Consider the following 57,671-nt stretch of genomic DNA (forward strand, 5'->3'; position numbering starts at 1 on the left):
TGCCTTCACAAAAATGATACTTATTTGAGCAATAACATTTTTTTAATTGTTTGATAATTACCAGCAGTTAATTTATATATATATGTTCCGCTTGGAAATTGAGAGGCATCAAATTCAACTTCATGTTTGCCTGATGGTTTTGTTTCATTAACAAGGGTTACTATTTCTTTTCCAAGAATGTCAAACACTTTCAATGTTACAAAACTAGCCTCAGGTAAAGAATAAGTTATTTTAGTCGAAGGATTAAAAGGATTAGGATAATTCTGTTCTAAAATATATTCGTTTGAAATCGAAACAAGTTCACTTTCTTTTGCAAGTGAAATTGCTTGTTCATTATTATTACTGTTTTGTACAACTGAGAATTCTGGCGGATATGAAACAACATCAACATAAAATTCATTTGATGTTTTTGTTGTGTTCGTTGCATCTGTAACAATACATCTTAACCTAAAGTCTCGCAAATCATAAGGATTATGAGGTTTGCTGAAATATGGTGAGTTTGTACCTATTGGCACCCATTCATTACTCGGTGCTTCGTTAATTATAATATCACCCTCTTTTTTCTTTTCCTTATCTTTTTTCTCTTTTCCTTTTTTTACACTTTCATATGTTTGTAAATATCCTGCTCCTTCCAAATACATTATTTGCCAATTATAGGTGAATGGCTCTATTCCATTTCGTAATTGGACATACCAATGCCCAGTCCCACCAGCGTAAAGCGTAAAATCACCAGACAAGTAAACAGCTTCCAATGGAGATGGCAATATCTGAGCGTTAACTGAAAACCAATGAAGTAAACCAGCTATTGAACGCATTGCGAATACATATGAAGAAGAAGCAATTTGCTGGCTATTAACTCCTGGTGGCGGATCACCAAAAGCTGAATACATTTGGGCTAATTCTGTCTAATTGCTAAAGGCATCATTGATACCATTTGTATTATTACCAGGATTGTGATCACTTGGGAAATGGTTTGATACTTGTGCTGTTGAATAGAAAATCGGATTAGTTTTATTAATGACATTAATTAAGCCCCCTTGGGCAATCCCATGACTATAGTTCCATTGCATGTAGTTATTATTGTTTTCCATATATTGTTCATATGTATCATAACCACCACCAAAATATGGATCATGTTGATCATTATGAGAGTGAGCTGGGACACTAACATCAGCTAAAAGATGACACACTCTTCCTAGTATTTCCCAAGTAATTTTCTCTCTAAGTTCTTGTGAAAAGTATGTTGTATAAGGTGAACTGCAATAATCATAATACCCAGCTACATTTCTAACCGCTAATATTTGGACATAACCAGTTTTATAGAAATCAATTATATCATTAAATCTAAACTTAAGACCGACAATTACCCCAGGCGCGCCACAACTCAAATAATACGGGTTTGGCTTTGACTCAGTGTAACTCCATATTATTGGACCACCGTAAATCAATTTCAATGCCTTTTGATAAGCATTTTCAAAACACGTATTATCCGGCTGTGTACAAAAATGTGAACCATCTCCTCTATCCGGGTCCCAAAAATGTGTAGCCGTAACATATTGTTGAAATATTCCTTCGTAACCGTAAATTATATCTTCAATATCTTCTCTTGCTGCTCCGATTACAAGTAAGTTCCCTGGCTCAAATATGCCGGCACCGATTTCATTGCTACCTAAATGTTGCTTAAGTATGGGTATATCAGCACCATAAAAACTTTTTACTAATTCATATGCTTGTCTTACTACATATTGATGTGTGTTTCTTTCGTATGCACTAATTACATTGAAATAAAGTAAAAGAGCCATAATCAATATTATCTTTTTCATAATATTTTTCCTTATAGAATTATTTCTATTCCTAGTGATAAAATTAATGGATTAAAACCTACGCCGGACCCACCTGGGTCTAGGGTTGCAGCATCTTGATATGAAAGACCGATGTAAGTATTTAACTGATTATAAATTGTATAAGAAAAATTGGATTCTAACCTAAATCCAACGGTAGTATATCCCATCGAATTAGATATTTCTGGCCCGGAAGCTATACTAAAAGAGCTACGATTAAAACACCATAGTAATCCGATTAACAAATTACCTCCAGTAAGATTTATACTTTCTTTTTTTTCATCGTTCTTGCTTTTTGCACTCCAAAAAGCATAACCACTTTTTAGAAATAATACTTTACTTATTGGAATTCTGAATCCAGCTCCTAAAGCTATACCTTCTTTAGTACCGGGATATTTTCGAGATTCGGAAAGTTTTACACCAGTATAAATATAAATTGCACGTGTGTTATTATTTAAATTTGTTCTTGTTGTATCAATTATTAATGAATCAGTTTTTAATATAACCTCATTTAAGGTTTTATTATTATTCTGTTGAGCAATGATTACCAAAAATGGGAATAGAATTATTTTTAGAATTATTATTAATTTCATTTTTACTCCATAATTTTTCTTATTTCACAAATAATTAAAACTAATTAAAACTAAGTAAAACCAGAAGTAAAATGGTATTGCTCATCATAAAATATTGTTTTTCTTTTTACCGCCATACTACACCTTATGTAAGTATAACTATTACTTATCCTGCACCGAAATATTTATTTGAGAACGATATCCCGCACGGTGCTGCAGGATATCATTCCGGTAATTTAATTTTTGTTTCATAAAAAAATAGGGTCTGCATAATATCATTCCACTTGCTTTTCAGTCTAACAGCTCTTCACTCTAAGTCCTCTGTTAAAAAAAATGAGTGTAAATCATAGTAGTTTTTATACTTTTATGCCCAAGTATTTCTTGTATGGTTCTTACCAAATCAAGTAGTTTCAGCTTGTGTTTTTCTTAATGAAGATTTACTGAATTGTATGAAATATTTTTCTGCCCTCTAAGCAAGTAACGTTTCCTTTTGCTTTCTGGTTATAACTTAAATCTATTTTTTTAGTTAATCAATAAAAAATGTTTTTGTGTCATTAGAAATAGTTTGCTTGTTTTACTTTCAAGTAGGTAACTTATCACACGGGATGACAATGTTATAATTGATACTCTGTTTTAATTTTTAATCAGCTTTATTAACTAAATCCAACTTCCATAAAAAACTATTCTAAAATCCAATGATAATTACTACATCAAACAATCCAGCCGAAGACATAATTACTTTGAATTGTATGTTATAAATTGTCTATTTCTTACTCATTATTACTGAAACTCTTTTTCCTCCATCACTATATGAAGGGCATCCACCTTTTTTGATTGAATAATCTACATTTTCAAATTTCACAACCTTATCTTTATAGCCTTCAGCAACTATCTTAAACTCATATGTACCGGATTCAATTCCGAATCCACATGGGAAATTGCAATAATAAACGCTATCAAAATAAACAATACCATAATTCTTATCACCAAGGGGAAGTCCAATTTGTTTTTCCCCATTAATTTTGAGTGATACAATCTTAGCAAATGATATTGGATTATTGCTAGCAGAATCTTTTAATTCAGAAATATGAAATATCGCTTCTTTATACACGTGAACACAGGGACCTACTCCGTCATCTATGAACTCTTTGCAAGAAGTAATAATGATGAATAATAAAAACAGCAATGATATTTTAATTTTATTTTTCATGTTATATTAAACTTTATAATGTTCTGTAGTTAAGTTACATCGACGTACCATCAAATTACTTGAGGCTATACTTGCGTAACACTCAGCCAGTTCCTAAATGCTTTTTGAATAAGTTAGCTTACTATTAATTAACCCGCTTACAAATATAATTTCTGAAACAATATCCACCAAAGGCGACTCAGTTTAGTTCTTACCAAATCGAGCAGTTTCGGTTTGTGATTTTTGACTTAAGGATTTCCGGAATTTGTAGAAATATTTAGTTTTCCACTGTGCAAAAAAATATTTTCTTTGTTTGCCGATGGAAACTAAAAATATTTTTTTCTTGGTGCAAGATTTTTTAAAGAAATTTTCTTTACAGTCAGAACCTAATTTTTCATCCACCTACTGCCTGACCCACCGCTGTCCAAAACTAATTATAAATCAAAAATTAACTCCCAATGCTATAAAACTTCTGATTGCTCTGCTTACTTTATGAATGGGACCCTATATCGTCACAAATGGGACTTTTAATTCTTAGGATCATAAATATTACTGTAGAGTATAAAATAGATTAAAACCTCTTGCAACAGATGCACTCTAAGCTTTTTGCATATTATCAAATATTTTCGCTCCTCCTCTGTTCATTGTACCATTGCTGATTAAAATATTACCATAATCTATTGTTCCACCGCCTGTTTCTATTGTCCACGTTGCCCATTTGAAAGGATTAAAACCGTAAGGTCCACCTGGCTGGGTATAGTTTAAAACTGCAACTTTATCGTTCATCGTTACTAGAACGGCATATAGTTCAAGATGTGAATCAAAGATTCCGTCGTCATCGCATAAGCAAACGGAAAAATGACCAGACTGATCAGTTATTGTCAATGTTATGAAATCATCGGAAAAAGTATCATCTTCCCAAATTTCTACAGAAGCATTGGGAAGGGGAACATATTGCCCATCAGAATCTTTATAATATAAAGTGCCGTTTACAGTTACACAAACGGTAGATTGTACGCTATTTGGAGAAGAAGGAATTTTGTTAGGTGAGTTGTTTTCTTTGGCGCTTCCAGTAGTATCATTGTCGGTTATTATTGTAAAAAGTTTATTACGGTTAAGGCTGCGCCTTCTTTTTATTTCCGGTTTAGTGGGATTTGCCTGCCTAAAATTTTCATTTTGAATCTGCTGTCTGAAATTTACAGAATTTCCTATAGCCTTCAATTTAGTCTCGGGCACAAGATTCCAAATTCTATACTCTTTCGTCATAGTTTCATAAGAAGTTTCTATGGCAAAAGTTTTTGTTTCTTCATCAAACAACAGCCCAACTTCTTCCATTGTATTAAAAGGTAGATCGCTGTTATTGAAGGGAGTAGTCATCGTCCCTTTAACTTCAATAGTTATCTTTTGGAAGTCCTGTTTATAAGGCGTTACAGAAATAGGAATTCTTTCTGTATGACCGGAATCAATTTTGTCAAATTTAATTTCGTAGCCTTCGCCAATACCTTTCAAACCTTTGGAAAATTTATACATTATTGAAACATCTTTTAGAGGTCTAAGAGCTGTCATTTTCAGAGTTAAGTTTGCTTCTTCAATTAACTTGACTTCAGATTTTTGTTTTATAACCGCCAAGATTACAGCCTTAATGTTAGGATTACATGATAATTCTTTTTTGTTCAAAGCATCGTTTTTTGAGTCGATAATACCGGAGACTGATCCGGATAAAATATTACTAACAAGAGTACAACAGTTAAATGTTTCATAAATATCCCCACAAATATTTTTGTTTTTAGTTAACTTTTAGTGCTTTGATTTGAATATATACATCCTCTGTTTTGGTGTTTACATAAATATATCCATACGGTGCGTTATTAAAGCCTGGGTTTCCGTAGATCGGAATTAAATCACCGCTTTCATTTAAATAATAATAGCCTATTAGAATACCTACTGCCCAATCAAACTCACGGTAGCCACCATCAAGTGTAAAATAAATTTTTGTTGTTTTTTCAGGTGTAAAGAGTGTAGTAAGTTTAATGGTATCAAGATATGATACCTTCCCTTCCCAAAGTGTATCCCCTGACATGACTGTAAAACTTTGTCTGCCAGGGTCCGGGTAAAATGAAACACGGATATAATTCACTACTGTATCACTAGTTTCAGAAGATGAAGGTAATCTATTATCTTCACCGGTAACAATAAATTGAAATTGAAAACTTCCAGTCTTATTAACAGCTGGAAGGCTGTCAATTTTTACAGACATTTCAACCCACCGGGGAGGCTTTGGATCACCACCTTTATCTGTAGATACTGGTTCTGAACAAGACAAGAAGTTCAGCCCAATATAAACAGAAGACAAAAAAGCAATTATTTTTTTCATAATTACCCCATTCATAAATTTTAAGTTTGGTAATAAAAATAAGAAAAGAATTTTATCATGTTTCACCTCCATTTTTAGTAAGTATAACGGCTTGCTCATCAGCCGCACGCGGAGCGAGCGAAGCGATAGGAGCGTGTCGGCTGGATGCGCATGTTGGGCGGCATTTCTCTTGTTACGGCACTATCGTCATACAAGCACGTGAATTTGGAGCAATGTAGTCTCCTGTCGTTTAGAACAAACCCCAACTTCCAGAATGAATCAGCGGTATAAAAGGGTAACGTGTCCAAGCATTAGCGTCACGCTCGTCAAAATTCATCGCTACTACAACACCGCTTGGAATTGTTGTTCCTTTGACAAATACACCTTCGTTATAGGAACGTCTGGCATTAAATTGATTTATGGCTTTTTGGACAGTGGGGACACTTGTTTGTCCAACTTTCCATCTCGCAACTTCGCTTCGTTTTATCACCAAAGGGCAAGGATATTTGCCTTTAGGGGCGCTTGATGGTGGTGATGAAGTAGATGTGGCTTGGTTGCATAATTTGCGGAGCCACCGTAGCAGTAGGCCGTTTAAGCGTGTCGATGCCAACATCGAGTTCTTCAAGATCCCATCCTGCTACACGTCCAAAAAACCATCCAAACAAGATAAGGAGGCCTGCAATTGGAAGTAACCAAGCCAAAGATTTTATGTCATTCACGCCGCTCTCCTTGTTTCATGGTACAGCCGCGCAATGGTGTGCGTTACCTGCGCTGGGGCGGCCGGCGCGAAGCCATCCGATTGGAAAAATGATAAGGCGTTGGAAACTGTTTGAAAATACCACAGAATCCCCAGCGTCCAGTGCACGCTTTGTTGGGTGGCTACGAACTGAAACAGAAATTGATTGCCTAGCCGACCTGACCTTGATGGCTGGTACAACCAATACTGGCTCCGCTTGAATATGAAATCACTTTACCCCGCCCTACAGAAATCGCTATCATTTTACAGGTTGACTTGGACGACTTTTGGAGAATTCGAGCAGATAGCGAGGTCGCCCGTCCGGGTCTCTAACACCAAAGACTTTGCCAAATGGGACATCTTTGAGCGCTAGAATAATTTCAGTTTTTTTAGATAAATCGCTGAATGCAGATTTGGCGTTATCGACCAGCCAAAACAATTCTTGATCGGCCTCACCGCCCATAGGCTCGTCGGCGGCAAGAGCAAAACCATCAAACTGCACATACGTTGGATGTTCACGTTGGACTTCAAGACCAAGTACTTCGACATAGAAGTTTTTTGCTGCTTCAATGTCCTTCACGTATTCCACGACGAACCCAAATTTCGGTTTGTTTTTCATCGATAGACTCCTTTGCATTTAGATTTCAGTTTAGCATCAGCACTCGCATTTTGCAACCAAGCAGTGTGCCGCCTAACGTCCGGCACCGGCGGCGCTCAGCGCAGTCCCCTGAGTCCTGGACCGCTCACAGAAGAAACCCCCCGGACACTTCGATGTCCTGGGCTGTCACCCAGCCAAAGGTGTCGGATAGCAGATTCGTGATTACCTTCGCCAGGTCCTCCGGCTCACCGATACGGCCGAGTGCGGTTTGATCCGCCAAGGGCTTGATATATTCGGGGTGCTTGTCGAACGCTCCGTCCCCAAGGTTTGTGCGGACGGGTCCCGGCGAAACCGCGTTGACGCGGATCCGCCGCGCGGCGAGTTCCTTGGCGAGATAGCGGGTCCACGAAGTGAGTGCAGCCTTCGAGGCCCCATAGGCGGAGTAGCCGACGAAAGAGCCGCGACTAGCGTTGCTCGAAACATTGACGATGCTCCCGCCATCTTCCATCAAGCGGACCAGTCGCTGCGTCAGGAAGAACGGACCCTTGAAGTTCGTAGTCAGCATTCTGTCGAAGTACTCCTCGGTCATCTCCGAGAACACCATGCCGCCGCCGACACCGGCATTGTTAACAAGGTAGTCGAAAGTCGATCGCTTCCACACTCTCTCGAGCTCCAGCGCCGTTGATCGCGCGAACTCGTCGAAGGTCGCTGGGCGTGCGAGGTCGAGTTTCAGCGCGACGGCGGCCGCCCCGACCAGCTCGATGCTCCGCACTACGTCCCGTGCCCCTCGTTCGTTAGAATGATACGTCAGTAGGACGCCAACCCCGCGCCGGCCCAACTCGAGCGCCGTCGCCTTGCCGATGCCATTACTGCCACCCGTGATGATTGCAACTTTCATGAAGCCTCCTCTTGGTCGCCTAACTATTACTTATACTGCACAGATTTATTACTTAAGGTACATAGATATGCGTGCAGCTGCATAAATACGTGCCAATTATTCTCAAATCTTCTCAAAATCCCAATATTTAAAAATAGGTTGTGCATATATATCATCCTTACTCATTTCAGTCTAACGGACTTCTAACTCCAAGTCCTCTGTTTAAAACATGGGTATATATCATTGTTGTTTTAACAGAATGGTGCCCCAATAGCTCTTGTATTGTTCTGATATCATAACCGTTTTCTAATAAGTGAGTAGCAAAACTATGCCTGAACGTGTGAGGACTACCTGGTTTTATAATCCCTGCTTTCTTTATTGCTTCTTTAACAGCTCTTTGGATGGTGCTTTCGTGAATATGCCATCTCAAAATTAAACCGCTATCTTTATTTTTTATAAATTTATCAGCAGGAAAAGCATACTGCCATCCAAATTCCTTGTCTGCGTTTGGGTATTTCTTTTTCAATGCATAAGGAAGAATTGTTTCCCCTTTTCCTCTCTTCAAATCTTCTTTGTATTTTAAGCAAACTCTATTTAGATGTTTCTTTAAATCGGGAATTAAAGAATCTGGTAGAATAGTATGTCTGTCTTTCTCACCTTTACCATCTCTAACCAATATCTGTTTATAATCAAAATCGATATCTTTTATTCTTAATCTCAAGGCCTCAGATAATCTTAGTCCGCTTCCGTAGAGAAGAGATACAACTAGTTTTGGAATTCCAGTTAAATTGTCAATAATCTTTGCGGTTTCTTTCTTTGAGAAGACAACAGGCAAATGTTTAACTCTTGTGGCGTGTTTTATTTCATCTATCCAGCCAACTTCTTTTTTCAATATTCTTTTATATAAAAACAGAATTGCCTGCAACGCCTGGTTCTGAGTTGAACTGGAAACATTATTATTTACAGCAAGGTGATTTATAAAATTCTGAATCTCTTCTTTCCCCATTTCATTCGGATGTCTTTTATTGTGAAATAGAATGTATCTCTTTATCCAACCAACATAAGCCTCTTCGGTTTTAGTGCTGTAATGATTAACTCGCAGTTCGGTTCTTACCAAATCGAGCAGTTTCGGCTTATGATTTTCTTTCTGAAGATTTACTGAATTGTATGAAATATTTTTCTGCCCTCTAAGCAAGTAAGTAATATTTCCTTTTGCTTTCTGGTTACAACTTAAATTTATTTTTCACTATAGTCAATAAAAATATTTCAGCCACTAATTAACATTAATGTTTTGAAACTCTTTTGCAATGAACCCAAGATTTTACATTATCAATCCTTAATTTCTTCCACAGATAAGGCTCTTGGTAACTAAATAAATGCTTATTGAACGGAGAAATTAGTTTTTAATAATTATTCAGTTTTTTCTTAGAAAGTCTTATTACTTAACTTAGCAGCAACAACTTTGTTTTTAAGTCACCGCTTGCAGTCCGTTAGATCCTTACGGAGTCTAACGACTCAACACAGCAATGTTGCTTTTCCCGAAGGAATCCCTGCGGGAGAAAAACAACGCCTATAATTATTTGTTCTGTTCACAAAACTCAAAGAGCAATTACTAATTTTAACGCAACTTTATAACCACACAAATGCCGCAATGTTTAAAGTAGTCGCTTTGAGTTGCGTGTTAGGCATTTATTAGAAAAATTTTTCTCTTTTATCTAGATAATCTAAATCAATTCTTTTTGCCGAACTTTTTACAGCAGAATCATTTTGGAATTCATCATACTTTATTTGTAAATATGTTGAAGGCAACTCTTTCACTTGTGCTTTATCATCATAAAAATGAATTTCTCTAATAATTTCATTATATAATTCATAAGATCCTTTAATGTTGCCTTGAATTAAAAGAATTGTTCCGTTTATTTCTGATGAATATTTAGTAGCGGCAAAAATGCTGTTGAAGCTATCATCTCTAACTTTCTTCGTTTCTTCTAACTCCTTATAGCTTGTCAAAATTTTATCTAACCGATTCTGAATATGTCTATATTCAAAGTATTTATGGAAAATCTTCTTTAGTAAATCATAGTTTAGACAAACTGTAGTTAATTCAGCAAATATTTTTTCTGTGATAAAAAAAGATAAACCGAATGTAGGGAGTAGACGAACATATAGATAAGCATGAAGTTGGCATTCCAAATCTAAATTTCTTTTTACTTCTTCAGATAGAACTTTTAGGATTCCTATATATTTATCTTTAGAACGTTTCTTATCTAAATGTCTCAGGTACAACTGCGATAGTAGAAAAGAAACAATACCAACAATCAACGTAAATAAAGCAGGCAATAAATATTTCATCAGCCAAGGATCACGATCAGATTTCATTATTATTATGAGACTATCGATTCTTCCTACTTGAGTGGTTATCGAATCTTTATAGAACAATGTCGTGACAACCTTGTTACGTTCAGGATTTATAACCTTTTTTTGCTGACACAATGTTGGACAGCTAAGATATAAGATTATAAAAAGAATAAAACATTTTTTCATAATGTAAAATGCCTAACTATTAATTAACCCGCCAATAAATATCATTATCTGGAATGATACCCGCCAGAGGCGGACAAGTCTACCAGCGTTTTGTTTATTTTTAATTAAAATTCTCAATTTCTTGTTTAATATCACTCTTATCTAAATTATGCTGTCTATCGTTAATCAAATAAAAAATAATTTTTATATGAATAACCAATCACTGTTTTTCGATTTTCTGTTTGAGGATTTACGATAGTTGGTAAAAGATTTCGTTGCCCTCTAAGCAAGTAATATTTCCTTTTGTTTTGCAATATAACTTAAAAAATATTTTCTCTGGTGTCAATTGGTTAATAGTAATTTTTAATGTGCTTTCAGTCTTTATATAACCCCTTCATAAAACTGACAAAAAATATTTATTACATTGCTAAATGATTACAAAACCAGTTTATTCATTTCTTGCATTTAATCAATGATTTATTTTGTTGAATTGTTTTACTAACCTTTACATTCTAATTAGTAATATAAAAACAAATCTATCATTTTCTATCTATTTAATATTAATAGATAAACTTTCTTACTCTACTTACTTTTATTTTTATCATTTATTGAAAAGTATTAACTCATAGCATAATTTTTATGTTAAGTTACTTTTAAAAATTTACTATTTTTATAAACAAACCTGATTAGTAATAATTAAAAATGAATAAAGAAATAAGAGTTGGTTGTTGTGGTTTTCCTGTCTCGCATAAAAAATATTTTCAGGTTTTTAATTGCATTGAAATAAATATCACTTTCTATCAAATTCCAGAAATTAACACAGCACTTAAATGGAAAGAAGAATCTCAAAGCTACAATAAAGATTTTGAGTTCATAATAAAAGCATGGCAATTAATTACACATCCAGCATCAAGTTTTACATACAGAAGATTAAAAGAAAAAATTCCTGAAAATAGAAAAAAATATTGTGGATATTTTCAACCTTCCGAAGAAGTTTTTAATGCGTGGGAAAGAACAAAAGAATTTGCAGAGAAACTTGATTGTAATAAAATATTATTTCAAACACCTTCAAGTTTTAAACCAACCGAAGAAAACAAAAATAACCTGATAAATTTTTTCAATTATATAAACAAATCTAAAAGATATCATTTTATCTGGGAAGCAAGAGGAAACTGGAGTATAGAAGAGATTAAAGAAATTTGTAAAAAATTAAATCTCACACACTGCGTCGATCCATTATCACCAAATTTGAATAACTCAGTACATGGCAAATTTAATTATTTTAGAATTCATGGTAATTACACAGGCAACAAGATTAATTATAACTACAAAATAGATAACGAAGCAATGAAAAAAGTTTTTTTATCGTGTGATAGAAATATTAATTATGTTATGTTCAATAACTCTTATATGTTCGAAGATGCATTAACATTTATGAAAAATTATATTTAATTGTTTAATTCACTCATACAAAAGATCAATATTTGAAACAATATTTCTATTATTATTACGAAATGAGAAATTATATTCTGGAGATTTGAGTAAACGAAATAAATTTATTTATATGTATTTCTTGAATTACCTGCGTAAAAAATAAATTCCTTTTCTTGCTAAATAAGATTCCTAAATATTCCTAATGTTATTCTTCAGGCATTAGTTACTATATACTTGCATATAAATATTCTGAATTATTCAACTATATAAGTCTCAAGACTACCAACATTTTCAATCTCAGCAAATATTTTATCTCCTGGCACAACTCTTCCAACACCTTCTGGTGTTCCTGTAAATATTAAATCACCTTTTTCCAGAGTCATTTTTTCAGAAATATATTTAACAATTTTAGAAGGAGAAAACATCATGTTTTTTATAGATGAGTTCTGTCTGATTGAATCATTAACTTTTAGAATAATATTTTCATCACCACGTAATTTATAATCTTCTTTTAAGATAAAATCAGAAAGCACTGCAGAAGTATCAAAACTTTTTGCTAATGTCCATGGATCTCCTTTTTTCATAAATTCAAACTGTAAATCACGCAATGTCATATCGAGACCTACAGCATAACCGTAAATAGCTTTTTCAGCTTCTTCTTCGTTTACATTTTTTATTGTATCACCTATATAAAGAACAAGTTCTACTTCGTGATGAAGATTATTGGAATATTTTGGATGAATTACAGCTTCTCCCGAATAAATAACATTTGAAGCTGCTTTTAAAAAAATTACCGGGAATTCAGGAACTTCATTTCCTAATTCCTTAGCATGTGCGGCATAGTTTCTTCCTACACAAACTATTTTACCAATTGGGACCTGATACTCATAATTTTTAAATTTTATGTATTTCATAAAAAATTAAAATTTTATTTTAATATATACAAAAATAGAAATTTTAGTCTGGAAATTATATCAATATTTAATGAATTCTAATTATTATTTCATTTTTTAATTTAATATAAGGTTAAAAATGGCTCAATACCCATTTTAAATAATTCCAAAGATTTGACAGATGTGAAATGCTTTTATATATTTGCACACCAAATTTTGATTATACCGCGGGGTGGAGCAAATGGTAGCTCGTCGGGCTCATAACCCGAAGGTTGTAGGTTCAAGTCCTACCCCCGCTACAAACAAATTTTAACCCTTTGCAAATAACAAATTGCAAAGGGTTTTTTATTTTTAATTCCCTCTTATAAATTACTAAAACGAACTATAAAAACTTTATTCCATTCTTCTAAATTTAATTTTCTAATACAACCTAAGCTATATATTACACATCAAACATGAAAGTTAGCATTTCATTCATTGCTGTATTAAATATTTCTTTTATACTGACTTTTGCTGGTGTTAATAATCTTAAGTTTTATTTTAAATCTCGATAAAACTCGCGGAAAAAATAATAAGTCATCAAACAAAATGTTACTACAATTTAAATAGACTTCGTATTTATCATTTATATTTACTTTGTTTTTTCTCTCTTCAAAAATTTGTTTGAATATTTCTTGAAAGGTATAATCAAGTTTATTCTTTTAACATTTATTAATAGATAAAAATAATTTTACAGAATACTTAAGCCTTCTATTACTCAATTAGCAACTTATTCTGAATATTCCTTTCTATCTAAAATTGTTTGGATAATAAATGGAATAGTATTTTGTTTATTTGGTGTATGATTATGTACAGTCTGGAACTTTGTGAAATGAAGTGATGATACACATTCTTCAATTTTCTAATTCAATATTTTCATATTAAACTCGATTAAAACTCGTTATAAAGTCGTAATTAACAGGATTTAGATACGCTTCACATACGCTTCAGATACGCTTTATTCTCGATTATTTTTCGGTTATATTTGGATTAAATTTCGTAATAAATATTCATTAACTCTATGGCAACTTTAAGCAAAAATATTTTTGGAACCATTAAAGGCAGTTTGGGTTCCCTGGTATTTCGAGAAAGAAATGGAAAAACATTTATCTATTCTAAGCCAGTAAAACAAAAAGTAAGCAAATCGAAAGCATCAATAGAAGCAAGACAAAAATTTTCCTTAGCTGTTGCATTAGCCAGGGAAATTAATAAAAATTTGGTCCTATCCGGTGTATGGAATCAATGCAATATTAAAGCAACAAATGCATATCAAAAAATAATAAAAGTTAATGCCCGTCTAACAGAACCCAAATCTTTATCTCTAAAAAATATGATTACTCCTGCAGGCTCAATGTTACCTGAAGTATATGTAAATCTTAAAAATGAATCACTGGAAATAATTTTAAGCAGTAATAAACTTCCTGAAGAATTGTTTAATTCAAATTATTTATTTTGTTTAATACATCTCTGGAGTAATAATACCAAGAAGTTAGATTTCATAATTAAACTATACCAGTTTGAATTACTGCCATTTGATAAAAACAATAAACAAAATTTTATAATTGATTTAAGTAGTTTTAAAAAAGCATCATATAAAGATGGTATTTGTTTTATTGCTTTAACGGGTATGAAAGCAGGAAAAAATAAATTTTTCTGGAGTTCTACTTTTGCGAGTAAATTTCTATGATATTATAAATGGTTTATTCACATATAGTAGTTTTTACACTTTTTAATTAATATTAGTATAAGTTGTTTTACACAAATTACTGCATTATTTTTTAATTGGATGTTATTGTAATTAGAAGAGTTCATCTAAAAAACTTTTATAAGTACTCATAATTTGAGCAGTAATTAGAAAAAATCTATATAAAATTCTTCCCGAGAGAAATAAAAATTAAGATTATAAAGGACGAGTAGTTAACTCGTCCTTTAAAATTTCTTATTTAACCAATTCTGATGTTACTGTACCTCCACCCATCATTGCACCTAATTTTGCTTCGGATTTCAAAAGTATTTTATCATTAGTATCAAGCCATAGTGTTTGAGCACCTTCATCACCATCTGATGGTTTAACTTCTATTTTATATGCTTCATATTCACCGGAAGGTAAAGTTACTTTTTCTACATCAAGAACATTTACTATCATCTTTTTAGTACCTGCTCTCATAATATCAATTTGATTAAAAAATGCTTTATAACCTTTCTTCAAAGGTAATGTTTTAAGTGCTAATTCTATACCTGCTCCTTCTGTAATAACCGGTGAATCAATTTTTATATTTAATGGCATCTTTTGAGGACCAGCTTCTATCTGTCCCTCTATTTTATCGGCACCAAAATTTAAATGAATTGTTGCTGGTCCCTGTTTAACATTTCTTTTAATTGGTAATAGAGTATTTGCATCTACAATTAGAGTATCATTGCCTCCCATAATTCCGGTAGCAACATCAACAACAACAAAAACATCTTTATCATTTAATTTCGATTTAGTGATATCTCTATTTACATTTATTTCAAATTTTTGTCCTCGTGTATCAATCTTTATAACATATTTTGATGAAACTGGTTGAATTTTTGAACCATCAAAAGAATTAAGAAACTCATTAGCAACTTCTGTTCTGGGCAGCGAAACAGTTTTAACATCAACAGTAATTTCATCAAGTCTTTTTTGTATTTCTTCTCGAACATCCTGTTGATATCTTCCACCAAGATGTTTTGCAAAAAATTTTTCTAAAGCTACAACCATTGCAAGTCGATTTAACTCACCAAGGAAACCGTGTCCTTCATCTGGTGCAACAATGTATTCAACATTTCTACCTAAATCTCTTAAAGCAACAACTATCTGGTCGGATTCTGTTTTCTTTACTCTTGGATCGTTAGCTCCCTGAACTACAAATAATGGTGCTTTAATATTACTTGCATAGTTTAGAGGAGATTGTTCTTCCAGCATTTTTCTTTCTTCTGGTTTATCCGGATCGCCAACTCTAATTGTAAATATTTTTTTAATTGGTGCCCAATAAGGAGGAATTGAATTTAATAATGTTATAATATTAGAAGGGCCAACAAAATCAAATCCAGCAGCATATAGATCTGGAGTAAAAGCAAGGCCTGCCAGTGTAGCATAACCACCATAAGAACCACCAAATATTCCAATTTTTTTAGGATCAGCAATTCCTTCTTTAATTAAATAATTCACTCCATCGGTTATATCCTGTTGCATTGCACCACGTCCCCATTGTTTATTTCCAGCATTTAGAAATTTTTTACCAAATCCAGTTGAACCTCTAAAATTAGGCATCAGTACAGCATAACCACGATTTGCTAAAAATTGTGCATAAGAATTATATCCCCAGAAATCACGTGACCAGGGACCTCCATGAGGAAAAACTATAGTAGGTAAATTTTTATGTGGAATTCCTTTTGGTAAAACTAAATAAGCTGGAATTACTAATCCATCTTTAGCTTTATATTTTATTGGTTTCATTTCGGCAAGATATTCAGATGGTAAATTTGGTCTTGACTTATAAAGAAATTCAACTTTACCTGTTCTTCTATCAAATAAGTAAGTAGATCCTGGATCGATATCTCTTGATACACTTACTATCCAGAGATTTTCATCATCGGTCATTGAATTTAATGATATTTCTCCATCTGGTAGAGCTTTACGTAATTTATTATAAGCACTTTCAAATTCTTTATTCTTGAAATATATTCTTACACGATCTGCACGATAAAATGTAGCAAGTAATTCATTTGTATTATCAGAAAATAAAGCACCACCAAAGTCAACTTCATTTTCAGGATCTCTCTCAATGAATTTTATTTCGTTAGTTTCTAAATTAAAAAGAAGTAATTCTGTTTTATCTACATTTTTACCTTTGTTAGAAACCAGATAAAAACTTTTACCATCAGGAGTAAATCTATATGGATCAGCTGATTCTTCACTCGATACTGAATAAATAGGAATTAATTTATCCCCATCAACCTTTAGAATTTCCATTCCTCCATCTTCAGTTTGACGAACTCCAAGTCTTAAATTACCATCTAAATCGAAAACCCACGCAACTACATTTTCATCATTCTTACGTATTAAAGTTCTTTCGCCTGTAGTTAGATTTAATTTATAAACATCGTGTAGTTGAGGATTACGATCATTCAATCCAATATAAATTTCGTTAGGAGTTTTTTTAGGAACATCGTAGATATATGCTCTAACATTTTCAAGAGGTGTTAAATCTCTTGATGGTGGAACTGGATCTCCAGTAGCTTTAGGATCAACTGCATAAACTCTAAAATTCTCGTTACCACCTTGATCCTGAACATAAAGAATATATTTACTATCACGAGACCAGAAATAATTTGTGATAGGTCTTTTAGTATCGTTAGTAAGTGGTCGAGCTTCTTCGAATTTCTGGTTTAATTCTTTAATCCAGATATTTCTCACATTGTTGAATGGTTTAATAAATGTAATATACTTACCATCTGGAGAAATTTGAGCTCCCGAAATTTCCGGGTCGCCAAAGAAAACTTCACGATCGATTAGAGGTGGTAGCTGGGCAAAACTATTTGAAACAAATATGATTAATAAAAGAACAAATAATTTTTTCATGTTAATCCCTCGTTATAAGTTGAATAAAAATAGTTAAGAAAATTTGTTTGGTTATTTTAAATACAGCAAGAAAATAAATTTACCATCAAGTTTATATGATTAATATCTTTTCATCAAAAGTATTATTTTAATAATTAAAAAGAAATAGTTTATTGTCATTCATTATATTTTACAATTATCATTTAATACTCACAAACTCAATAAAGAATATGGCAACAAATCATTCATTTGACATTGTTTCTGAAATTGATTTTCAGGAAGTAGATAATGCAATCAATCAGGCATTAAAAGAAATTCAGCAACGGTATGACTTAAAAGATTCAAAAACAGAATTTATTCTTAACAAAAAAGAAAAAGTAATTACACTTAATACAAAAGACGACTATTCTCGCAAACAATCAATTGATATACTTCAATCAAAATTCATTAAACGTGGTATATCAATTAAAGCAATGAAATTAAATGAGCCAGAACCAGCTGCAGGTGGAAGAATAAAACAAATTATAAACTTACAGAGTGGAATTTCAAAGGAAAATGCAAAGAAGATAACAAAAATGATCAAAGAGAGTAGATTAAAAGTAAATGCTCAAATTCAAGATGAACAAATCAGAGTTATTGCATCTAAAATTGATGACCTTCAAGCAGTTATAAAATTAATCAAAGAAGCTGATTTAGATTTTCCAGTTCAATTTACTAATTACAAGTAAGAACCTTTTTTAAATTGCCAAGTAATAAAAAAGCCCCTGGAAAATTCCCAGGGGCTCTATATTTTTAGAAACTATATCTCAAACCAACCTGCATTCTCCAGCGTGATGCCATATCGCTAACCTGAGCAGCTTTATTATTATTTGGTTTAGAGAATGAATAAACTGGACGAGTATTCAAAGCTGGATTTGAGTTAACATTACCATTTTCATCAACTCTTCCCTGTAAAGTAACTATACGATAAGTTGAACTACCAACAGTTTCAACTCTTCCCCATTCACTATTGAGAAGATTTAGAACATTAAGAATATCAACAGAAAGCTGGAATCTACCCAATCCCCATAAATCTGGAATATCTTGAGTTACTCTCAAATCAAGATATTGTTGCCATGGTTCTTTAGCAGCGTTTCTTTCAAAAATCTTTCCTCTATAAGCACTTAAATATTCATCGTTCTTTATGAATGCTTCTAAATCTTCATACATTTTAGTATCTGCTGGTACATATTGTTTATTAACAATTTTACCAAGTAATATTTCTGAACTATTTCTCGGTACATAGAATAAGTCATTATAATCAAAGCCATCATTATTTAAATCACCATAAACTATATATGAATATGGTGAACCGCTTTGACCATTATAGAATAATGAAATTGTTGTTGGTGCATTCTTAAAGAACTCTTCTGTGTAAGAAACTGAAGCAAATACACGATGTTCAATTTCCCACTGTGAAGTAGTTAATTTTGGACTATTAGGATCAATATCAATTGGATTATATCTCATTTGAGATTGTGCCTGAGAAGAATTCAAGCTATTTTTATCTTTTGCCTGTCCATAAGTATAACCAGCATTAACAGAAATTCCACGTAAAACATTTCTCTGTATCTGGAATACTAAATTATATTGATAACCAGAACTTGTGTTGTATAACTCAAGAACATCGTAGAAATTGCCACCACCTGAATTAGTACCACCATAAATTGGGCGACCATCAAGTCCAGTTCCAATAATTGATACTTTTGCTATTGGTGCATTTAAGTTAACTTTTCTATATAACATTTCATTGAGGTTCTTTGAATAAAGAACTTCAAAAGTACCAATGAAACCAAATGGTAATTGTTGATCAACACCAACATTTAATCTTAATAATTGAGGAAGCTTTAAGTCTGGATCTACTAAATCAATTTCTGATTGTAATCTTGCAGCACCTGTACCAGGATCGCCAGCAATGTATTGATTGTAAGGATCTGCTCTAAAGAGCAAACCTGTTCCTGAATTTCTAACTTCTGCAGTAAATGTACCAGCATTACCGAAGTTATTTGACATCCAGACATAAGGAATACGACCAGTAAATACTCCTAATCCACCACGAACCTGAGTTGTTCTATCTCCAGAAGCATCCCAGTTAAATCCAATTCGAGGAGACCATAGTAAATTTCCACTTGGAACTCTATCTGTTTTGTAATCCGGGAAGTATTGGGTTACTAATGGATTTGCATCTGGTTTATCCGGGAATACAGGAACATCAATACGTAATCCATAATTTAATTTCAATCTTGGTGATACAGTCCATTCATCCTGAACATAAAATCCTAATTGAACAACTGAAAATTCTGCTGCAGGAATTGCTTTTGGATCTCTTGGATCTCCCTTTCTTGAATAAACTCTCTGGTAGAATGCAACTTTTTCATTCTGGAAATCTGCTAAGCTATTATATTCATAATATCCAAATGCAGAACGAGCAAATAAATTTGAAAATCTAAATATTTCATTGTGAGTACCAATAGTAAATGTGTGGTCGCCAGCAAATATATTGAAGTTATCAGTCAATTCAATAATATCCTGATCTAATTTATTAGCAGATGAAAATCTATCTGGACCAGCATAGAAACTGAAAGTACCATTTAATTCTTTAATTAAAACTTCTGGTGCATCGGCAGAGATACCTTTTCTTTTATCTCTAATCATTGTAAAACCAGCAATCAATTCATTCGACATTGTGTTTCCAAAAGTGCTGTTTAATATCAATACTGTTGAGTTAGTTGTATTGCTCATCTTATAAGGTTGAGTATCAAACAATAAAGTATTTACCTGACGATAGTTGTAAAACTTTTCTGCAAAGGCATCTACATAATTATGTCTTAATGTTAGTTTATGATTTGTTGCAAGGTTATAATCAAATCTTAAGAATAATTTTGTACTTGGTTGTTCAAGTGTTACATCTTCGTATGAACCAGGATTAAATCCTTTAGCAAGTAAAGCAGCCTTTACCTGATCTGCCAGTGCTTTTAATTCTGCAGGAGTTTTTCCTCCAAAACCACTAATTAAAGAAATATTTGGAGCTGGATTATCATTAGCGGTCAATTCACCATTTACAAAGAAAAATAATTTATCTCTTAATATAGGACCACCCACTCTAAATCCATATTGATATTCTTTGAATTCATCAACAGCTTTTGAAGTAGTACCATTTACTTTGTATTTACCAACTAAATCTTGATTTCTTCCATAGAAATAAGCAGAAGCAGAAAGTTTATTGGTTCCACTGCGTGTAATAGCATTAATTCCACCACCAGTAAATCCACTTTGACGAACATCATAAGGTGCTATAACAACCTGAAATTCACTTATTGCATCCAGACTTATTGGATTTGTGAATGTCTGACCACCTGGAGTTCCTGTTGAACCCAATCCAAATAAGTCATTATACTGTGTACCATCAATTTGAATATTGTTATAACGACTTGTACGTCCAGCAGCTCCTAAATCTGTTCCTGAAAATAAAGGGGATAGTTTTGCAAAACTTTGAAAACTTCTACTAATAGTTGGTAGAGCTTCAATAGCTCTTGGAGTTACAGTTTGAGCAGCACCAGTTCTTGCCTGACTCAAGATTGCTCCTTTTTCTGCAGTTACTGTAACACCACCTAATTCTACAGCTTGTTCTGGTAATTTAAAATCGATCCTGAGATTTTGACCTAACTCAAGAGAGAAGCCTTCTTCTACTTGTGTGGTATATCCAACATAAGAAACTGTAACTTTATAAGGTCCTCCTACTCTTAAACCAAGCAGATTGTATCTACCATCTTCTCGAGAGGTTGTTCCGTATTGAGTACCTGATGGTTGATGCACTGCAATAATATTTGCACCTGGTAGAGGATTACCATTCTGGTCAACTACTCTACCATTTAGTGCTGCTGAAGTTACACCCTGTGCCCAGAGTGTTCCTCCCAGCAATAAAATTATAAGAGTTAGGAAAGAAAATATTAGTTGAACTTTTTTCATATACACTCCTTATTGGTTTGTAGATTTTTAATTAGGTATATATTGTTTTTTGATTTGGTAAAGATTTTTATTCTGAAGTCAAATTTTAGGGGATTTAATTTCATATACAAGTATTAAGCTCAGAGTTAATAATTTTTTAATACTGCAATAAAATCACATACTTAGATTTTTTATCCTATTGAAAATAGGAAAATACTTTTAATAGCAAAAGGATTTTTATTTCTTTTTTTATTGTTATTTTAAATCTAATTAATACCTGAAATTGTTCATTACAAATTGAACTAACAATATACATTAATAAAAACTATGAAAAGAATATACTTCATACTGATATTTTTAATAAATATTATAATATCAGCCCAAAAACCTTATGTTTTGCTGATATCTTTCGATGGTTTTCGCTGGGATTACTTAGAAAGAGGATTAACTCCAAATTTAGAAAAGATTCGTCAAAATGGTGTTGCTGCTCTATCACTTAAACCAGCATTCCCTTCCAAAACATTTCCTAATCACCTTTCTATTGTAACAGGAATGTATCCAGAAAACCACGGTATCATAGGAAATTTTTTTACTGATCCTTATAAAAATCTTAAATATAAATTAAACGATACCAGTGCAGTAAAAGAAGCAAGATGGTATCTCGGTGAAGCATTCTGGGAAACTGCAGAAAGGAATGGAATTATTACAGCCAGTTACTTCTGGCCTGGCTCTGAAATTAACTTATCTTATCGTCATCCAACCTATTTTGTAAATTATGATCATAATCGTTCTTATAAAGAAAAAATCAATGGTATAATTAAATGGTTAACTTTACCACAGGAGAAAAGACCACATTTTCTCACTCTTTATTTTCACGAAACTGATACTTATGGACATGATTTTGGTCCTAATTCTCCTGAAGTTAATAATGCAATAAAACATCTCGATAGTGTTTCGGGCTATCTTTTTGATGAACTATCAAAAATTAATATGCTCGATAGTATAAATATCATTTTTGTGTCTGATCATGGGATGACAGAAATCTCAAAAGAAAAATCTATTAATATTGAAAAATTAATTGAAAAATATAATTGTAAAATACAGGATGATGGTCCAATAATGTTTATTGAACCACCATCTCAATTAAAAAATGAAGTCTATCTAACATTGAAAAAGAATGAAAAAAATTATAAAGTATATCTTAAAGAAGAAATGCCAGATTATTATCATTTTAAAAATCATCCATTTATTTTCTCAATAATTGTAGTTGCAGATTTAGGATGGTCATTAACTACAAACTCTAAATCAGAATGGATTAATTATGCAAAAGGAAATCATGGTTACGATAATAATCAATTAGATATGCATGGAATTTTTATTGCTATTGGTCCAAATTTCAAAAAAAATTATAGAACAGGTACATTATGGAATATTGATATTTATCCATTACTCTGTAAAATTTTTAATATAGCTCCAAGATCTAATATAGATGGCAAACTTGATAGAATTGAATTTATCTTAAATGAAAAGTAAAATATCATGAACAACAAAATCCTAAAAATAAATTACGAAAAATATAAACTACCAAATGGATTAGAAGTAATTTTATATCAAGATAAAAGCTTACCAATTGTTGCAGTAAATATCTGGTATCGTGTTGGTTCTGCAAACGAATCAAAAGGGAAAACAGGATTTGCACATTTGTTTGAACATATGATGTTTCAAGGTTCTAAACATGTTCCTAAAGGAGAACATTTTAGATTAATTCAGGAAGCTGGTGGAACACTAAATGGTTCCACATCTTTCGATAGAACTAATTACTTCGAAACTTTACCTTCAAATTATCTCGAATTAGCACTCTGGCTTGAATCTGATCGCATGGGATTTTTACTACCAGCTCTTACAGAAGAAAAATTAATTAATCAAAAAGATGTAGTGATGAACGAACGCAGACAACGATACGAAAACCAGCCTTATGGTCTCGCATGGGAAATTTTACTTTCAAATTTATTTACATCAGATCATCCTTATTCCTGGCCTACAATTGGATGGATGGAAGATATACAAAATTTCAAATTAGATGATGTTATTAAATTTTTCAAAACATATTATAGTCCAAATAATGCTACTTTAGCTATTGGTGGAAATTTCGATTTTAATAATGCAACAAAATTAATTGAAACTTATTTCGGTGAAATTCCTTCAATCGATATAATACCTGAAGTTAAAAGTCCAGAGCAAAAATTAATTAGCTCAAAAAAAATAATTCACGAAGATAATGTTCAATTACCAAGAATTTATTTAGCATGGCATACAGATAAAATATTTGGTCAATATGATTCTTCATTAGATATTCTTTCAGATATTCTTACTTCTTCAAAAAATGCAAGACTAACAAAATCTCTTGTATATGATAAACAAATTTCTCAGGATGTTACTTCTTTTCAGTATTCAGGTAAATATGGTGGAATGTTTTTAATAATATCAACTGCCAAACCTGAATCCACTCTTGAAGAAATAAAAAATGAAATATTTGAGCAAATAAATTTAGTTATAAAAAAAGGGATTGAAGAAGAAGAATTAATAAGATCAAAAAATAGTATTAAATCTCATTACATTTATTCTTTACAAAAACTTGATGTAGTTGTTGATCATATCAATCAATATAATTTTTATTTGAATGAGCCAGATTCATTTATGTTTGACTTAAATCGTTATGAAAGTGTTAATCCAAATCAAATTATTGAAGTTGCACAGAAATTTTTAAATCAACCATATGTCGAACTTAACATTATTCCCAAGAGAAATAAATGAAAATGATCAATAGAAGTAAAATACCTGCACCAGCAGAAAATATCTCATTTGAAATACCAAGAATTAATTTTGTTAATTCATCAGATGGTCATGAAATTTATTTTATCAAAAAAGATAAACTACCAATTGTTAATTTTAATGTTATCTATTTTTGTGGAAGCAAGTTTGATCCAGAAGATAAAAAGGGATTAGCTCTACTTACTTCTTTTTTAATTGACGAAGGAGCTGGTAAATATGATGCATTTCAAATAAGCAATGAATTTGAAAAACTCGGCACAGTATTCAGTATCAGTGTAAATCACGATATTTTTTCATTTTCAATATTATCTTTAAAAGAAAATTTTGAACATTCACTTGAATTACTTTCTACAATTATCAATGAACCAAGATTAGAAGAAAAGGATTTTATACGAGAAAAGAAAAAATTAATTGATAAAATTATTCAATTAAAAGATGAACCAGCATATATTGCTTCTTCTGCTTTCGAGAAGCAACTATTCAAAAATAGCTATTATGCATTTCCTACAATTGGTTACGAAAATACTGTTAAAAATATTATGCTTGATGATATTAAAGATTATTACGAAAAATATATTCAAAACTCTAAATGTAAATTTATAGTTACAGGGAATATTAATTCAGAAGAAATTATAAATCTTGTTGATAAATACTTTTTACCAGAAAAGAATTTTCTCCCTGATATTGATTTAGAAATTCCAGCTAAATCCACAACTAAATATTATATCATTCATAAAGAAAATTCAGCACAGGGAGAAATAAGAATTGGTCATTTATCCAGAAAGAGAAACTCGCCAGATTACTTTGCAAATAAACTTATGAATTCAATCTTAGGTGGTGAATTTTTTAGCAGAATTAATCTCAACTTAAGAGAGCAAAAAGGTATTACGTATGGGGCTCATTCATCATTTAATTATTTTCAAAATGCTGGTTATTTTGAAATCAATACAGCTGTAAATATAGAGAACGTAGCAGAAGCCATAACAGAAACTTTATCTGAGTTAGAAAAAATAAAAAAGCATATTTCAAGAGAAGAAATAAATTTAGCAAAGTCATTTATTATCAAACACTTCCCTTCTAATTTCGAATCATATTCACAACTTGCTCAGAGTATTTTAATATTGCTTAAATACAATCTCCCATTAAATTATTATGATAATTATATAAAAAATATTGAATCTGTAAGTGAGAGCGATATTATAAAAGCTGCCAGAGAAAATATAGATCTTGATAAATTGACAATACTTGTAGTTGGAGATAAAAATAAAATATTACAACAATTTACCAATCTTTCTCAAGAGATCATCGAATTAGATATTTATGGTAATGTGATTGAATAATACTATCATTTAATTGCTAAACTCTTTTCGATTAAATACGTTGATGATATAGGCACAATTTTATTCCCTTTTTTTCTCATTTTATCAAATTCACCTTTTATTTTTATAAAATTATCAAAAGGTATGTAAAATATTTTTTGATTATCTCCACTTTTATCTTCTGCATAAAATTTGAATTTTGAATTGAGCTCTATTTCATCATCATTTGTTAGGTGAATAAACTCAGATAGATGAATTAATGTGATATTTCGTTTTTTAAATTCATCTCTAATAAAATTATAAGTGGTGGATTTAAATAGATCAGAAGATTCATCTACTACAAATATTTTAGCACCACTAAAAACCGAAGCAATATTTTTAATTGAATTTTTTAGTATGTATTTATGAGATTTAGGATCGAGTTTAAATTGAGAATCTTCAATATCATCATTAATCAATACAATATATTCTTTTGAGTAATTAGCAAGTTTATATAATTTTGAAGCAACTTCTTCATCTGGTACAACAGCAGCAGTTAATTTATAAGGGATGGATAAGAAAGAATTAAAATCATTTTCGCTCAAATCAAACACATCAGAAATTACAAAACATAGTTCATTTCTCTTTCTTATAATTTTTTCATCGGGGATTAATTCAATAAGTAGTTTTAAGTATTCATTAGAATAAATTCGTATTTCGGTAGCACCATAAAAATATTTCTCTTCTGCTACAAAACTTGTAATATCGTTTTCAATTTTTCGATTGAAATCTTTAATAATAAGTGGAATAGGTAAATCAACAGGTATTTTTACATTTACTTTCCTTTCTATTGAATCTTCATTTGCAATTTTGATCTTTGAATAAGAAATCCATTCCTGCTCAATTCCAAAATCATTAAGTACAGAAAGAAAAATGGAATCGAGTTGACGCTTTGAGAATTCAAGTTCTGTGTTAATATTTTTCTTTCGTTTAGTTATAAGATCTACTGCAGCGTTAACAACTAAAATCAAAATAGCTGCAATCAATAAATAGTTTGTATATTTATTTTTTATTAACATAGATTAAAATCAGTTTGGAAGGAAACACTAAATAATTCATTTAAAACTTCACAAAAATCGGTATGTTAGCTTTTATGATAAAAGATAAATGTTGATTACTTGGTAAATAATTATAGTATGTTATAACATCAAGAATAAACATAGAAAAACCTGCTCCTATTTGAAAACCAAATCTTCCAAAATTTTCAAGAAAGTTTTGTTTATTTCTGTCTACTTTGAACTGATGTAAATTTTCAAAATATGCATATTCAATTCCACCATCTACAATTGGCATTAACAGAGCAACATTTTCTAAAATTGGTGGAAAGTAATATCTAATACCAGAAGAGATTAGAATTAAATTACTTGCGAATGTTGAATAATCTGATTTCTTATACAAATCCTGATTACCAGGAAAATGTCCATAACCAATAGTTGTATACAAAAAAACTGGAATAATAACATTATCTGTGTAAGACAATGTTACATCGAAGCCAATACCAATGCTACTATTATTATTTAATGTACCGATTGGGAATTTTGGACCTACACCAACTGCCATAAACAAACCGCGTGCTTCTCCAAATTCTAATATTTGTGAATACAATACCGATACATTCAATAAAATTATTATAAATAATTTCTTCATAAAATTTATTTGCCAAATAATTTTGTTCCTATTCCATATTCAAAAACCAATTCGCCGCCATAATAAGCAGTCATCAAAATTAAAATTACACCAATAAAACTAAATAAAAGAAAAACAATTTGATATTTTTTAGTTAATTTTTTCTTTAGAGATAAATATATTCTTAACAATAAAAGTGCAGAAAAGTACCACACGGTAATTGTAGCATAATCTTCGTGTAGTTCAATCAAATCATAGTACATCGATAAATTATTTTGAAAATTATTTTTGAATGTTTCAAAAGCCTGATGACCTGAAAGGACTGATAAGATTGAACTTATGACACCTATAATCAATAACACAAACGCACTTTTTTGTAAATATTCTTTTTTAAATACAAATCCAGATAAATCAAAAACGAAATAGATAACAAAAAGTGATATTGAAAAATGAACAACTTTTGGATGAAAATTCGAAAGTAACTCCATCTTTACAATCCTATTAAATTTATTTTTCTTATATGAAAATCAGAAAATAAAAATCATTTAACCACAAAGCACACTTCCACCATTAACATTTAGAATTTCGCCATTTATATGTCGAGCTAAATCTGATGCAAGAAAAAGAATTGGTCCAGCAATATCCTCAGCCGAAGCAATTCTACCAACCGGTATTTCTCTACGAACTTTTTCTTTAAATTCTTTATCTGCAAAAACTTCGCTACACATATCTGTATCTACCCAGCCGGGAGCTACCGAATTAACTGTTATATTAAAAGGAGCTAATTCAACAGCAAGAGATTTTGTAAATGAAATTATTCCACCTTTCGATGCAGCATAGTGCGAATGATATGCTTCTCCTCTTTGACCGGCTGTAGAAGATACAAATATCATTCTACCAAAATTACTTTTCTTCATGTATGGTAAACAAGCTTTAGCAAATAGATAAGTTGAAGTCAAATTAATTCTAAGCATTTCTTCCCATCTGTCTAAAGTTAAGTTTTCAAGTGTACCATCATTCCATATTCCAGCATTATGAACCAGAATATCGATATTACCAAAATCATTAATTACATTTTCTACAACATTAAAAATATCTTCTTCTGATTCCATGCTTGCTTTATAAGCTTTAACCATTGGGAATAACTCTTTTTCTAATATTTCAGCTTTTACATTAGAGTTTTTATAAGTAAATGCAACTCTTGAATTAGCTTTTACAAAAAGTTTAACACAAGCCTCGCCTATACCGCGAGTTCCTCCAGTTATTAAAGTTACTTTATTTTTTAAATCGATCATTAATACCTCACTTTATATAAAAATAAACCTTTTGCAGGAACAGATTCTTTTGCAAAACTTCTATTCTTTTTTTCCATTATATCGAGCAAAAAATTTTCATCATATTTTTTTTCTACTGCATAAAGCAGAGTTCCAACCAAAGCTCTTACCATTCCATATAAAAAACGATTTGCTGATATGTAAAATAAAGTAAATTCTTTACTTCTTCTCCAACGAATTTCATTAACAAAACAAATTTTATTTTTTACTTCACTATTTACTTTAGAAAATGATGTAAAATCATGTTCACCTAAAAATACTTTGCTTAAATTATTGAGATTATCAATATCTAACTTCATAATAGGTGGATATAAATAAGAATATCTTTCCAGGAAAGGAGATTTGATATGTGTAAAAAGATAAATGTAGCATCTGCTTTTAGCATCAAATCTTGCATGAAAAGTTTCATGAACTTTTTCAATTTTTTTAATAGATATATCGCTGGGGAGAATACCATTAAGTGAATGCTGAAATTTATATAAATCAAAATTCTTCTCTGTACGGAAATTTGCAGTTTGACCAAAAGCATGAACTCCAGTATCTGTTCTACCAGAACCGATTAGATTAACTTTTTCTTTTAAAAGAATTTCAATAGCATCAATAATTTTTTGTTGAACTGTCATTGCATTACTCTGAATTTGCCATCCTGCATAATTTGTTCCATCATACTGAATATGTAAAAGATAGTTGTTCATTTTAGTTATCAAATAAATTAATGTCTTACAAAATTAAGTTAACAAAAAGACAAAAAAGAATTCATCAATAAAAATTTTCAAGTCAATATTGAAATATTCAATAAGAATTTTAAAGTCTCTAAAAAATTTTTATTGTTTTTTAAAAATCAAACAATTAGATTGTTTTTCGAATAAGCAATTAGGTTTTCAAAACAATAATGAATCTATAAATAACAATTTCCTAACAAACTCATTTACCAACCAAATAGGGGTGTGTATGAAAAAAATAATACCACTTTTATTTCTATTTGCTCTAATTCCATCCTACCTTTTAGCACAGAACACCTTTAGAGTTATGGGAAAAGTAACCGATACTAAAGGTGAACCACTCATAGGAGCAAATGTATACATTAAAGCTCTTAACATGGGAGCTGCAACCGATCTTGAAGGGAATTATTCCTTCGAAGTACCAAAAGACCTGGCAAAAGGTCAAACCGTAGAATTAAGTGTTTCATATGTTGGATATAAGTCAAAATCAGTTTCGATTATATTAACAGGAAATTCAATTGAGCAGAACTTTCAATTAGAAGAAGATATCTTTGAAAGTGAAACCATAGTTGTGACTGGTATTGCTTCGAGAACTTCAAAATCGGTTTCAGAAATTGCAGTATCAAGGATTCCAGCTGCAGAATTAACCGCAGTTCAAAGTTATCAGGGAATTAATCAATTATTGAGTGGTAAAGTTACTGGTGTACAATTAAAACAAGCTTCGGGAAATGTTGGTAGTGGATTTAGCTTTTTTGTTCGTGGTGGTGGAGGATTAAATGGCGATGAACAACCCATGATTTATATAGATGGCGTTCGTGTAGATAATGCAGAAATTGTAGGCTATGGTCGTGGTGGGCAGGGTTTTAGCATCCTGGCAAATCTTAATGTGCAGGATATTGAAAAAATAGAAGTTCTCAAAGGTCCTGCTGCTGCAGCAATGTATGGTACAAATGCTTCCAATGGTGTTGTTATGATTACAACTAAAACTGGTAAACTTGTTCCTGGTTTAGGTAAAGGTGTTTCTATTGATTATAAATATAATTTTGGTATTAATACTCCATCATTCAAATATAAAGCAGAAGATTTCCTTTCAGTAAAAGATAACGATAGAGCAAATAAAATTTATAAAGATGGCTTTGTTAGAGATCATTTCATAAGTGCTTCGGGTGGAACTGGATTTATTAGATACTATACTTCTTTCCAAAATAGAATTGAAGAAGGAATACTTGATCCAGTTAAAGGAGATAGAAAAACATTCAAAGTAAATGTTGCTGCTTATCCCACAGAAAACTTAAGTATGAGATTTAATACAGGATTTGCTTACAATTATTTACGTGCACCTAATAACGATAATAATATTTATGGATACTTAGGAAATACTTTGCTTGCATTATGGGGTTTTACAGATAGTGCTGCTGTAGCAAATTTCATCGATAATAATAACAATAACCAATTTATAGGTTCTTACTCATTAACATGGGCACCAATTCAGAATATGGAAATAAATGCAGGCGTTGGCATGGAAGATTCCGATTGGAGACAGGATCAAATTTATCCAGCTCAATATCGATATGGTACAATTAACAAAGGTGCAAAGAGAATTTATAATAGACACTTTAGAGGATTTACATATGACCTGAATGCAAGATATTCTTATGATATTCTCGAAGGACTAAGAAGTACATCTATCATAGGTACACAAATATCTGATCGTAGAATTCAAACAAGTTTTATGAATGCAGAACAATTTGGTTCTCAATACATAATGAATGTTGGTTCTGGTGCTACAATTAGAGAATATAATGAAGGAGCAGCACATAATAGAGATGCTGGAATTTATTTTGAAAACGACTTCTCTTATCAAGATACATATTTCTGGACATTAGCTATAAGAAGAGACTATGCAAGTGCAGTTGGTCGAGAAGCACCTGCTATTACATATCCTAAAGCAAGCTTTGCAATTTGACTTGACAAAATGGTAAAACTTCCTGAACAAATTGAACTCTTAAAATTAAGAGCTGCTTATGGTGTTAGTGGTCAATTACCTGCTAATGATGATGGTATTCCTTTATTATGGCAGGCTACAAATGCCGGTCATGGAATTGGTGCAATCTTAAATTCAATTGGTAATGCAGCAATAAAACCAGAAGAAATAAAAGAACTTGAAGTTGGATTTGAAACAGAATTTCTTAAAATGTTCTCTCTTGAATTTACCTATTTTAATCAAAATGCAAGTAACTCAATTGTTGATAAACAAAATGCTCCATCTACTGGTCTTACAGCAAGTGCTGTTCCATTTAATATTGGAGGCATGAAAAACTGGGGCTTTGAATCCTTATTGCAATTCAACCCGATTAGAACAAGAGATTATAATTTATCTTTCTCCTTCATCTGGAATTACCAGAATAATGAAGTTACAGATTTAGGTGGAGCTCAACCAATATTTGATGGATTTGATGTAAATGTAATTAAAGAAGGAATGAGAAAACATGAATTCTATACATGGAAAACAAAAGGTGCTAAATTTGATGCAAATGGTAAATATATTGGTGCTGAAGCTACCGAAGATAGAGTTGATTTAGGTAATCCATATCCTGACCATTATGGTTCGTTTACAGTCAACTTTAAATTCTTAAAGAACTTTAATTTCTATGCACTGGCTGAATATGGATTAAATAATAAAGTATATAATCTTACAAAACAATTTGCAATACAGTTCAACAACAACACAACATACGAAGAACTGAAAGCAAAATTAGGTCTTACAAATAATTATCCAGAAATTCAAAGATTAGAAGTTGGTTCTGCCGAATACAAAGCTGCTGCCGAACAATATGCCAGCATGTACTATGGTTATGATGGTAATTTCATTGAAGATGCAGATTTCCTTGTTATTAGAGAAGTAAGCTTAAGCTACGATTTTACAGATTTAATTACTGAATTTATTCCTGGAAATTATATTCGCAATTTTGTTGTAGGATTTTCTGGATACAATCTTTTAAAATTCTCTAAATACACAGGTGCAGATATCGAAGTTAATTTTGCAGGTAGCAGAAGCTTATCTCGTGGTCAGGATTTCTTGACTTTACAAAATCCCAGAGTATTCAACTTCTGGTTCCAAATCGGATTTTAATTGAAGGAGAAATGAATATGAAAAAAATAAAATTATTAAAATATGTTTCTCTACTCTTATTCCTCACAGTTTTCGCCTGTGAAGATTATGTAACAAGTGTAGATCCATTTATTGACCGTGTTGAAGATAATGTGCTTGATAGAGAAGATCAGGTTGGCTTTCTTGTCATAGGAATTCAAGATGCTGCTGCATTTTGTATTGACGATCTATTTATAGCAGCAGATGGATTATCTGATCAACTATTCTTCGATCGAAAAGTTCGAAATGCTACATTCCCAACTTATGAACAAATAGATCTTGGTGATATTTTAACAGACAATAACTCAATTGATGCTGCATATACTCCTCTCCATCGTTTTAGAAAATATGCAGATACTTTAATTGCTCGAATTGATAGAATCACATTTAAAGATGAGAATATAAAGAAGAATGGACTCTTTAATGCTTATCTATATGGTGGACTTGCAAGATATTTCAGTGCAACTTACTTTGGATTAACAAAGGATCAGGGTGGAGATGCTATTAATCGCAGTCCAATTATACCATCTGCTCAACTTTATGATCAGGCAATAGATAGATGGAAAACTGCAATAAATTTCACAACTACTGATGCACAAAAAAGATTAGTAAATTCATTAATTGCACGAGCATATTTATTCAAGGGTGATTATACAAATGCTGCTACTTATGCAAAAGATGGAATGAAAAGTGGCGATGCAGTTTTTGATGCTAAGTACAACACTTTAAATGATAACAATTATCGAGTTCAGGCAGGTGAATTACGTTCTCAATTTGTTCTAACTCAAAGAATGGTTGATTACGTAACTAAAGATCCAAAAGAAGCTAATAGAATTCCATTCAAGAAAGCTGCCCTTGCAGCTGGTGCATCAGGTAATTTTTATTATCAATATAAATACAAACTGGATCCCGGTACAGGTTTAATTACTGGAATACCAATTATGACATGGCAGGAAAATAATTTAATGTTGGCAGAATTAATATTGAGAGGAGCTGCATCGGGTGATGCTCTTGCTCTTGTAAATGAAGTTCGTGCATCACATCAAATTGATCCTTTAAATGAAATTACTTTAAACGATCCATCAAAACCTAGTATTGTTGAAGAAAGAGATAAAGAACTTTGTTTCCAGGGGATGAGATTGCCAGATCAAAGAAGATTTGGGTTATGGCACTTACCAGGTAAATGGCAATACTTACCAATACCTGAAGGTGAAAGAAACGAAAATCCGAACTTCTAAAAACAAAAAAGGCTGATCTTATGATCAGCCTTTTTTATTATCAAAAACTTCTATAAAAATTTAGTGTTAATAAAGCTGGTAAACCAGGATTATTTACCACACTAAAATTTAAATTCCATCCCATTTCAGTAGAAAGATTTTTATTATATGCATTAACCAGTCTAATTGCATTTACTGCACTTATTAATCTATTCAATATCAATGCACCCACAGCAAATCTTACATTATTATATGCCTGTTCGCTGGAAAGCCATAATTGGCGATATTCTTTTCTCTGTTCTTCACTACTCCATTTCCAGAAATCTCTTTGAGGATCATAAACATTGTAAAAATCCCGGCTCAATTCTTTTTTACGATTATATTCATCTATGTTAATATAAATTCCAATTGTAGCAAAATAATCAGAATCTTTTCCTTCGAGATTAACACCACCTTTAGATTGTGCAAAAGATTTATAATCATTTTCTTTCCAGTGTCCATAAATATTAAATCCAGCAAATACACCCCAGAGTATTCCATCTGTTATTGTAAAGTATTTGCCACTTTCATAATTATTTGCATATAATTCTCCCATACCGGGAATTAACATTGAATATAAAATTGCAAGTGCTGGATTCTTTTTATTTTTTGAAAAGTCACTCAGAATAGATTCTGTGTTCTGTTGAAAAAATTTCTTGGGATAATTATCTAATTTGTCTTCATCAATTCTATTACTTAAATTTTTTGATAAACTATAGCGATACTCAAATAATATTTCATTCTTAATTTCCTGAGAAAAAATTACTGATGAGACAAACATCAAAAAAAATATTTTTTTCATATAGTAACCTTATTTGTTAATGGAACTGCTGTAGCAATATTCTCATTAACCTCCGTTATTTTTACTTTTATAAACTGATTAATAAAACTCTCTTCAAAAGGAATTTTTACACGCACATAATTAGAAGAAAATCCTTTCATAAAACCATTATGTTCTTCTGCTTCAAATAATACTATTAATTCTTGATTAATCATAGTACGATAAAATTCATTTCTCTTTTTTTCACTTAAGATTCTGAGCATATTATTTCTTTTTCTTCTTTCGTTAACTTCAACTTTATCTGGTAGATTTATTGCTTTTGTATTGGGTCTTTCTGAATATGTAAAAACATGAAGATATGCAATGGGTAGCTCTTTTAGAAAATTATAAGTATCAAGAAAATCATCATAAGTTTCTCCAGGAAATCCTACAATTACATCAACTCCAATTGCAAGTTTATTAATTTTTTCAACTGCTTTATAAATTGTATTACGATAATCTTCGGTTTTATATCTTCTTTGCATCAGTTTTAAAATTTTATTACTTCCACTCTGGAGTGGTACATGAAGGTGATTACAAATTTTATTGCTATTTGCTATTAGTTCAATTAAATCATCACTTAATAAATTAGGTTCAATCGAACTAATTCTTATTCTAAATTCACCTTCGATTTTAATCAGATCATTTAATAATGAATAAAGATTATAACCAAAAGCTTTACCATAATCGCCAACATTAACACCAGTTAAAACAATTTCTTTATAGCCATGATCCAGTATTTGTTCAAATTCATCAATAATTTCTTCTGGTTTTGCACTTCTACTTTTACCCCGTGCAAGTGGGATTGTGCAGAATGAACATTTATAATCACATCCATCCTGAACTTTGAAGAAAGCACGTGTTCTATCGTTGGTTTCGTTCGAATAAGATGGATTAAATGTATCTAATTCTTCGGTTGGAGAAACATGAATGCACGAAAGATTCTTCTTTTCAAAGTTGTCTATATAATCAAATAAATTGAATTTTTCTTTACTACCGAGAACTGCACTTACACCTTCGATGCTTGCTATTTCTTCTGGTCTTAACTGAGCATAACATCCAGTTACAATAACATATGCATCTGGATTATTTCTTAAAGCACGACGAACTATCTGTCGGCATTCTTTTTCTGCACTTTCCGTTACACTGCATGTATTAACAACATAAACATCTGCATAATCATTATACTCGACAATATCAAATCCACGTTTTAAGAATTGTTCACTTATTGTATTCGTTTCAGAATAATTTAATTTACACCCTAATGTATAGAAAGCAACTTTTTTATTCATACCTTAATCAAATTTTAATAAAATAATAAAATGTTTATATCAATACTACAAACAATTTTATATATATAAAAATAACAAACGGGCTGAGTTTATTCAGTGCAGAATAAATTCTCAACCCGTAAGGTATTTTTTATTAATAATTATTCAGATTTAGTTTCTTCTTGCTTGGGATTCTCGCTCTGTGGTGGCTGAGGTGGAGCTGGTGGAACTTTATCATCATACAGATTAAAATCAGATGAATCAAATTTACCTGCATCAGCCTGTCTAATATCTTCAACTGTAACTTTTTCAAGTTTATGTTGAGTTATATATTCTGCTATTTCTTCATCAGATTTTTCTTTTAGAACAGCAATAGCACTCAGAACAATTTTTTTATTTTCTTTATCAAATTCAACAACTTTAAGATCGAGCTTTGTTCCTATCGGGAAACAATAGGATAGATTTTTAATTTTTGATGTTGACAATTGAGTTGCAGGAACAAAACCATCAACTCCAAGTGGGAGTTCTACAATTAATCCTTTCTCGATTATGCGAACAACTTTTCCTTCTGTTTGTTTTCCAACTGCATAAACAGATTCAAATCCATCCCATGGATTTGGATTAATTTGTTTATGTCCAAGAGATATTTTTCTTTGTTCAGTATCAACATTAAGAACTACAACTTCAATTTTTTCACCTTTTTTAACAACTTCACCGGGGTGACGAATTTTCTTTGTCCATGATAAATCTGAAATATGAATCAATCCATCAATTCCAGGTTCGAGTTCAACAAATACACCAAAGCTTGTAAGATTTCTTGCAATTCCAGTGTGACGAGAACCTACGGGATATTTCTTAACAATATCCTGCCATGGATCTGGTGTTAATTGTTTCATTCCAAGAGAAATTTTCTTTTCTTCTTTATCGAGACTTAAAATAACAGCTTCTACAACCTGTCCCATCGAAACAAATTGTGAAGGATGACTAATATGCTGTGTCCAGCTCATTTCTGAAATATGAATTAATCCTTCGATTCCTTTTTCAATTTCGATGAAAGCACCATAATCTGTAAGAGAAACAACGCGACCAGAAACCTTATCGCCAACTTTATATTTTTCGTCAATATTTTCCCATGGATGTGGTTGTAATTGTTTTAAGCTAAGAGAAATTCTTTTCTTCTCTTTATCATAATCGGTAACAACAACTTTAATTTTCTCATCAAGTTTAACAACTTCGCTTGGATGATTTATTCTTCCCCAGCTTAAATCTGTAATGTGAATTAAACCATCAACTCCATTAAGATCAACGAATACACCAAAATCTGTAATTGCTTTAACAGTACCTTCGAGAACCTGACCTTTTTCAAGTTTTTCAAGAATTTCTTTGCGTTGATCTGCAATAGTTTCTTCAATTAATACTTTATGCGAAACAACAATATTTTCTGCTGGCTTATTGACTTTAACAATTTTAAAGTCCATTGTTTTACCAACATAAGCATCAAAATCTCGCACCGGTCTAATATCAATTTGTGAACCTGGTAGAAATGCTTCAACTCCCATTAAGTCAACCTGCATTCCACCTTTAACTCTTTTGAGAATTTTACCTTGAAGAACTTTATCATTTTCATAGGCATCCATAACTTTAGCCCATGTTTTAAGAAATTCTGCTCTCTTTTTACTTAGAACCAGATTTCCTTCTTCATCTTCAACACTTTCTATTACAATATCGATTTTAGAGCCAATTTTTATTTCTTCTGTGGAACTGAATTCAGATTTAGGAATCATTCCATCGGATTTAAAGCCGACATCAACAACAACATTATCTCCGCTAATTCCTACAATTGTTCCCTGAATAATCTCACCTTCTTTAATATCTCTAAATGATTCTGAATATAGTTTTGAAAGTTGTTCAAGTTCTTCAGGTGAATATTCTTCTGCGTTAATAAATTTTGGATGATCAGTTTTTTTGTTTAATGTATCTTTTTGTAAATCGGACATTAGTCCTCCTGCTTAATTTACTGCCTTCGTCTTTCCGCCATCAAAGAAAGCCGTAGCAGTTTATTGTTTTGTTACACATTAGTTATTTAGTGATGGCTTTCAGTGTAAAACTTCAGTTATTTAATATTTCAATCCCTTTACTTCTTAATGTTTCATTTATTTTTTTTAATAAAAATTCTAAATCTTCTTCTGGAGTAAAACCAGTATTATCAAATTCAATAGCATCATCTGCTTTTTTAAGAGGAGAAACTTTTCGTCCGCTATCTATTTTATCTCGTTTTTCGAGATTGGCTTTAACTTCTTCAAAAGTAATAGGGATATTCTTTTGTTGAAATTCTCTTAATCGTCTTTGTGCTCTTACATCAAGCGAAGCAGTTAAAAATATTTTTACATCAGCATCTGGAAAAACAACAGTTGTAACATCCCGTCCTTCTGCTACAATATTACCTTTACTACCAATTTCTCTTTGAATTTTAACCATCTGTTCTCTTACTTCGGGTATAGCACTAATTTCGCTTACCTTTGAATTTACTTCTGCACTTCTAATTTCATCAGTTACTTCCTGACCATTAACAAAAACTTTTGTTAAGCCATTTTCAAACTTCAAATTCAGGTTTAAATTTTTTGCCATTTCTATTACAGCCTGTGTATCGTCAACAATCCCTTTTTTAATAGCCATAAGCGTTATTGCACGATACATTGCTCCAGTATCTAAATAAATAAATCCAAGTTTAGTTGCTAAATTTTTAGCAGCAGTGGATTTACCTGAGCCAGCAGGACCGTCTATTGCTATTATAATTTTCTTTAACATTGGGTTACAAAAATAGAAAAAGAGCTTTGATGTAGCAAATTTAAATAACTTTTAAACTTTGTTTATTATTCTATTATTATTATCAACATGCAGGATTTTTGGGGTATGACTTTTTAATTCTTCTTCTGAGTAAATTCCATAACTTGCAATTATTATTAAATCCCCTTTCTGTACTAAACGAGCTGCTGCCCCATTCAAAATTATTTCTCCTTCTTTACCAAAAATTACATAAGTTGAAAATCTTATTCCATTATTAATATTGTAAATATCTACTTTTTCATATTCTAATATGTCTGCCTTTTCGCATAAAAATTTATCAATTGTTATTGAACCTTCGTAATTCAAATTAGCATCTGTAACAACCGCACGATGAATTTTTGACTTTAAGACTGTTCTTAACATTATACAACCTCTTTTTCTTTGTTAATGTTATAAGCAAGATATAAACCATTTAAAACCAGTGTTGGAATAATAATATCAAAAAGTTTTGCGTTTTCAAATAAACGTGAAAAACCACCAGTACCAATTACTACAGGAGCTTCATCTTTAAATGCTTCTTCAATAATTCTTGATTTAATTTCTTTTACAATTCCTATCTGTCCAAAATATAATCCAGATTGTATACTCTCAACAGTGGAGCGTCCAATTACTTCATTCATTTCTTTAATTTCAACAGCAGGTAATTGTGCCGTTTTGCTCTCCAAAGCTTCCATAGAAATTTTTATACCGGGTAATATTACTCCCCCAAGATATTCTTTGTTTTTTGATATTACACAAAAAGTGGTTGCTGTTCCAAAATCGATAACAATAAGATTTTTATTGGGAAATGTATGAACAGCGGCAATTGCATTAGCAATTCTATCTGCTCCAACTTCAACAGGATTGCGGTATTTTATTTTTAATCCAGTTTTTACACCTGGTTTAAGAAAGAAAGGTTCTATATTAAAATACTTGACACATCCAGCTCTCAGCGAATGATTTAAATCCGGAACAACACTACAAATAGAAATTCCATCTATATTTTCTGTGTCGAAATTATTTTCTTTCAAAACACTTTTCAAAAATATACCAATTTCATCCGACGAAAATTCCTGACGAGATGTTTTTCTAAATTGTAAAACCAGTTCATTATTATGAAAAAGACCGCCATAAATATGTGTGTTGCCGACGTCAATGCAAAGAATCATTTTTTATCTCCAATTTTTTGAATAACAATTTTTTCAATTTCTTCCGATAAATCATAAGCAGTATTTACAGTTATTTTTTTCAATTCTCTATCATAAATATGAAAGATTCGTTGAACATTATTTTCGTCTCTATCATTTAAATCATTATTAACAACTAAATCGCAATTTGAATTGTGAAAACATTTTTTAACTGCACTAATTTTTTCTTCTTCATTAAGTGCATTTGTAAATTTAAACGCAACCAGAAATAGATTTTTATTTTTTGAATAGTCTTTAATCTTATCGAGTATTTTAAAATTCTTCTTTAAATGAATATTAATTTCATCCACTTCAGATTTAATTTTAGAATTTAGTGGTACATCATATTTAACATTTCCAAGTTCTACAAAAACCGGTGAATAGTCACTAACAGCAGCATTGTGAATTACTAAATCATATGAATCAGAATTAAGAATACTTTCAATTTTTTTATTCAAATCATTAAAATCGTTATAAGAAATTTTATTGCAATGTGCTGATGGTGTAGTAGCATCAAATGCATGAAGATAAGTTACGCTATGACCATTTCGAGCAAAATAACTGGCAATTTCTGAAGCTGTTCTACCAGTACTCAAATTTGTGATATATCGTATTCCATCAATATTTTCTTTAGTTCCCCCACCAGTAACAAGAACTTTCAGTTTTCTTTTCTGATTATTTTCATTAAGTGAAATTAATATATATTCATAAATTTCATCTGGTTCAAGAAGTTTTCCTTCTCCCATATCACCACATGCCAGGTAACCTTTAGAAGTTGGTAAAACTTTTATTCCCCAGTCACTTAATTTTTTTAATGATTCTTTTGTTACTGGATGCTCATACATTTTCACATTCATTGCAGGGGCAATTAAAAAAGGTCTTTTAAAATCATAAGCAAGAAACAAAGAAGTTATTAAATTATCTGCAACTCCATTTGCAAATTTGTTAATTGTATTGGCAGAAGCAGGACATACAATTATTAAATCAGCCCATTTCATAAGATTAATATGATTCATCATTTCGCCCTGTTCAAATGAATCGCAATAAACTTTATTGCCAGTTAATCCTTCAAGTGTAGCATTTCCAATAAATTTCAGTGCATTTTCTGTTATAACAACTTTAACTTCAAAACCATTCTGAACCAGTTTTGAAATTAAGTATGCACTTTTATATGCAGCTATTGAGCCAGTTATTCCAAATAAAATTTTATAATTCGACATTGTCAATTAACCTCACTTTTCCAATGTGAACGGCACCAAATCTTCTTCCTTCTATATCTTCAATATAGTCAACTTTAAAACCAAGTTTTTCGAGTTCTTCTTTAATTTGATTAGCAGATTTTTTTGATTTAAGAAGCTCGGGAAAATTTACTGCAATTTTTCTTTCTTCATCTGTCAACAATAAATTTCTTGAACTTAATGCAAGTCCATCTTCATCTCGAACAATTGGACAGGGCACTATTTCGATATCCATAAAAAATGCTTTGCACATTCCTTCAATTAGTTTTAATTGCTGATAATCTTTTTCGCCAAAATATGCTTTGTGTGGTCTTACTATATTAAATAATTTCATAACAACCGTAAGAACACCTTCAAAATGTCCTGGTCGAAATGCTCCGCATAGTTTTTTACTGAAGTCTGTCTCAACAATTTTGTAGCGATAATTATCAGAATAAATTTCTCCGTATTCAGGATAAAACAAGTAATCGACATTCATAGTTTCGAGCAACTTAAAATCATTTTCAAATGTTCTTGGATAATTTCGTAAATCATCAGGATCATTAAATTGAGTTGGATTAACAAATATACTTACAACTGAAATATCATTTTCTTTTAAGCATCTTTCTATAAGTGATGCATGACCTTTATGAAGAGCTCCCATAGTGGGTACAAAACCAATTGTTTTGTTTTTTAAGTCTTCTGAATTTCTAATGACTTTCCATTCAGAAATATTTTTTATCACTTTTGTCATGTGTAACTCTCATTTAAGTCCGGGTAAATTTGATTTTTAACATCATTATTGAATTTATTAAGTGAGTTTAAGATTAATTCATAGCCATTCAAATATTTTCTTAAAAATTTTGGTTGAAATTCTTTTGATAAACCAAGCATATCCTGAAGTACAAGAATTTGACCATTTGTAAAAGGTCCGGCACCAATTCCAATTGTAGGGATTGAAAGTTCATCTGTAATTTTTTTAGAGAGTTCATAAGGAAGCATTTCTAAAACAATTGAGAAACATCCAGCCTTTTCAAGTTTTTGAGCATCATCCAGTAATTTCTTTGAAGCTTCACTATCTTTCCCCTGTAATTTATAGCCACCTAATTGATGAACAGATTGTGGTGTTAATCCAAGATGGCCCATCACAGGAATTCCTGTTTTAACAATGTATTGAATCAATTCGATATTATCATCTGCCCCTTCAATCTTAATTGCTTGAGCTCCAGCTTTCATTAATTTGTCGATTGCTTCCATTAAATATTTTGTACCTTTTCTATGTGCAAGAAAGGGTAAGTCTGCAATTAATAATTTATCTTTTAAGCCACGTTTAACCGCAGCCACATGATAGCACATCATTTCAATTTCTGCATTAATTGTTGTCTCGAAACCATGCATAACCATTGCAACACTATCACCAACAAGGACTGCATCAATTTCACTTTCATCTATAATTTTGGCTGACCAGTAATCATAACATGTAACCATTGATATCTTTTTTCCCTGTTGCTTAGAATTTTTAAAATCGATAACTGTTTTCATTTTACACCAATGAATTAAATTAAAATGTCTTTACAAAATTTATCGAGAAGTAATTTATGAGATGAAATGGTGCGGATAGTTGTTTGTTGATTTGATTCTGGTACCTGTCTCATCGATCAAGTCCTTTTTGTAGTACGAAATATTTTATGTAATTGTTCCTTTTCAGGAATCAACTCATTTTACAATCGAAAGATAAAGTTTATAATCAAAATAATCTAATGTGTTTTTAAATGGCAATAAAATTTATTGAATGAAAACCGGAATAATTTATCAATTGGTTATTCCAATATTTTTTGAATTATGAATAATTTCAAAAAAGTAATTTTCTGAATTCAGTAAATCTTTTAAGGTAATATTTTCAATAATGGTATCAATAGCATCCTGAATAATTCTCCATAAAGAACGAAGAGAACAATCAATAGAATTTGTACAAAAGTTTGTAATACCTGCATGAGTCTGGCAAAAAGTATCGTCATATAATCTTCCACCTAAAACATATAATACATCTTTAATTTTAATTTCTTCGGGTGGTCTGGATAAAGTGTAACCACCCATTTGCCCCCGTTCAGCCACAAGAAATCCAGCCAATCTTAATATTCTTAATATTTTACCTACATTATGATGCGACATTTTCTCAGCACGTGAAATTTCTGGAATAGTTAAAGATTTGCCAGCGCTATAAAATTTAGCTATTCTCAGTAATAATCTTAAGCCATATTCTTCTTGTGAACTAAACTTCAATTTAAATTCCTATTTATTTCTTACCAATTTTTCATAGTCATGAATTCAAAGGTATTTTTGAACCACAAGAAATAGCATGAACTAATTGAGCATATTTTTCAGGTGAAATTGATGGACCTTTTCGTTTGCAATATTTATCAAAAATTGATTTTAATTCTTCTGCTATTTCTTCGGCATATCTTCCTTCAATTCTATATCTGGGAAGAAAATATACCAGCTCACCATTATCAAACAAAGCCATTGATGGAGACGATGGTGGATATTGACTCAAGTATTTTTCGCGAAGATAATCAACTGCTTCTCTATCCTGTCCAGCAAACACTGTAATAAGTTTATCTGGAATTGTATGATGTTGCAGTGCTAAAGTAGCAGCTGGACGAGCACTTCCTGCAGCACATCCACAAACAGAATTAATAACCACAAAAACTGTTTCACCATTTTTTTGAGAAAGAAAATCATCAATCAATTGAGGTGTTGTTGCTTCCTGAAAACCAACATAAATTAATTCATCACGCATAGGTTGAACAGCTTCTGGATCATAAAGCGGTGTTTTAGTATTTATATTAAACATATTGAACCCTTTCTTTTTTTATAGAAATCCTAATTCTAATTTTGCAGCCTCACTCATCTTATCCATACTCCATGGTGGATCCCATACAATATCAACGTATACATCTTTCACTCCACTTACTTTCTGAACTTTATATTTAACTTCTGATGGAAGACTTTCTGCAACCGGACAGTGAGGCGAAGTTAAAGTCATTTTTATATATGTATTTCCTTCATCATCAATCTTTAAATCATAAATTAATCCTAATTCCCAGATATCTACCGGTATCTCAGGATCAAAACATGTTTTAAGTACAGAAATTATATCTTGTTCAAGTTTTCCTTTATCTATCATATCACGATGCAAATATTTGTTTTACTTTTATTAAACTTTCTACGAACTTATCTATTTCTTCTTTAGTATTATAAAATGAAAAAGATGCCCTTGCTGTAGCTGGGATATTAAATCTTCTCATAATTGGTTGAGTACAGTGATGACCTGTTCGAATAGCAATTCCATCTGTGTCAATAATAGTTCCAATATCATAAGGATGAATTCCTTCAATTATAAAAGAAATTACAGAAGCTTTCTTCTTTGCTGTTCCAATAATTTTTAATCCTTCAATTTCCATAAGTCTATTTGTAGCATATTCAAGAAGTGAATTTTCATAATTAATAAGTTCGGTTCTATCAAATTGATTTAGATAATCAATGGCGGCACCAAGACCAATTCCACCAGCAATATTTGGAGTTCCAGCTTCAAACTTACGTGGAATATCTTCAAATGTAGTTTTTTCAAAAGTCACGGTTCTGATCATATCACCACCACCCTGATAAGGAGGCATCATTTCAAGATATTCAGTTTTACCATACAGAACACCAATTCCAGTCGGCCCAAAAACTTTATGACCTGAGAATGCATAAAAATCAGCATCGAGTTCCTGCACATCAATTTTAAGATGCGACATTGCCTGTGCACCATCAATTAGAACGGGTATCTTATATGAATGAGCTATTTTTATAATTTCTTTAACTGGATTGATTGTTCCAAGTGTATTGGAAATATGAACAATTGAAACAAGTTTAGTTTTTTCTGTAATTAATTTCTCAAATTCATCTAATTGAATTTCACCATTATCATTTATAGGTATTACTTTCAAATTAATATTTTTTCTATCTCTAATTAGCTGCCATGGTACTATATTCGAATGATGTTCCATGTTTGAAATTATTATTTCGTCTCCTTCACGAAAATACTTTGTTCTGCACAACGAAGAAGCAACTAGATTGATTGCCTCTGTAGTACCCCGTACAAAAATAATTTCTGAAGCACTAATTGCATTAATAAATTCTTTTACTTTTAATCTTGCATTTTCATATTGTTCTGTAGCAAGTTCACTTAAAAAGTATAATCCTCTATGGATATTTGCATTATCATAAGTATAGTAATGAGTTAATGCATCTATTACTGATTGGGGTTTTTGTGTTGTCGCAGCATTATCAAGATAAACAAGTGGTTTGCCATTAACCAATCTTTTTAGTATTGGAAAATCTTTTCTTACTTCTTCAACATTAAATTTTCTTTTTGTCTCTGTAACTGTATTAATCACTTTATCACCGTAAGATTATTGATTTTTAATTTCAACTCTGTGAAGATGTTTGAATATTATGTGATTAATTTGTTCACGAAGTTCTTCAATTTTAATTGTTTCAATTACATCATAAGCAAAAGCTCTAATTAAAATTGATTTTGCCAATTCTTCAGGAACTCCTCGAGAACGAATATAGAATTCTGCACTTTCATCTAAATGACCAACAGCTGCACCGTGTGTGCATTTAACATCGTCAGCAAAGATTTCGAGTTGTGGTTTTGTATCTACTTTTGCATTTGGTGAAAGTAAAATTGCTTTATTCTGTTGATAAGCATTTGTCTTTTGAGCACCGGGTCGAACAAATATTTTACCATTAAAAACACCATGCGATTCATCATCAAGTATACCTTTATACAATTCATTACTTATACAATTTGGTTTTATATGATCTATAAAAGTATGATTATCAATATGCTGTTTACCATTGGCGAGATATAAACCATAAAAATGTGTTTCTATATTTTCGCCGTCTAATTTTGAATTGATGTCGTTACGAACAAGTTCTCCACCAAAATTAATATTGAATTGATTAAACACACTTTTACTTTTCTGAATCACATCAATTTTTTCTATGTGAAATGAATTCTCATTTTCTTCTTGAATTTTATAGTAATCTACAATTGCTGCTTCATCAATAAAAACATTTACGGTTGAGTTTAAAAAATATTTTTGATTACCAAATCCTTTGTAATTATAAATAAAGCTGGCTTTAGAATTTTTATTTGCAATAATAAAATTTCGAGGAGATGATAATACTTCATTATTATCATTTCCATTAATAAATAAAATCTGAATGGGCTTATCTACAGTCACGTTTTCATCAATAATAATTACAGAACCGTCATTTGCATAAATATTATTGAGAGCATGGAATATATTTTCGTCCCCAGAAAATTGATTTAGATATCTTTCAAGAATTTCCTGATTCTCGTTAACTAATTTTTTCAAACTCCCGATTATTACACCTTCTGGAAGATCATTTATATTACTTAATTGCTCATAAAAAATACCATTAACTAAAGTCACAAGATAGAAATCAAAATCTTGAAATAAATATTTATTGATTTCTTCAAAAGAAAATTGAGGATTATCTACTATTAAAGAAGGAACAAATCTATGTTTAAGAATAGGGGTTATATCTGTGTATTTCCATTCTTCATTTTCCTTTGTAGGGAAATTCAATTCTGTAAATTTTTGTATGGACTTTTCTCTAATTTTATGAAGCAATGGTTTTTCTGTGCCATTTATTTTTTTCGATAATAATTCCAGATTAGATAAATACCAATTCTTTGCTTCTATATGTAAATTGGTTTGATTCATAAATTCTCCTGCTTATACATTTTCTGTTTCAAATTCATCTGTTATAACCCAATCGTAACCTTTTTCTTCGAGTTCTAGAGCTAATTCTTTTCCACCAGATTTTACAATTTTACCTTTATAGAGAACATGAACATAGTCTGGTGTTATATAATTAAGTAATCGTTGATAATGAGTAACAACAATTACAGCATTTTTTTCATTATGAAATACATTTACACCATTCGAAACTATTCTTAATGCATCAATATCAAGTCCAGAATCTGTTTCATCAAGTATGGCTAATTTTGGGTCTAACATTAATAGTTGAAAAATTTCATTTCTCTTTTTTTCGCCACCAGAAAAACCAACATTTACAGAACGACTTATTAATGATTCGTCCATTCCAAGTATATTTGATTTTTCTTTCATCAAATCAAGAAATTCTTTTGGTGTAAGTTCAGGAAGATTCTGATACTTTCTTTTTTCGTTCAATGCAGTTTTTAAGAAAGTTGCATTGGACACACCGGGAATTTCAACAGGATATTGAAATGCCAGAAACACACCTTCGCGAGCTCTTTCTTCTGGTTCCATCTCAAGTAAATTTTTTCCTTCAAACCAGATTTCACCTTCTGTAACTTCATATCCTTTGTTACCGGCAAGAACATTTGCAAGTGTACTTTTGCCAGAACCATTCGGTCCCATAATAGCATGTATTTCGCCAGCTTTTACTTCAAGATTTATTCCTCTCAGAATTTCTTTCCCTTCAACATTCGCATGTAAATTTTTTATTACTAACATTTTTTTCCTCTTTATTTTTTTTAATTATCCTACACTACCTTCTAAACTTATAGCAAGTAGTTTTTGTGCTTCTACAGCAAATTCCATTGGTAATTCTTTAAATACCTCTTTACAAAATCCATTGACAATCATATTTATTGCATCTTCAGTTGATATTCCTCTTTGATTTAGATAAAAGATTTGATCTTCACCAACTTTTGAAGTTGTTGCTTCGTGTTCAACTTTTGCTGTATTATTTTCTACTTCGATATATGGAAATGTATTTGCACTGCATTTATCTCCCATTAACATGGAATCGCACTGAGTAAAATTGCGTGCACCAATAGCGTTCTTACCAATTTTGACAAGACCACGATATGAATTTTTACTCCTTCCAGCAGAAATACCTTTAGATACAACAGTACTCTTTGTATACTTTCCGATATGAATCATTTTAGTTCCAGTATCTGCCTGTTGATAATTATTTGTTACAGCTACTGAATAAAATTCTCCTATTGAATAATCTCCCTGCAGTATACAACTTGGATATTTCCATGTAATTGCGGAACCTGTTTCAACCTGTGTCCATGAAATCTTGGAATGTTTACCACGACATGCACCTCTCTTAGTTACAAAATTGTAAATTCCTCCTTTACCTTCTTTATCGCCTGGATACCAATTTTGAACTGTTGAATATTTTATTTCTGCATTATCGAGAGCAATTAATTCTACAACTGCAGCATGAAGTTGATTATTATCGCGTATTGGAGCAGTGCAACCTTCAAGATAACTTACATAAGAACCCTCATCAGCTATAATTAATGTTCTTTCAAATTGTCCGGTTTCCTGTGCATTAATTCTAAAGTAAGTGGATAATTCCATTGGACATCTTACACCTTTTGGTATATATACAAAAGAACCATCACTGAATACTGCAGAATTTAATGCAGCATAAAAATTATCAGTATATGGAACAACCGAGCCGAGATATTTTCTCACAAGGTCTGGATGTTCTCGTATAGCTTCTGAGATTGAACAAAAAATTATTCCTTTTTCTTTCAATGTCTCCTTGAAAGTTGTTGCAACCGAAACTGAATCGAAAACAGCATCTACAGCAACTCCAGCTAATAGTTTTTGTTCTTCCAGTGGTATTCCTAACTTTTCAAAAGTTTTTAGTAATTCTGGATCTACCTCATCAAGACTTTTTTTCTTGGGGACTTTTTTAGGTGCTGCATAATAACTTATATTTTGAAAATCAATTTTAGGATAAGTTACATTTGGCCATTTAGGTTCTTCCATTGTCTTCCAATAACGGAATGCTTTCAGTCGCCACTCTGTCATCCATTCAGGTTCCCCTTTTTTATTAGAAATTAATCTAATGATATCCTCGTTCAAACCTTTTGGCGCAACTTCAGATTCAATTTCTGTAACAAAACCCCATTTATACTCAGATTCAGTTAATTCATTAAGTATATTCATATCATCGGGGTGTTTTTCTACTGATTTCTTTAATAATTCATCCATCTTTAATAACCTTAAAATTTTATTTATGAAACCTATCTAATCTTGATTATTTTGTCAAGATTTATTTACAAAAACATATTAATAATTTCTAAAGTTCACTAAATAATTTTTTCAGAGAATTTTTATGAATTGTCATTATTTCCCACCTGTTACATACTTTATAATTTCTGCTTTTTCGATAGTAATTAATCCACCGCACTTTGCTTCTTCAAATATTTTGTTTAATACTGGCAAAAATTTTTCAACTTTTTCTGATTCATCCACAATTTCAATTACAATTGGTAAATCTTCTGAAAGTCTTAAAATTTTTGCAGTATGGATTCTGCTATCTTTACCAAATCCCATAATTCCCTTAAACACTGTTGCACCAGCAAGACCAGCTTTACGTGCTTCTAAAACAATTGTTTCATAAACTGGCTTATGATTTAAAATATCATCCTCACCTAAAAAAATTCTAATTAATTTTGCCTCGCCTTTAATTTCCATTATCAATCCCCGGAAATAATTTTTGATAATTTATAAGTAATGAAAAGTACAAACAAAGTTAGAAATAAGTTAAAGAATATATTTAATCCTGCATATAAATATTCTCGTTCTTTTAAGAAATTAATTGTTTCGTAAGAAAAAGTAGAAAATGTAGTTAAACCACCACATAAGCCAATAGTTAAAAATAATCTTAATTGCTGGCTGATTAATTCATTTGCGTCGAGATAATACATAACAATCCCAATAATAAAACTTCCCAGAACATTTACTGTTAATGTCCCATATGGAAATATCGGGCTTAAAAATTTATAAACAAAACCAGAAAGCCAGTATCTTAATACACCCCCTAATCCTGCACCTACAAATACAATAATATAATTTTGCATTTTTTTACCCATTTGATTAAAAATTGCAGGTAGGAGTTATCAGTCCGTAGTAATTTAGTAGGACGTTTTACTCAATAATGAGAAGGCTAACTCCATAGCCATTGCAAAATTAACAAAGTTTACTTTTCAAAACAATTTAAACGATCAATAACTAATAAGTAAATAAATTCCTCCAAGGATAACCAGAATGCCACACATTTTTTTATTCAACAAAGTTGCTCTACTTTTTTCTGTCCAATTAAGATATTGTTGAACTTTACCTGTTAAGGTGCCAGCTCCAACAATAATAGAACAATGACCAATTCCAAAAGAAATTAAAAAAAAATTGCCAATAAATAATTATATTGAGCTGTTTGAAATACCATACCCAGCACAGAAGTCATATAAGCAAATGTACATGGTCCTAGTGCTATCCCAAACAATAACCCTAATATTAGAGCTGCAAAAAATCCTTTATAATTAGTTGATCGCAAACTTACGCTGTTCCAATCCAGTTTTAAGATATTCAGAAGATATAATCCAACTAAAAAAAATAATTGAAACCAAAATATTTCCTACTTTACCAACATCTCCCATAAGTCTTCCAAGCGATGCAGTAATAATTCCTAATATAACAGTAATTAAAATCCCGGTGGCAAAAATCAATGATATTAAAAAAGTCTTTTTAATTGAAATTTTCCCCTGTGAACTAATAAATCCAACTATGAGTGGTATGCTTGATAAATGACAAGGCAATAAAAGTATTGATAGTACTCCCCATGAAAAAGAAGCAAAAAACAAGCCATATATTGCCAGTTATTGTTTCATAAAGTGATTTAAATATTTTTTTCCATTATTAACCCTTTGATTTTAATGGTACTAATCCTTGAGCTTGCAATATTTTATCTATTTCTGCCTCGGAATAATAACCTTCGTGACGATGAAATTCTTTTCCATTTTCATCTAAAAAAACTTGAGTAGGTATAACTCTTATTTTGTAAGCTTCAGCTTATTTCCTTTGTTCTTGTGTCCACACATCGTAGAAAATAACTTTTATTTGTTTTCCATACTTTAACTCAATATTTTTCATAACAGGTTGCATCATCCTGCAGGGGATACAATTTACAGAGCCAAGTTCTATAAATATAACCCTTGGTTTTTCTTCGGTTTTTTTTGTTGTTTTTGATTGAGCAATAATCAAATTAAATGAAAGTGTTGAGAAAAGGCATATTAATAGAAAATATTTAATTTTCATTTTTGATATCCTTCTTTTAACCACGAAATAATCTGTTCTTCTTTAGGAATAATGCCAAAGCATTTTACCTGGTCATTAATAACCAACCCGGGTGTCATCATTATACCATAATTCATAATTTCACTTATATCAGTTACTTTTTCAATTATTGCTTCAATACCTTCTTTATTTACAATTTCTTTTACTTTTGATTCAAGAGTCTGGCATTTTTTACAACCTGGACCAAGAATTTTAATTCTAATCATAATTTGTTAATCCTCCTTATTTATTTTCTGAATTATTTTTTTTCTTATTTCATCAGGTGATGGAATTCCATTTATATAAAATCTGCATGAGAGATTAGGATTTTCAGGTTCTGGCAATCCTTCAAAATCTTCTCCATCAATTAATAATGTAGGTGAACCTCTAAATCCAATTTGCTTTGCTTTTAATTGATCTTTAACTAAAATTAGATTAAACTCAATTTTATCCTCAATATCTTTGATTGCATAAAGCAAATTTTCATACATTTTTTTATGATTAGGACATTCATCGAAATATTGAAATTCGAGTTTTACTTTCATCTATTTTACCTTTCAATTAAAATAAAGAACCGTAAATTAGACCACTGATTGTTGCCATAATAACAACTAATGAAACGTATGTTACAGTTTTTTTAATTCCAATAACACTTTTAATTACCAGCATATTTGGTAACGATAATGCAGGACCGGCAAGTAATAAAGCAAGTGCTGGACCTTTACCCATTCCATTATTAATTAATCCCTGGAGAATTGGTATTTCTGTTAAAGTTGCAAAATACATAAACGCACCTGTGAGTGAAGCAAAGAAATTTGAGAATAAAGAATTACCCCCAACTAAAGTATAAATCCAGTTTTTTGGAATAATCCCTCCATTACCATTTGCAGAACCAAGCAAGAAACCTGCAATTAAAACACCTGCACCGAGTAGTGGCATAATTTGTTTTGTGAATCCCCAGGTTTCACCAAGCCATTGATTTGGTTCATCTTCTGAAAATGTCAAAGCAATAGTAGTTGCAATCACTCCTACTAAAAATGGTATGGTGGGATTATCATAAAATAAAAGTGCAGATAAAACAACTCCGAGTGCACCAAGTATTACATATACTTTTTTTACTTTGATTATAAAAATCATTGAGAGAGCAAATGCAATCCCAAACAATGAAGTAATAAACCATTTATTAGCATAAATATGATACCAGAAACTATTAGTATCATTAACTGGTTTTCCCCAATTAACAAAAACAAGAATTGCAACAAGAATAAAAAAGTGAATGGCTGTCTGCCAGAAAGGTCTTGCTTCTTCAATATCTGGCATTGTAAGTTGATTATCTTCTTTTTCCTTTTCTTCTTTTCTAAAAATAAAAGCCATTAATAATCCTATTATAATACTGAATGAAACAGCTCCAATAACTCTTGCAATTCCAAGCTCAATTCCCAAAATACGTGCTGTTAAAATTATTGCCAGAATATTAATTGCTGGTCCTGAATATAAAAATGCAATTGCTGGACCTAAACCAGCTCCTTTCTTATGAATTGATGAAAAAAGTGGCAGAACAGTGCATGAACATACTGCTAATATGGTACCTGAAATCGAAGCAATTAAATAGGCTTTCCATTTTTTTGCTTTTGCACCAAAATATTTTACAATAGATGCCTGACCAATAAAAACAGCAATAACTCCTGCTATAAAAAAAGCTGGCACCAAACAAAGTAACACATGTTCCTGTGCATACCATTTAGTAAGTTCGAAAGCATTTATAATTGCATTTCTAAAATTTTCTGAATCTAAAGGCATAAAGTATGCGAATAAGAAAAACCCAAGAATCCACAAAAAAGATTTATATTGTTCTTTCCAATTCATTTTGCAACCTCTAAAAAGTTAAAAAAGATTGTTTTCTATAAAAATTCAGTAAGACACAAAATTCAGGATATTCAAAACAATCCCGAAAACTACTTTTTTCATAAATAGAATATTTTTGTTTCAATTCTTTTAATTTAGCAATAAGTTCTTCTTTTGCTGGAAAAGATATTGCACCTGTTTCGCATTATTTAGCACAGGATGAACAGCCAACAACACAGTAATATGGATTAACCACTTCTGTATAAAGTTTTCCAGCTTTGAAAACATCATTACTACAAAAATCAATGCAATTGCCGCAACTATTACATAGATCTGTGTTTATAGTAGGATACCAAGGTATTTCTTCCCTTGGGATACCCATATAATCTCTTCCAGTCATAATTATGATTCCTCCAGTGCTTTCTTAATATCATTAAAAGCTGTATCGGTATTTTTAAATGATATAGAAACAGGTTTCCAGTTATCATTCATTTCTACACCAGCTTTTTGAAAACCATCTCGTAATAGTTTTTTCTGTTTTTCTTCTTTACATGCTGGTGTAACATACAATACATTATTTTTTAATAAATCAGCTAAAAGATTTTCACCATTTTCTTCGCACAATCTCGGATGAAGTAACATATAATCGTGGGGCAATTCCATTCGTATTCTTTCTGATAATTCCCCAAAATTTATATCCTTCATGCTTGGACATGCAAAGCTACACGTACAAATTAAAACTGCTTTTTTCTTAAATACCTCTGCCATACTCCATCTCATTAATTATGATTATATGCTCAATAACTCATATATATATTTAAAAAAATTTTATTAAACAAGTACTTTCAAATTTGACAGCTTTTTATTTACTATTTGCTCTGCAATGTCAAGAATGTCAAATATTCTTTTATCAGAAATTTTATAATTCATTCTTGTCCCTTCTTTCCATGCATAAATAACACCTGCCTGTACAAGTGTATTCAAATGTCTGGAAAGATTTGACTGTTCAATACCAATAGCAGATAAAATTTCACATCCACAAAGAGTCTTTTCTTCTTTCAGCAATCTTAATATTTTTATTCTATTAGGATGCGAAATTGCTGTCAATAATCTTTCTATGTAGTAATCTTTTTCCATACTTACTCTTATTTACTATTTAAATATATGCCTTTAAATGCATATAGCAAAATTAAATTTTTCTATAAATATTAATATTCATGATATATTATTTTGAGTATTTATTTATCAAGTAGAAAAGCAGTAAGTATAAGTTCAACACTGTTTTTTCTGTGGAATCTCATTGATTTAAAAATCATCTCTTAAGTATTTCTAAAAATAGCACTTAAAACATTTCCATCTCGTTTAATGGATATAACTAAAACAAATACATTTTTCATATGTTTATTTTCTGATCTTATCAATTGAAATCTCATCAAAAGATTAGTAATTCAAGAACATTCTTCCTATGATTAATATCCTTTCCAAAAATAATTTCATTTGATTAAATTAATATATTAAGGTATACAGATTATTTTAAAATTTCATAAATAATTCCAAGAAATATTTTTTAATAAGACCGTGACTTATTGTTTAATTCAACATCTAATATCCATCAATTATGTATTTACTTAGAATTTATGATTGATACACTTTTAAATCCTGTTAAAGAATCAATTCAAATTTCACTGCTTGTAGCGGTGATGATGATATTAGTCGATTTAATAAATGTTTCCACAAAAAATAAACTTGAATCTTTTTTTATTAACGCAAGAAAGTTTAAGCAATATATTTTAGCTTCATTAATCGGAACAGTCCCTGGTTGCATTGGTGGATTTACAAATGTTTCTCTTTACATTCACGGATTGATAAGCTTTGGGGCACTTGCAGGAGCGATGGTTGCTGTTTCTGGTGATGAGGCATTTGTTATGCTTGCAATGTTTCCTAAACAGGCATTAATTCTATTTGCTATTCTTTTTGTAATTGGAGTTTTTAGCGGATGGCTTATTGATTTGATTGTTAAGAAATATAAAATCCCAACTTGCGAAAATTGTAAAGAGATGATAACTCATCCAAAAGAGAATAGTTTTAAGCATTATATTAAAGAGCATATCTGGAAACACATAATTAAAAAACATCTCTGGAAAACTGCACTCTGGACATTTGGTGCTCTTGCTGTTGTTGAGTTTGGATTAAAGTATTTACATCTGGAAGAATTTACATCACAATATAAAATTGTTTTTCTCTTTGTTGGAGCTTTAGTTGGACTGATACCTGAATCAGGTCCTCATTTAATTTTTGTTACATTATTTGCACAAGGATTAATCCCATTTTCTGTTTTATTAACAAGTTCCATTGTTCAGGATGGTCATGGTATGCTACCAATGTTATCTTATTCATTAAAAGATTCAATGCTTTTGAAGACCTTTAATTTTATTATAGGAATTACAATTGGATTGATTTTACTTGCAGTAGGATTATGATTAAAATAACTATTACTTAAATAAGCACTCCTTTTATTAATCACTCGCTTAAGATTGAGAATCCTTTCCATTATTATTGAATCTAATTTCATAAAAATATTTTTAGCTAATAATAAAGAAAGGATTCAACATGAAAAGACTAATCATCACATTTTTTGTTTTAATATATACAATAGCTATAAATGCTCAGACTGTTAATCCAATTATAGAAAGCCAAAGTAAGTATAATTTTTCTACCACTGTTGATTCACTTACAAAAGTAGCAGAGCAAAATAAATGGAAGGTAATCATCGTTCACGATTTACAGACATCATTAAAGAAAAATGGTAAAGAAGTTTTACCTGTTAAAGTTATTGAAGTTTGTAATCCAAATTATTCTTTTAATGTCTTGAGTAAAGAAGAGTTTAAATTGTTTTCAACAATGATGCCTTGCAGAATCTCTGTTTATGAAAAATCTGATGGAAAAACCTATGTAGCAAGAATTAACTCTGCATTTATGAATGAAGTGATGAAAGATAAACAGTGTAAGTCAATGAACAATGCATTAAACGACATTGAAAATTTTATATCAATTGTTACAAAATGAAAAATAGTTTAAACAAAACTCACTGGTATGATGGCTGGTTTTATGATCTCATTATAGCTCCTAACCAGGATAGATTGTTTTTTCAAATAAAAGAAATTATAGAACCAGCTTCATCAGTAATTGATGTTGGTTGTGGAACTGGAAGATTATCTTTTTTTATTGCAGATAAAGTTTCAAATGTGGTTGGTATTGATTTATCACAAAAGAATATTGAAAGAGCAAATAAAAATCTTTCGAAAAATCCAGATAAAAAAATTTCTTTTGTCCATACCGATATTTCTTCAATGATTTCAAAAAATGAAAAATTTGATTACGCTGTTATGACTTATGTAATTCATGAAGTTAATGAAGACGAACGAGTTGAGTTTTTAAAACAGCTTTCACGGATTGCTGATAAAATTATCATTGGAGATTATTCTGTTCCTGAACATCCTGGAATCTTTTCTTTTTTAAATGTAGTGATTGAGTTTCTTGCTGGCAGTGAACATTACAATAATTACAAAAGTTATATTCGAAACGGTGGCATAAAGTACTTAGCTGAAAAAGCTGAATTAAGAATAATCAATGAAATTAAAAATAAACCATTAACAGGTCATTTAGTAGTTTTAACCATGTAAGAAATAAAATGAAATTAGGAGATATTAATTTACGAAACAATTTTTTTATGTCTCCTGTAAAGACTGGTTATGGAGATTCAGAAGGAAATATTACTGAACGTCATCTTGCCTTCTGGGATAAAAGATCTAAACATGTTGCCGCAGTAATATTTGAACCATTCTTTATTGATAAAAAAGTCCGCGAACTTGCAACTCAAATTGGGATTGATGATGACAACAAAATTGAAGGACATAAAAAATTAGTTGAAGTTGTTCATCAAAATGGAGCAAAAGCAGTTGCACACATTAATCATCCGGGTAGAATGGCAAATCCGAAATTGCCCAATAATATTTATCTTTCCGCATCAGATATTGAATGTCCAAACGGTGGACAGAAACCAAAAGCACTTTCAATCGAAGAAATAAAACTTGTTCAGCAGCAATATGTTGATGCAGCAATTCGTGCAGAAAAATCTGGTTATGATTTTATTGAATTACAATTTGGTCTTGGATATCTAATTGCTCAATTTATCTCACCAAATTCAAATAAAAGAAATGATGAATATGGTGGTAATCTGGAAAACCGATTAAGATTTGGTTTGGAAATATTGCAAGGAATAAAATCTTCTGTTCACCTTCCAATCATTGTAAGATTAAGTGGCGATGAGAAATATGAAGGTGGATTAACAATCAACGAAACAATTGAAATTGCTAAAATTCTTGAACAGG

At 31.1% G+C, this 57,671-nt stretch carries 59 protein-coding genes, 1 tRNA gene and 1 riboswitch (1 of these 61 running past the window's edge); of the genes, 14 read left to right on the plus strand and 46 right to left on the minus strand.

What is annotated here, in order from left to right:
- Positions 1-20 precede the first annotated feature (20 nt).
- From VJY38_RS10345 to VJY38_RS10395, 11 genes are all read right to left on the minus strand, one after another.
- Complete coding sequence (locus tag VJY38_RS10345) at positions 21-890, minus strand: T9SS type A sorting domain-containing protein (protein WP_353680632.1); 870 nt, start codon at positions 888-890, stop codon at positions 21-23.
- Positions 891-905: 15 nt separating this feature from the next.
- Complete coding sequence (locus VJY38_RS10350) at positions 906-1,823, minus strand: phospholipase C/P1 nuclease family protein (protein ID WP_353680633.1); 918 nt, start codon at positions 1,821-1,823, stop codon at positions 906-908.
- An 11-nt stretch (positions 1,824-1,834) separates the two neighbouring features.
- Entirely contained in the window at positions 1,835-2,434 is a 600-nt protein-coding gene (locus tag VJY38_RS10355) for a hypothetical protein (RefSeq protein ID WP_353680634.1), read from the minus strand.
- A 742-nt stretch (positions 2,435-3,176) separates the two neighbouring features.
- The gene (locus VJY38_RS10360; protein ID WP_353680635.1) at positions 3,177-3,623 is read right to left on the minus strand and encodes a PEGA domain-containing protein; all 447 of its coding nucleotides are present in this window, start codon (positions 3,621-3,623) and stop codon (positions 3,177-3,179) included.
- 576 nt (positions 3,624-4,199) lie between these two features.
- Positions 4,200-5,279 carry a hypothetical protein gene (locus VJY38_RS10365; RefSeq protein ID WP_353680636.1) on the minus strand — a complete coding sequence of 360 codons (1,080 nt, stop codon included), beginning with the start codon at positions 5,277-5,279 and terminating at the stop codon, positions 4,200-4,202.
- 109 nt (positions 5,280-5,388) lie between these two features.
- Positions 5,389-5,976 carry a hypothetical protein gene (locus VJY38_RS10370; protein WP_353680637.1) on the minus strand — a complete coding sequence of 196 codons (588 nt, stop codon included), beginning with the start codon at positions 5,974-5,976 and terminating at the stop codon, positions 5,389-5,391.
- Between the two features lie 491 nt (positions 5,977-6,467).
- Positions 6,468-6,674, minus strand: coding sequence for a hypothetical protein (locus VJY38_RS10375; protein WP_353680638.1), 207 nt, complete (start codon positions 6,672-6,674; stop codon positions 6,468-6,470).
- Between the two features lie 276 nt (positions 6,675-6,950).
- Positions 6,951-7,310, minus strand: coding sequence for a VOC family protein (locus VJY38_RS10380; RefSeq protein WP_353680639.1), 360 nt, complete (start codon positions 7,308-7,310; stop codon positions 6,951-6,953).
- Between the two features lie 124 nt (positions 7,311-7,434).
- Positions 7,435-8,187 carry an SDR family NAD(P)-dependent oxidoreductase gene (locus VJY38_RS10385; protein WP_353680640.1) on the minus strand — a complete coding sequence of 251 codons (753 nt, stop codon included), beginning with the start codon at positions 8,185-8,187 and terminating at the stop codon, positions 7,435-7,437.
- 166 nt (positions 8,188-8,353) lie between these two features.
- Complete coding sequence (locus VJY38_RS10390) at positions 8,354-9,361, minus strand: integron integrase (RefSeq protein ID WP_353680641.1); 1,008 nt, start codon at positions 9,359-9,361, stop codon at positions 8,354-8,356.
- Between the two features lie 497 nt (positions 9,362-9,858).
- Positions 9,859-10,545: a hypothetical protein gene (locus VJY38_RS10395; RefSeq protein ID WP_353680642.1), complete on the minus strand. Its 687-nt coding sequence runs from the start codon at positions 10,543-10,545 to the stop codon at positions 9,859-9,861.
- 846 nt (positions 10,546-11,391) lie between these two features.
- On the opposite strand from VJY38_RS10395, the gene VJY38_RS10400 reads away from it, so the two are divergent.
- The gene (locus VJY38_RS10400) at positions 11,392-12,141 is read left to right on the plus strand and encodes a DUF72 domain-containing protein (protein ID WP_353680643.1); all 750 of its coding nucleotides are present in this window, start codon (positions 11,392-11,394) and stop codon (positions 12,139-12,141) included.
- Positions 12,142-12,377: 236 nt separating this feature from the next.
- On the opposite strand, the gene VJY38_RS10405 is transcribed toward VJY38_RS10400, so the two are convergent.
- Positions 12,378-13,037, minus strand: a complete 660-nt coding sequence (locus VJY38_RS10405; RefSeq protein WP_353680644.1) for a fumarylacetoacetate hydrolase family protein — start codon at positions 13,035-13,037, stop codon at positions 12,378-12,380.
- 205 nt (positions 13,038-13,242) lie between these two features.
- On the opposite strand from VJY38_RS10405, the gene VJY38_RS10410 reads away from it, so the two are divergent.
- A tRNA-Met gene (locus VJY38_RS10410) sits at positions 13,243-13,315 on the plus strand.
- A gap of 761 nt (positions 13,316-14,076) precedes the next feature.
- Positions 14,077-14,742, plus strand: a complete 666-nt coding sequence (locus tag VJY38_RS10415; protein WP_353680645.1) for a hypothetical protein — start codon at positions 14,077-14,079, stop codon at positions 14,740-14,742.
- 252 nt (positions 14,743-14,994) lie between these two features.
- Here the strand turns inward: VJY38_RS10415 and VJY38_RS10420 are convergent, their stop codons facing one another.
- Positions 14,995-17,661, minus strand: coding sequence for a S9 family peptidase (locus VJY38_RS10420; RefSeq protein WP_353680646.1), 2,667 nt, complete (start codon positions 17,659-17,661; stop codon positions 14,995-14,997).
- Between the two features lie 209 nt (positions 17,662-17,870).
- Between VJY38_RS10420 and VJY38_RS10425 the strand changes: the two genes are divergently transcribed.
- Entirely contained in the window at positions 17,871-18,368 is a 498-nt protein-coding gene (locus VJY38_RS10425) for a YajQ family cyclic di-GMP-binding protein (protein WP_353680647.1), read from the plus strand.
- Between the two features lie 64 nt (positions 18,369-18,432).
- Here VJY38_RS10425 and VJY38_RS10430 read toward each other — a convergent pair whose 3' ends face one another.
- On the minus strand, positions 18,433-21,648 hold the full coding sequence (locus VJY38_RS10430; RefSeq protein ID WP_353680648.1) for a TonB-dependent receptor: 3,216 nt from the start codon (positions 21,646-21,648) through the stop codon (positions 18,433-18,435).
- Positions 21,649-21,954: 306 nt separating this feature from the next.
- Here VJY38_RS10430 and VJY38_RS10435 point away from each other — a divergent pair, with 306 nt between their 5' ends.
- From VJY38_RS10435 to VJY38_RS10445, 3 genes are read left to right on the plus strand one after another with little or no spacing between them, the layout of a single operon-like run.
- Complete coding sequence (locus VJY38_RS10435) at positions 21,955-23,160, plus strand: alkaline phosphatase family protein (RefSeq protein ID WP_353680649.1); 1,206 nt, start codon at positions 21,955-21,957, stop codon at positions 23,158-23,160.
- Positions 23,161-23,166: 6 nt separating this feature from the next.
- Positions 23,167-24,441 (plus strand): M16 family metallopeptidase, encoded by a 1,275-nt coding sequence (locus tag VJY38_RS10440; RefSeq protein WP_353680650.1) that lies wholly within the window; start codon positions 23,167-23,169, stop codon positions 24,439-24,441.
- A complete protein-coding gene (locus VJY38_RS10445) occupies positions 24,438-25,799 on the plus strand; it encodes a M16 family metallopeptidase (protein ID WP_353680651.1) in 1,362 nt (453 codons plus the stop codon). Before VJY38_RS10440 ends, VJY38_RS10445 begins: the two co-directional genes overlap by 4 nt.
- Positions 25,800-25,804: 5 nt before the next feature.
- On the opposite strand, the gene VJY38_RS10450 is transcribed toward VJY38_RS10445, so the two are convergent.
- From VJY38_RS10450 to truA, 5 genes are read right to left on the minus strand one after another with little or no spacing between them, the layout of a single operon-like run.
- Entirely contained in the window at positions 25,805-26,836 is a 1,032-nt protein-coding gene (locus tag VJY38_RS10450) for a hypothetical protein (protein WP_353680652.1), read from the minus strand.
- 40 nt (positions 26,837-26,876) lie between these two features.
- Entirely contained in the window at positions 26,877-27,464 is a 588-nt protein-coding gene (locus VJY38_RS10455) for a hypothetical protein (protein ID WP_353680653.1), read from the minus strand.
- Positions 27,465-27,469: 5 nt separating this feature from the next.
- Positions 27,470-27,931 (minus strand): DUF2231 domain-containing protein, encoded by a 462-nt coding sequence (locus tag VJY38_RS10460; RefSeq protein WP_353680654.1) that lies wholly within the window; start codon positions 27,929-27,931, stop codon positions 27,470-27,472.
- Between the two features lie 57 nt (positions 27,932-27,988).
- On the minus strand, positions 27,989-28,738 hold the full coding sequence (locus tag VJY38_RS10465) for an SDR family NAD(P)-dependent oxidoreductase (protein WP_353680655.1): 750 nt from the start codon (positions 28,736-28,738) through the stop codon (positions 27,989-27,991).
- Complete coding sequence (truA, locus tag VJY38_RS10470) at positions 28,738-29,472, minus strand: tRNA pseudouridine(38-40) synthase TruA (RefSeq protein WP_353680656.1); 735 nt, start codon at positions 29,470-29,472, stop codon at positions 28,738-28,740. The genes VJY38_RS10465 and truA overlap by 1 nt, the downstream gene beginning before the upstream one ends.
- A gap of 256 nt (positions 29,473-29,728) precedes the next feature.
- On the opposite strand from truA, the gene VJY38_RS10475 reads away from it, so the two are divergent.
- From VJY38_RS10475 to VJY38_RS10485, 3 genes are read left to right on the plus strand one after another with little or no spacing between them, the layout of a single operon-like run.
- Entirely contained in the window at positions 29,729-31,465 is a 1,737-nt protein-coding gene (locus VJY38_RS10475; protein WP_353680657.1) for a carboxypeptidase-like regulatory domain-containing protein, read from the plus strand.
- 9 nt (positions 31,466-31,474) lie between these two features.
- Positions 31,475-32,632, plus strand: coding sequence for an outer membrane beta-barrel protein (locus VJY38_RS10480; protein WP_353680658.1), 1,158 nt, complete (start codon positions 31,475-31,477; stop codon positions 32,630-32,632).
- A gap of 17 nt (positions 32,633-32,649) precedes the next feature.
- A complete protein-coding gene (locus VJY38_RS10485) occupies positions 32,650-33,888 on the plus strand; it encodes a RagB/SusD family nutrient uptake outer membrane protein (RefSeq protein ID WP_353680659.1) in 1,239 nt (412 codons plus the stop codon).
- A gap of 40 nt (positions 33,889-33,928) precedes the next feature.
- Here VJY38_RS10485 and VJY38_RS10490 read toward each other — a convergent pair whose 3' ends face one another.
- The 27 genes from VJY38_RS10490 to VJY38_RS10615 form a co-directional block, all read right to left on the minus strand.
- The gene (locus VJY38_RS10490; protein WP_353680660.1) at positions 33,929-34,708 is read right to left on the minus strand and encodes a hypothetical protein; all 780 of its coding nucleotides are present in this window, start codon (positions 34,706-34,708) and stop codon (positions 33,929-33,931) included.
- Positions 34,705-36,018 carry a tRNA (N(6)-L-threonylcarbamoyladenosine(37)-C(2))-methylthiotransferase MtaB gene (gene mtaB / locus VJY38_RS10495; RefSeq protein ID WP_353680661.1) on the minus strand — a complete coding sequence of 438 codons (1,314 nt, stop codon included), beginning with the start codon at positions 36,016-36,018 and terminating at the stop codon, positions 34,705-34,707. The genes VJY38_RS10490 and mtaB overlap by 4 nt, the downstream gene beginning before the upstream one ends.
- Positions 36,019-36,158: 140 nt before the next feature.
- Positions 36,159-37,994: a 30S ribosomal protein S1 gene (gene rpsA / locus VJY38_RS10500; protein WP_353680662.1), complete on the minus strand. Its 1,836-nt coding sequence runs from the start codon at positions 37,992-37,994 to the stop codon at positions 36,159-36,161.
- Positions 37,995-38,106: 112 nt separating this feature from the next.
- Complete coding sequence (gene cmk / locus VJY38_RS10505) at positions 38,107-38,805, minus strand: (d)CMP kinase (protein ID WP_353680663.1); 699 nt, start codon at positions 38,803-38,805, stop codon at positions 38,107-38,109.
- A 51-nt stretch (positions 38,806-38,856) separates the two neighbouring features.
- Complete coding sequence (panD, locus tag VJY38_RS10510) at positions 38,857-39,207, minus strand: aspartate 1-decarboxylase (RefSeq protein WP_353680664.1); 351 nt, start codon at positions 39,205-39,207, stop codon at positions 38,857-38,859.
- Positions 39,207-39,992 carry a type III pantothenate kinase gene (locus VJY38_RS10515; RefSeq protein WP_353680665.1) on the minus strand — a complete coding sequence of 262 codons (786 nt, stop codon included), beginning with the start codon at positions 39,990-39,992 and terminating at the stop codon, positions 39,207-39,209. Before VJY38_RS10515 ends, panD begins: the two co-directional genes overlap by 1 nt.
- A complete protein-coding gene (gene coaBC, locus VJY38_RS10520; RefSeq protein WP_353680666.1) occupies positions 39,989-41,230 on the minus strand; it encodes a bifunctional phosphopantothenoylcysteine decarboxylase/phosphopantothenate--cysteine ligase CoaBC in 1,242 nt (413 codons plus the stop codon). The genes VJY38_RS10515 and coaBC overlap by 4 nt, the downstream gene beginning before the upstream one ends.
- Entirely contained in the window at positions 41,217-41,981 is a 765-nt protein-coding gene (gene panC / locus VJY38_RS10525; RefSeq protein WP_353680667.1) for a pantoate--beta-alanine ligase, read from the minus strand. Before panC ends, coaBC begins: the two co-directional genes overlap by 14 nt.
- A complete protein-coding gene (gene panB / locus VJY38_RS10530) occupies positions 41,978-42,769 on the minus strand; it encodes a 3-methyl-2-oxobutanoate hydroxymethyltransferase (RefSeq protein WP_353680668.1) in 792 nt (263 codons plus the stop codon). The genes panC and panB overlap by 4 nt, the downstream gene beginning before the upstream one ends.
- Before the next feature lie 270 nt (positions 42,770-43,039).
- Complete coding sequence (locus VJY38_RS10535; protein ID WP_353680669.1) at positions 43,040-43,510, minus strand: RrF2 family transcriptional regulator; 471 nt, start codon at positions 43,508-43,510, stop codon at positions 43,040-43,042.
- Positions 43,511-43,547: 37 nt separating this feature from the next.
- Positions 43,548-44,081, minus strand: a complete 534-nt coding sequence (locus VJY38_RS10540) for a BrxA/BrxB family bacilliredoxin (protein ID WP_353680670.1) — start codon at positions 44,079-44,081, stop codon at positions 43,548-43,550.
- 18 nt (positions 44,082-44,099) lie between these two features.
- A complete protein-coding gene (locus tag VJY38_RS10545) occupies positions 44,100-44,414 on the minus strand; it encodes a DUF59 domain-containing protein (protein ID WP_353680671.1) in 315 nt (104 codons plus the stop codon).
- 1 nt (position 44,415) lies between these two features.
- Positions 44,416-45,669, minus strand: coding sequence for a SufS family cysteine desulfurase (locus VJY38_RS10550; RefSeq protein ID WP_434968570.1), 1,254 nt, complete (start codon positions 45,667-45,669; stop codon positions 44,416-44,418).
- Between the two features lie 15 nt (positions 45,670-45,684).
- The gene (sufD, locus tag VJY38_RS10555) at positions 45,685-47,031 is read right to left on the minus strand and encodes a Fe-S cluster assembly protein SufD (protein WP_353680672.1); all 1,347 of its coding nucleotides are present in this window, start codon (positions 47,029-47,031) and stop codon (positions 45,685-45,687) included.
- Positions 47,032-47,043: 12 nt separating this feature from the next.
- The gene (sufC, locus tag VJY38_RS10560) at positions 47,044-47,808 is read right to left on the minus strand and encodes a Fe-S cluster assembly ATPase SufC (RefSeq protein ID WP_353680673.1); all 765 of its coding nucleotides are present in this window, start codon (positions 47,806-47,808) and stop codon (positions 47,044-47,046) included.
- A gap of 24 nt (positions 47,809-47,832) precedes the next feature.
- Positions 47,833-49,266, minus strand: coding sequence for a Fe-S cluster assembly protein SufB (sufB, locus tag VJY38_RS10565; protein WP_353680928.1), 1,434 nt, complete (start codon positions 49,264-49,266; stop codon positions 47,833-47,835).
- A 180-nt stretch (positions 49,267-49,446) separates the two neighbouring features.
- Positions 49,447-49,797, minus strand: coding sequence for a DUF190 domain-containing protein (locus VJY38_RS10570; protein WP_353680674.1), 351 nt, complete (start codon positions 49,795-49,797; stop codon positions 49,447-49,449).
- A 2-nt stretch (positions 49,798-49,799) separates the two neighbouring features.
- A complete protein-coding gene (crcB, locus tag VJY38_RS10575; RefSeq protein WP_353680675.1) occupies positions 49,800-50,183 on the minus strand; it encodes a fluoride efflux transporter CrcB in 384 nt (127 codons plus the stop codon).
- A gap of 23 nt (positions 50,184-50,206) precedes the next feature.
- Positions 50,207-50,292, minus strand: a riboswitch (Fluoride riboswitch).
- 350 nt (positions 50,293-50,642) lie between these two features.
- Positions 50,643-50,963 (minus strand): hypothetical protein, encoded by a 321-nt coding sequence (locus VJY38_RS10580; protein WP_353680676.1) that lies wholly within the window; start codon positions 50,961-50,963, stop codon positions 50,643-50,645.
- Between the two features lie 55 nt (positions 50,964-51,018).
- Positions 51,019-51,156 (minus strand): TlpA family protein disulfide reductase, encoded by a 138-nt coding sequence (locus VJY38_RS13920; RefSeq protein ID WP_492008311.1) that lies wholly within the window; start codon positions 51,154-51,156, stop codon positions 51,019-51,021.
- Positions 51,157-51,171: 15 nt separating this feature from the next.
- Positions 51,172-51,417, minus strand: a complete 246-nt coding sequence (locus VJY38_RS10585; protein ID WP_353680677.1) for a YbbN family protein — start codon at positions 51,415-51,417, stop codon at positions 51,172-51,174.
- Complete coding sequence (locus VJY38_RS10590) at positions 51,414-51,662, minus strand: thioredoxin family protein (RefSeq protein WP_353680678.1); 249 nt, start codon at positions 51,660-51,662, stop codon at positions 51,414-51,416. The genes VJY38_RS10585 and VJY38_RS10590 overlap by 4 nt, the downstream gene beginning before the upstream one ends.
- Before the next feature lie 6 nt (positions 51,663-51,668).
- The gene (locus VJY38_RS10595) at positions 51,669-51,980 is read right to left on the minus strand and encodes a thioredoxin domain-containing protein (protein ID WP_353680679.1); all 312 of its coding nucleotides are present in this window, start codon (positions 51,978-51,980) and stop codon (positions 51,669-51,671) included.
- A gap of 16 nt (positions 51,981-51,996) precedes the next feature.
- The gene (locus VJY38_RS10600; RefSeq protein ID WP_353680680.1) at positions 51,997-53,301 is read right to left on the minus strand and encodes a permease; all 1,305 of its coding nucleotides are present in this window, start codon (positions 53,299-53,301) and stop codon (positions 51,997-51,999) included.
- Positions 53,302-53,485: 184 nt separating this feature from the next.
- Positions 53,486-53,662: an ATP-binding protein gene (locus VJY38_RS10605; RefSeq protein WP_353680681.1), complete on the minus strand. Its 177-nt coding sequence runs from the start codon at positions 53,660-53,662 to the stop codon at positions 53,486-53,488.
- Between the two features lie 20 nt (positions 53,663-53,682).
- Positions 53,683-54,048, minus strand: coding sequence for a hypothetical protein (locus VJY38_RS10610; protein ID WP_353680682.1), 366 nt, complete (start codon positions 54,046-54,048; stop codon positions 53,683-53,685).
- Between the two features lie 63 nt (positions 54,049-54,111).
- A complete protein-coding gene (locus VJY38_RS10615; RefSeq protein ID WP_353680683.1) occupies positions 54,112-54,417 on the minus strand; it encodes an ArsR/SmtB family transcription factor in 306 nt (101 codons plus the stop codon).
- Positions 54,418-54,917: 500 nt separating this feature from the next.
- Here VJY38_RS10615 and VJY38_RS10620 point away from each other — a divergent pair, with 500 nt between their 5' ends.
- The 4 genes from VJY38_RS10620 to VJY38_RS10635 form a co-directional block, all read left to right on the plus strand.
- Positions 54,918-55,760 carry a putative manganese transporter gene (locus VJY38_RS10620; protein ID WP_353680684.1) on the plus strand — a complete coding sequence of 281 codons (843 nt, stop codon included), beginning with the start codon at positions 54,918-54,920 and terminating at the stop codon, positions 55,758-55,760.
- A gap of 130 nt (positions 55,761-55,890) precedes the next feature.
- Positions 55,891-56,346 carry a DUF302 domain-containing protein gene (locus tag VJY38_RS10625; RefSeq protein ID WP_353680685.1) on the plus strand — a complete coding sequence of 152 codons (456 nt, stop codon included), beginning with the start codon at positions 55,891-55,893 and terminating at the stop codon, positions 56,344-56,346.
- The gene (locus VJY38_RS10630) at positions 56,343-56,963 is read left to right on the plus strand and encodes a class I SAM-dependent methyltransferase (RefSeq protein ID WP_353680686.1); all 621 of its coding nucleotides are present in this window, start codon (positions 56,343-56,345) and stop codon (positions 56,961-56,963) included. Before VJY38_RS10625 ends, VJY38_RS10630 begins: the two co-directional genes overlap by 4 nt.
- A gap of 8 nt (positions 56,964-56,971) precedes the next feature.
- Positions 56,972-57,671, plus strand: the beginning of a protein-coding gene (locus VJY38_RS10635) for an NAD(P)/FAD-dependent oxidoreductase (RefSeq protein WP_353680687.1). 1,181 nt of this gene lie beyond the right edge of the window; only the first 700 of its 1,881 coding nucleotides appear in the window; it begins with the start codon at positions 56,972-56,974; the stop codon falls past the right edge of the window.

This window comes from Rosettibacter firmus (assembly GCF_036860695.1).
Lineage (GTDB): Bacteria > Bacteroidota > Ignavibacteria > Ignavibacteriales > Melioribacteraceae > Rosettibacter > Rosettibacter firmus.

Coding starts and splice junctions, on each gene's coding strand:
- VJY38_RS10345 (WP_353680632.1), bottom strand. CDS start 890: ATGTATTCAGCTTTTGGTGATCCGCCACCAGGAGTTAATAGCCAGCAA.
- VJY38_RS10350 (WP_353680633.1), bottom strand. CDS start 1,823: ATGAAAAAGATAATATTGATTATGGCTCTTTTACTTTATTTCAATGTA.
- VJY38_RS10355 (WP_353680634.1), bottom strand. CDS start 2,434: ATGAAATTAATAATAATTCTAAAAATAATTCTATTCCCATTTTTGGTA.
- VJY38_RS10360 (WP_353680635.1), bottom strand. CDS start 3,623: ATGAAAAATAAAATTAAAATATCATTGCTGTTTTTATTATTCATCATT.
- VJY38_RS10370 (WP_353680637.1), bottom strand. CDS start 5,976: ATGAAAAAAATAATTGCTTTTTTGTCTTCTGTTTATATTGGGCTGAAC.
- VJY38_RS10380 (WP_353680639.1), bottom strand. CDS start 7,310: ATGAAAAACAAACCGAAATTTGGGTTCGTCGTGGAATACGTGAAGGAC.
- VJY38_RS10385 (WP_353680640.1), bottom strand. CDS start 8,187: ATGAAAGTTGCAATCATCACGGGTGGCAGTAATGGCATCGGCAAGGCG.
- VJY38_RS10395 (WP_353680642.1), bottom strand. CDS start 10,545: ATGAAATCTGATCGTGATCCTTGGCTGATGAAATATTTATTGCCTGCT.
- VJY38_RS10400 (WP_353680643.1), top strand. CDS start 11,392: ATGAATAAAGAAATAAGAGTTGGTTGTTGTGGTTTTCCTGTCTCGCAT.
- VJY38_RS10405 (WP_353680644.1), bottom strand. CDS start 13,037: ATGAAATACATAAAATTTAAAAATTATGAGTATCAGGTCCCAATTGGT.
- VJY38_RS10415 (WP_353680645.1), top strand. CDS start 14,077: ATGGCAACTTTAAGCAAAAATATTTTTGGAACCATTAAAGGCAGTTTG.
- VJY38_RS10420 (WP_353680646.1), bottom strand. CDS start 17,661: ATGAAAAAATTATTTGTTCTTTTATTAATCATATTTGTTTCAAATAGT.
- VJY38_RS10425 (WP_353680647.1), top strand. CDS start 17,871: ATGGCAACAAATCATTCATTTGACATTGTTTCTGAAATTGATTTTCAG.
- VJY38_RS10430 (WP_353680648.1), bottom strand. CDS start 21,648: ATGAAAAAAGTTCAACTAATATTTTCTTTCCTAACTCTTATAATTTTA.
- VJY38_RS10435 (WP_353680649.1), top strand. CDS start 21,955: ATGAAAAGAATATACTTCATACTGATATTTTTAATAAATATTATAATA.
- VJY38_RS10440 (WP_353680650.1), top strand. CDS start 23,167: ATGAACAACAAAATCCTAAAAATAAATTACGAAAAATATAAACTACCA.
- VJY38_RS10445 (WP_353680651.1), top strand. CDS start 24,438: ATGAAAATGATCAATAGAAGTAAAATACCTGCACCAGCAGAAAATATC.
- VJY38_RS10450 (WP_353680652.1), bottom strand. CDS start 26,836: ATGTTAATAAAAAATAAATATACAAACTATTTATTGATTGCAGCTATT.
- VJY38_RS10455 (WP_353680653.1), bottom strand. CDS start 27,464: ATGAAGAAATTATTTATAATAATTTTATTGAATGTATCGGTATTGTAT.
- VJY38_RS10460 (WP_353680654.1), bottom strand. CDS start 27,931: ATGGAGTTACTTTCGAATTTTCATCCAAAAGTTGTTCATTTTTCAATA.
- VJY38_RS10465 (WP_353680655.1), bottom strand. CDS start 28,738: ATGATCGATTTAAAAAATAAAGTAACTTTAATAACTGGAGGAACTCGC.
- truA (WP_353680656.1), bottom strand. CDS start 29,472: ATGAACAACTATCTTTTACATATTCAGTATGATGGAACAAATTATGCA.
- VJY38_RS10475 (WP_353680657.1), top strand. CDS start 29,729: ATGAAAAAAATAATACCACTTTTATTTCTATTTGCTCTAATTCCATCC.
- VJY38_RS10480 (WP_353680658.1), top strand. CDS start 31,475: ATGGTAAAACTTCCTGAACAAATTGAACTCTTAAAATTAAGAGCTGCT.
- VJY38_RS10485 (WP_353680659.1), top strand. CDS start 32,650: ATGAAAAAAATAAAATTATTAAAATATGTTTCTCTACTCTTATTCCTC.
- VJY38_RS10490 (WP_353680660.1), bottom strand. CDS start 34,708: ATGAAAAAAATATTTTTTTTGATGTTTGTCTCATCAGTAATTTTTTCT.
- mtaB (WP_353680661.1), bottom strand. CDS start 36,018: ATGAATAAAAAAGTTGCTTTCTATACATTAGGGTGTAAATTAAATTAT.
- rpsA (WP_353680662.1), bottom strand. CDS start 37,994: ATGTCCGATTTACAAAAAGATACATTAAACAAAAAAACTGATCATCCA.
- cmk (WP_353680663.1), bottom strand. CDS start 38,805: ATGTTAAAGAAAATTATAATAGCAATAGACGGTCCTGCTGGCTCAGGT.
- panD (WP_353680664.1), bottom strand. CDS start 39,207: ATGTTAAGAACAGTCTTAAAGTCAAAAATTCATCGTGCGGTTGTTACA.
- VJY38_RS10515 (WP_353680665.1), bottom strand. CDS start 39,992: ATGATTCTTTGCATTGACGTCGGCAACACACATATTTATGGCGGTCTT.
- coaBC (WP_353680666.1), bottom strand. CDS start 41,230: ATGTCGAATTATAAAATTTTATTTGGAATAACTGGCTCAATAGCTGCA.
- panC (WP_353680667.1), bottom strand. CDS start 41,981: ATGACAAAAGTGATAAAAAATATTTCTGAATGGAAAGTCATTAGAAAT.
- panB (WP_353680668.1), bottom strand. CDS start 42,769: ATGAAAACAGTTATCGATTTTAAAAATTCTAAGCAACAGGGAAAAAAG.
- VJY38_RS10540 (WP_353680670.1), bottom strand. CDS start 44,081: ATGTTTAATATAAATACTAAAACACCGCTTTATGATCCAGAAGCTGTT.
- VJY38_RS10545 (WP_353680671.1), bottom strand. CDS start 44,414: ATGATAGATAAAGGAAAACTTGAACAAGATATAATTTCTGTACTTAAA.
- sufD (WP_353680672.1), bottom strand. CDS start 47,031: ATGAATCAAACCAATTTACATATAGAAGCAAAGAATTGGTATTTATCT.
- sufC (WP_353680673.1), bottom strand. CDS start 47,808: ATGTTAGTAATAAAAAATTTACATGCGAATGTTGAAGGGAAAGAAATT.
- sufB (WP_353680928.1), bottom strand. CDS start 49,266: ATGAATATACTTAATGAATTAACTGAATCTGAGTATAAATGGGGTTTT.
- VJY38_RS10570 (WP_353680674.1), bottom strand. CDS start 49,797: ATGGAAATTAAAGGCGAGGCAAAATTAATTAGAATTTTTTTAGGTGAG.
- crcB (WP_353680675.1), bottom strand. CDS start 50,183: ATGCAAAATTATATTATTGTATTTGTAGGTGCAGGATTAGGGGGTGTA.
- VJY38_RS10585 (WP_353680677.1), bottom strand. CDS start 51,417: ATGAAAATTAAATATTTTCTATTAATATGCCTTTTCTCAACACTTTCA.
- VJY38_RS10590 (WP_353680678.1), bottom strand. CDS start 51,662: ATGATTAGAATTAAAATTCTTGGTCCAGGTTGTAAAAAATGCCAGACT.
- VJY38_RS10595 (WP_353680679.1), bottom strand. CDS start 51,980: ATGAAAGTAAAACTCGAATTTCAATATTTCGATGAATGTCCTAATCAT.
- VJY38_RS10600 (WP_353680680.1), bottom strand. CDS start 53,301: ATGAATTGGAAAGAACAATATAAATCTTTTTTGTGGATTCTTGGGTTT.
- VJY38_RS10605 (WP_353680681.1), bottom strand. CDS start 53,662: ATGGGTATCCCAAGGGAAGAAATACCTTGGTATCCTACTATAAACACA.
- VJY38_RS10610 (WP_353680682.1), bottom strand. CDS start 54,048: ATGGCAGAGGTATTTAAGAAAAAAGCAGTTTTAATTTGTACGTGTAGC.
- VJY38_RS10615 (WP_353680683.1), bottom strand. CDS start 54,417: ATGGAAAAAGATTACTACATAGAAAGATTATTGACAGCAATTTCGCAT.
- VJY38_RS10620 (WP_353680684.1), top strand. CDS start 54,918: ATGATTGATACACTTTTAAATCCTGTTAAAGAATCAATTCAAATTTCA.
- VJY38_RS10625 (WP_353680685.1), top strand. CDS start 55,891: ATGAAAAGACTAATCATCACATTTTTTGTTTTAATATATACAATAGCT.
- VJY38_RS10630 (WP_353680686.1), top strand. CDS start 56,343: ATGAAAAATAGTTTAAACAAAACTCACTGGTATGATGGCTGGTTTTAT.